This is a genomic window from Nocardiopsis sp. LDBS0036, from assembly GCF_041228755.1.
Lineage (GTDB): Bacteria > Actinomycetota > Actinomycetes > Streptosporangiales > Streptosporangiaceae > Nocardiopsis > Nocardiopsis dassonvillei.
In genome coordinates, this window is record NZ_CP141103.1 from 5,854,259 (window position 1) to 5,911,069 (window position 56,811).

General features: G+C 73.5%; 49 protein-coding genes (2 of these 49 only partly in view). 26 read left to right on the top strand and 23 right to left on the bottom strand.

All coding sequences use genetic code 11. The features are described from left to right. The 10 genes from UIS43_RS24910 to dapB all read left to right on the top strand — a co-directional run. Window positions 1-386, top strand: the end of a protein-coding gene (locus tag UIS43_RS24910; RefSeq protein WP_117198372.1) for an ABC transporter permease. It extends 685 nt beyond the left edge of the window; 386 of the gene's 1,071 nt are visible here — the last part of the coding sequence; its start codon lies off the left edge, out of view; its stop codon occupies window positions 384-386. Then, entirely contained in the window at window positions 383-1,387 is a 1,005-nt protein-coding gene (locus tag UIS43_RS24915) for an ABC transporter permease (RefSeq protein ID WP_358455297.1), read from the top strand. Before UIS43_RS24910 ends, UIS43_RS24915 begins: the two co-directional genes overlap by 4 nt. Further along, a complete protein-coding gene (locus UIS43_RS24920) occupies window positions 1,384-2,406 on the top strand; it encodes an ABC transporter ATP-binding protein (RefSeq protein WP_013151687.1) in 1,023 nt (340 codons plus the stop codon). Before UIS43_RS24915 ends, UIS43_RS24920 begins: the two co-directional genes overlap by 4 nt. A gap of 34 nt (window positions 2,407-2,440) precedes the next feature. Next, complete coding sequence (locus tag UIS43_RS24925) at window positions 2,441-3,520, top strand: ABC transporter ATP-binding protein (RefSeq protein WP_071621545.1); 1,080 nt, start codon at window positions 2,441-2,443, stop codon at window positions 3,518-3,520. Between the two features lie 145 nt (window positions 3,521-3,665). After that, the gene (locus UIS43_RS24930) at window positions 3,666-4,574 is read left to right on the top strand and encodes an arylamine N-acetyltransferase (protein WP_013151689.1); all 909 of its coding nucleotides are present in this window, start codon (window positions 3,666-3,668) and stop codon (window positions 4,572-4,574) included. A 213-nt stretch (window positions 4,575-4,787) separates the two neighbouring features. Then, entirely contained in the window at window positions 4,788-6,074 is a 1,287-nt protein-coding gene (gene egtA / locus UIS43_RS24935) for an ergothioneine biosynthesis glutamate--cysteine ligase EgtA (RefSeq protein WP_013151690.1), read from the top strand. Next, entirely contained in the window at window positions 6,071-7,411 is a 1,341-nt protein-coding gene (gene egtB / locus UIS43_RS24940) for an ergothioneine biosynthesis protein EgtB (protein WP_071621548.1), read from the top strand. Before egtA ends, egtB begins: the two co-directional genes overlap by 4 nt. Continuing rightward, window positions 7,411-8,154 carry an ergothioneine biosynthesis protein EgtC gene (gene egtC, locus UIS43_RS24945; RefSeq protein ID WP_013151692.1) on the top strand — a complete coding sequence of 248 codons (744 nt, stop codon included), beginning with the start codon at window positions 7,411-7,413 and terminating at the stop codon, window positions 8,152-8,154. Before egtB ends, egtC begins: the two co-directional genes overlap by 1 nt. Window positions 8,155-8,219: 65 nt before the next feature. Continuing rightward, window positions 8,220-9,194, top strand: a complete 975-nt coding sequence (egtD, locus tag UIS43_RS24950) for an L-histidine N(alpha)-methyltransferase (RefSeq protein ID WP_013151693.1) — start codon at window positions 8,220-8,222, stop codon at window positions 9,192-9,194. 144 nt (window positions 9,195-9,338) lie between these two features. Continuing rightward, window positions 9,339-10,082 carry a 4-hydroxy-tetrahydrodipicolinate reductase gene (gene dapB, locus UIS43_RS24955; protein WP_013151694.1) on the top strand — a complete coding sequence of 248 codons (744 nt, stop codon included), beginning with the start codon at window positions 9,339-9,341 and terminating at the stop codon, window positions 10,080-10,082. 174 nt (window positions 10,083-10,256) lie between these two features. Here the strand turns inward: dapB and UIS43_RS24960 are convergent, their stop codons facing one another. From UIS43_RS24960 to UIS43_RS24970, 3 genes are all read right to left on the bottom strand, one after another. Next, window positions 10,257-10,940 (bottom strand): class I SAM-dependent methyltransferase, encoded by a 684-nt coding sequence (locus tag UIS43_RS24960; RefSeq protein WP_013151695.1) that lies wholly within the window; start codon window positions 10,938-10,940, stop codon window positions 10,257-10,259. Between the two features lie 416 nt (window positions 10,941-11,356). Continuing rightward, a complete protein-coding gene (locus tag UIS43_RS24965) occupies window positions 11,357-12,229 on the bottom strand; it encodes a 1,4-dihydroxy-2-naphthoate polyprenyltransferase (RefSeq protein WP_013151696.1) in 873 nt (290 codons plus the stop codon). Window positions 12,230-12,350: 121 nt separating this feature from the next. Beyond that, on the bottom strand, window positions 12,351-12,905 hold the full coding sequence (locus UIS43_RS24970) for a GNAT family N-acetyltransferase (RefSeq protein ID WP_013151697.1): 555 nt from the start codon (window positions 12,903-12,905) through the stop codon (window positions 12,351-12,353). Window positions 12,906-13,001: 96 nt separating this feature from the next. On the opposite strand from UIS43_RS24970, the gene UIS43_RS24975 reads away from it, so the two are divergent. The 9 genes from UIS43_RS24975 to UIS43_RS25015 all read left to right on the top strand — a co-directional run bounded on the left by UIS43_RS24975 (window position 13,002) and on the right by UIS43_RS25015 (window position 23,922). After that, window positions 13,002-13,382 carry a phage holin family protein gene (locus tag UIS43_RS24975; protein ID WP_071621549.1) on the top strand — a complete coding sequence of 127 codons (381 nt, stop codon included), beginning with the start codon at window positions 13,002-13,004 and terminating at the stop codon, window positions 13,380-13,382. 353 nt (window positions 13,383-13,735) lie between these two features. Then, entirely contained in the window at window positions 13,736-14,707 is a 972-nt protein-coding gene (gene dapA / locus UIS43_RS24980) for a 4-hydroxy-tetrahydrodipicolinate synthase (protein WP_013151699.1), read from the top strand. Further along, entirely contained in the window at window positions 14,704-16,389 is a 1,686-nt protein-coding gene (locus UIS43_RS24985) for a ribonuclease J (protein WP_013151700.1), read from the top strand. Before dapA ends, UIS43_RS24985 begins: the two co-directional genes overlap by 4 nt. Window positions 16,390-16,652: 263 nt before the next feature. Beyond that, on the top strand, window positions 16,653-19,169 hold the full coding sequence (locus UIS43_RS24990; protein ID WP_013151701.1) for a DNA translocase FtsK: 2,517 nt from the start codon (window positions 16,653-16,655) through the stop codon (window positions 19,167-19,169). A gap of 233 nt (window positions 19,170-19,402) precedes the next feature. Then, the gene (locus tag UIS43_RS24995) at window positions 19,403-20,641 is read left to right on the top strand and encodes a RodZ domain-containing protein (RefSeq protein WP_071621551.1); all 1,239 of its coding nucleotides are present in this window, start codon (window positions 19,403-19,405) and stop codon (window positions 20,639-20,641) included. Between the two features lie 172 nt (window positions 20,642-20,813). Further along, window positions 20,814-22,256 carry a 30S ribosomal protein S12 methylthiotransferase RimO gene (gene rimO / locus UIS43_RS25000; protein WP_013151703.1) on the top strand — a complete coding sequence of 481 codons (1,443 nt, stop codon included), beginning with the start codon at window positions 20,814-20,816 and terminating at the stop codon, window positions 22,254-22,256. Next, window positions 22,253-22,858: a CDP-diacylglycerol--glycerol-3-phosphate 3-phosphatidyltransferase gene (gene pgsA / locus UIS43_RS25005; protein ID WP_013151704.1), complete on the top strand. Its 606-nt coding sequence runs from the start codon at window positions 22,253-22,255 to the stop codon at window positions 22,856-22,858. The genes rimO and pgsA overlap by 4 nt, the downstream gene beginning before the upstream one ends. Continuing rightward, the gene (locus UIS43_RS25010) at window positions 22,855-23,406 is read left to right on the top strand and encodes a CinA family protein (protein WP_013151705.1); all 552 of its coding nucleotides are present in this window, start codon (window positions 22,855-22,857) and stop codon (window positions 23,404-23,406) included. The genes pgsA and UIS43_RS25010 overlap by 4 nt, the downstream gene beginning before the upstream one ends. 159 nt (window positions 23,407-23,565) lie before the next feature. Continuing rightward, the gene (locus tag UIS43_RS25015) at window positions 23,566-23,922 is read left to right on the top strand and encodes a helix-turn-helix domain-containing protein (protein ID WP_013151706.1); all 357 of its coding nucleotides are present in this window, start codon (window positions 23,566-23,568) and stop codon (window positions 23,920-23,922) included. A gap of 105 nt (window positions 23,923-24,027) precedes the next feature. Here UIS43_RS25015 and UIS43_RS25020 read toward each other — a convergent pair whose 3' ends face one another. The 5 genes from UIS43_RS25020 to UIS43_RS25040 all read right to left on the bottom strand — a co-directional run bounded on the left by UIS43_RS25020 (window position 24,028) and on the right by UIS43_RS25040 (window position 29,665). Continuing rightward, a complete protein-coding gene (locus UIS43_RS25020; RefSeq protein ID WP_013151707.1) occupies window positions 24,028-24,492 on the bottom strand; it encodes an Rrf2 family transcriptional regulator in 465 nt (154 codons plus the stop codon). 237 nt (window positions 24,493-24,729) lie between these two features. After that, window positions 24,730-26,202, bottom strand: coding sequence for a glycoside hydrolase family 3 protein (locus tag UIS43_RS25025; protein WP_013151708.1), 1,473 nt, complete (start codon window positions 26,200-26,202; stop codon window positions 24,730-24,732). 134 nt (window positions 26,203-26,336) lie between these two features. Then, complete coding sequence (locus tag UIS43_RS25030) at window positions 26,337-27,305, bottom strand: carbohydrate ABC transporter permease (protein ID WP_013151709.1); 969 nt, start codon at window positions 27,303-27,305, stop codon at window positions 26,337-26,339. Continuing rightward, window positions 27,302-28,297, bottom strand: coding sequence for a carbohydrate ABC transporter permease (locus tag UIS43_RS25035; RefSeq protein ID WP_013151710.1), 996 nt, complete (start codon window positions 28,295-28,297; stop codon window positions 27,302-27,304). Before UIS43_RS25035 ends, UIS43_RS25030 begins: the two co-directional genes overlap by 4 nt. A 90-nt stretch (window positions 28,298-28,387) precedes the next feature. Further along, window positions 28,388-29,665 carry an extracellular solute-binding protein gene (locus UIS43_RS25040; protein ID WP_013151711.1) on the bottom strand — a complete coding sequence of 426 codons (1,278 nt, stop codon included), beginning with the start codon at window positions 29,663-29,665 and terminating at the stop codon, window positions 28,388-28,390. Window positions 29,666-29,939: 274 nt separating this feature from the next. Here UIS43_RS25040 and UIS43_RS25045 point away from each other — a divergent pair, with 274 nt between their 5' ends. Further along, window positions 29,940-31,154: an ROK family transcriptional regulator gene (locus tag UIS43_RS25045; RefSeq protein WP_013151712.1), complete on the top strand. Its 1,215-nt coding sequence runs from the start codon at window positions 29,940-29,942 to the stop codon at window positions 31,152-31,154. Window positions 31,155-31,395: 241 nt separating this feature from the next. Here the strand turns inward: UIS43_RS25045 and UIS43_RS25050 are convergent, their stop codons facing one another. Further along, the gene (locus UIS43_RS25050; protein WP_013151713.1) at window positions 31,396-31,947 is read right to left on the bottom strand and encodes a GNAT family N-acetyltransferase; all 552 of its coding nucleotides are present in this window, start codon (window positions 31,945-31,947) and stop codon (window positions 31,396-31,398) included. A 227-nt stretch (window positions 31,948-32,174) separates the two neighbouring features. After that, entirely contained in the window at window positions 32,175-32,675 is a 501-nt protein-coding gene (locus tag UIS43_RS25055) for a carboxymuconolactone decarboxylase family protein (RefSeq protein ID WP_117199242.1), read from the bottom strand. A 157-nt stretch (window positions 32,676-32,832) separates the two neighbouring features. On the opposite strand from UIS43_RS25055, the gene UIS43_RS25060 reads away from it, so the two are divergent. Further along, a complete protein-coding gene (locus UIS43_RS25060; protein WP_370011917.1) occupies window positions 32,833-33,720 on the top strand; it encodes a sigma-70 family RNA polymerase sigma factor in 888 nt (295 codons plus the stop codon). 107 nt (window positions 33,721-33,827) lie between these two features. Here the strand turns inward: UIS43_RS25060 and UIS43_RS25065 are convergent, their stop codons facing one another. After that, complete coding sequence (locus UIS43_RS25065; protein WP_370011919.1) at window positions 33,828-38,345, bottom strand: ATP-dependent helicase; 4,518 nt, start codon at window positions 38,343-38,345, stop codon at window positions 33,828-33,830. Window positions 38,346-38,420: 75 nt separating this feature from the next. On the opposite strand from UIS43_RS25065, the gene UIS43_RS25070 reads away from it, so the two are divergent. The 3 genes from UIS43_RS25070 to recX all read left to right on the top strand — a co-directional run bounded on the left by UIS43_RS25070 (window position 38,421) and on the right by recX (window position 40,504). Continuing rightward, window positions 38,421-38,615, top strand: a complete 195-nt coding sequence (locus UIS43_RS25070; protein ID WP_013151717.1) for a DUF3046 domain-containing protein — start codon at window positions 38,421-38,423, stop codon at window positions 38,613-38,615. Window positions 38,616-38,790: 175 nt separating this feature from the next. Further along, the gene (recA, locus tag UIS43_RS25075; RefSeq protein WP_013151718.1) at window positions 38,791-39,927 is read left to right on the top strand and encodes a recombinase RecA; all 1,137 of its coding nucleotides are present in this window, start codon (window positions 38,791-38,793) and stop codon (window positions 39,925-39,927) included. Beyond that, a complete protein-coding gene (gene recX, locus UIS43_RS25080; RefSeq protein WP_013151719.1) occupies window positions 39,920-40,504 on the top strand; it encodes a recombination regulator RecX in 585 nt (194 codons plus the stop codon). The genes recA and recX overlap by 8 nt, the downstream gene beginning before the upstream one ends. Window positions 40,505-40,583: 79 nt before the next feature. On the opposite strand, the gene UIS43_RS25085 is transcribed toward recX, so the two are convergent. The 5 genes from UIS43_RS25085 to UIS43_RS25105 all read right to left on the bottom strand — a co-directional run bounded on the left by UIS43_RS25085 (window position 40,584) and on the right by UIS43_RS25105 (window position 46,467). Further along, window positions 40,584-42,743 carry a prolyl oligopeptidase family serine peptidase gene (locus UIS43_RS25085; RefSeq protein ID WP_370011922.1) on the bottom strand — a complete coding sequence of 720 codons (2,160 nt, stop codon included), beginning with the start codon at window positions 42,741-42,743 and terminating at the stop codon, window positions 40,584-40,586. Window positions 42,744-42,935: 192 nt separating this feature from the next. Further along, window positions 42,936-44,078, bottom strand: a complete 1,143-nt coding sequence (locus UIS43_RS25090; protein WP_013151721.1) for an amino acid ABC transporter permease — start codon at window positions 44,076-44,078, stop codon at window positions 42,936-42,938. Next, window positions 44,075-44,749 carry an amino acid ABC transporter permease gene (locus UIS43_RS25095; RefSeq protein ID WP_013151722.1) on the bottom strand — a complete coding sequence of 225 codons (675 nt, stop codon included), beginning with the start codon at window positions 44,747-44,749 and terminating at the stop codon, window positions 44,075-44,077. Before UIS43_RS25095 ends, UIS43_RS25090 begins: the two co-directional genes overlap by 4 nt. Before the next feature lie 78 nt (window positions 44,750-44,827). Continuing rightward, entirely contained in the window at window positions 44,828-45,679 is an 852-nt protein-coding gene (locus tag UIS43_RS25100) for a glutamate ABC transporter substrate-binding protein (protein ID WP_013151723.1), read from the bottom strand. Window positions 45,680-45,723: 44 nt separating this feature from the next. Further along, window positions 45,724-46,467: an amino acid ABC transporter ATP-binding protein gene (locus tag UIS43_RS25105; protein ID WP_013151724.1), complete on the bottom strand. Its 744-nt coding sequence runs from the start codon at window positions 46,465-46,467 to the stop codon at window positions 45,724-45,726. A gap of 312 nt (window positions 46,468-46,779) precedes the next feature. On the opposite strand from UIS43_RS25105, the gene miaB reads away from it, so the two are divergent. Beyond that, window positions 46,780-48,246 (top strand): tRNA (N6-isopentenyl adenosine(37)-C2)-methylthiotransferase MiaB, encoded by a 1,467-nt coding sequence (gene miaB / locus UIS43_RS25110; RefSeq protein WP_370013275.1) that lies wholly within the window; start codon window positions 46,780-46,782, stop codon window positions 48,244-48,246. A gap of 118 nt (window positions 48,247-48,364) precedes the next feature. On the opposite strand, the gene UIS43_RS25115 is transcribed toward miaB, so the two are convergent. The 3 genes from UIS43_RS25115 to miaA all read right to left on the bottom strand — a co-directional run bounded on the left by UIS43_RS25115 (window position 48,365) and on the right by miaA (window position 51,648). After that, a complete protein-coding gene (locus UIS43_RS25115; RefSeq protein WP_071621556.1) occupies window positions 48,365-49,630 on the bottom strand; it encodes a cytochrome P450 in 1,266 nt (421 codons plus the stop codon). Between the two features lie 17 nt (window positions 49,631-49,647). Further along, window positions 49,648-50,433 (bottom strand): helix-turn-helix domain-containing protein, encoded by a 786-nt coding sequence (locus tag UIS43_RS25120; RefSeq protein WP_041552301.1) that lies wholly within the window; start codon window positions 50,431-50,433, stop codon window positions 49,648-49,650. A 222-nt stretch (window positions 50,434-50,655) separates the two neighbouring features. Further along, window positions 50,656-51,648: a tRNA (adenosine(37)-N6)-dimethylallyltransferase MiaA gene (gene miaA, locus UIS43_RS25125; protein ID WP_117198028.1), complete on the bottom strand. Its 993-nt coding sequence runs from the start codon at window positions 51,646-51,648 to the stop codon at window positions 50,656-50,658. 74 nt (window positions 51,649-51,722) lie between these two features. On the opposite strand from miaA, the gene dapF reads away from it, so the two are divergent. Then, on the top strand, window positions 51,723-52,547 hold the full coding sequence (dapF, locus tag UIS43_RS25130; protein ID WP_081461694.1) for a diaminopimelate epimerase: 825 nt from the start codon (window positions 51,723-51,725) through the stop codon (window positions 52,545-52,547). 162 nt (window positions 52,548-52,709) lie between these two features. Here dapF and UIS43_RS25135 read toward each other — a convergent pair whose 3' ends face one another. From UIS43_RS25135 to UIS43_RS25150, 4 genes are all read right to left on the bottom strand, one after another. After that, window positions 52,710-53,792 (bottom strand): CU044_5270 family protein, encoded by a 1,083-nt coding sequence (locus UIS43_RS25135; protein ID WP_013151730.1) that lies wholly within the window; start codon window positions 53,790-53,792, stop codon window positions 52,710-52,712. Next, window positions 53,759-54,328 (bottom strand): RNA polymerase sigma factor, encoded by a 570-nt coding sequence (locus UIS43_RS25140; RefSeq protein ID WP_013151731.1) that lies wholly within the window; start codon window positions 54,326-54,328, stop codon window positions 53,759-53,761. Before UIS43_RS25140 ends, UIS43_RS25135 begins: the two co-directional genes overlap by 34 nt. 112 nt (window positions 54,329-54,440) lie before the next feature. Further along, window positions 54,441-55,763, bottom strand: coding sequence for a (Fe-S)-binding protein (locus tag UIS43_RS25145; RefSeq protein WP_370011926.1), 1,323 nt, complete (start codon window positions 55,761-55,763; stop codon window positions 54,441-54,443). Between the two features lie 27 nt (window positions 55,764-55,790). After that, window positions 55,791-56,811, bottom strand: partial view of an FAD-binding oxidoreductase gene (locus tag UIS43_RS25150; RefSeq protein WP_013151733.1) — the 3' portion only. The gene runs 179 nt beyond the window's last position; the window shows 1,021 of its 1,200 coding nt (coding positions 180-1,200); the start codon falls outside the window, past its right edge; its stop codon occupies window positions 55,791-55,793.

Consider the following 56,811-nt stretch of genomic DNA (forward strand, 5'->3'; position numbering starts at 1 on the left):
CCACCATGGTCGCGGTCATCTACGCCCAGTACCTGATGATCATGCGCTCCTCGCTCATGGACGAGAAGGGCGCCGACTACCTCACCACCGCGCGCGCCAAGGGCCTGCGCGACGCCTTGGTGCGGCGCAGGCACGCCGTGCCCAACGCCCTGCTGCCCACGGTGACGCTCCTGTTCCTCAACCTCGGACAGGTCGTGTCCGGGGTGATCCTCGTGGAGACCGTGTTCTCCTGGCCCGGCCTCGGACAGCTCTTCTACTCCGGCCTGCGCGTACCCGACCTCGGCCTCGTCCAGGGCCTGTTCGTGGTGTTCGCGGCCTCGGTGATCCTCATGAACCTGCTCGCCGACCTGGTGTACCCGCTGCTCGACCCCCGGGTGCGCCCGTGAACGCCCCCGCCGGGACGCCCGGCAGCCCGAGCGACGGGGAGAACGGCCCCTCCGCCCGGTCGGAGGGCGCCGCCACGGCGACCGCACCGCCCTCGCCCCGCGTCCTGGCCCGCAGACGCCGTCAGGAGGCCCTGCGCCGCTTCGCCCGCGAGTACGCCCGCAACCGGGCCGGGCTGGTCGGCCTGACCGCGCTGCTGGCCATCGGCGCCCTGGCCCTGACCGCGCCGCTCTTCGTCGACCAGGCCGACCTCACCGTCACCGGCGCGCCGGGCACCGCCTACGAGGAGCCCAGCGCGCGGTTCCCGCTCGGCACCGACAACTTCGGCCGCTCCATCCTGGACCTGGTCGTCTGGGGCTCACGGGTCTCGCTCACGGTGGGCTTCCTGGCCACGGCCGTCTCCGTGGTCCTGGGCACCCTGGTCGGGGTCACCGCCGGGCACTTCGGCGCCTCCGGCGGCCCCGCGGGGCGGTTCGTGTCCTCCGCGCTCATGCGCGTCACCGACTGGTTCCTGGTCCTGCCCACGCTCGTCCTGGCCGTCGCGCTGGCCGCCGTGCTGCCGCGCGGCACCGGAACCATCATCATCGCCATCGGCCTGACCGTCTGGCCCGCCACGGCGCGCCTGGTGCGCGCCCAGACCCTCGCGGTGGAGGCGCGCCCCTACGTGGAGCGGGCCCGCGCCCTGGGCGGCGGCCACGGCCACGTCATGCTCTGGCACGTCCTGCCCAACGTCATGCCGGTCGTGCTCGCCCAGACCACCCTGCTCGTGGCCACCTCGATCATCGCCGAGTCCACGCTGGCCTTCCTGGGCGTGGGAGACCCCACGACGATCTCCTGGGGAGGCATCCTGGACGCGGCCCGCAACGCGGGCGCGATCAGCTCCGGGATCTGGTGGTACATGGTTCCGCCCGGCCTGGCGATCGCCGTGGTCGCGCTGTCCTTCACACTGTGCGGCCGGGCCCTCGAATCCGTCATCAACCCGCGACTCCGGGAGCAGCGTTGACCTCCCTCCTCGACGTCCGCGACCTGCGCGTCACCTACCGCACGGGCGGCGGCGACATCCCCGCCGTGCGCGGCGTGGACCTGTCCCTGGACCCCGGTGACACCCTGGGCCTGGCGGGGGAGTCGGGCAGCGGCAAGTCCACCGTGGCCCTGGCCCTGCTGCGCCTGCTGCCCGAGACCGCGCGCATCTCCGGCGAGGTCCTGCTGGAGGGCGAGAACGTCCTGGACATGCGCTGGGGCCGCCTGCGCGCGGTCCGCTGGGCGGGCGCCTCCATCGTCTTCCAGGGCGCCATGCACTCGCTCAACCCGGTCCGGCGGATCGGACAGCAGATCGCCGAGCCGATGAGCGTGCACGGCACGGTCCCCGCGGCGGAGGCGCCCGCACGCGTCGGCGCACTGCTCGAACAGGTCGGCCTGCCCGCCTCCCGCGCCCGCGACTACCCCCACCAGCTGTCCGGCGGGCAGCGCCAGCGGGCCATGATCGCGATGGCGCTGGCCTGCGAGCCGCGCCTGGTCATCGCCGACGAGGCCACCACCGCCCTGGACGTGATGATCCAGGCCCAGATCCTGGCCCTGCTGCGGCGGCTCGTCGCCGAGCACGGCATCGGCATGCTGATGATCAGCCACGACCTGTCGGTCCTGGCCTCGACCTGCGACCGGGTCGCGGTCATGTACGCGGGCCGGGTCGTGGAGCAGGGACCGGCGCGGGAGGTCGTGCACGAACCCGCGCACCCCTACGCCGGCGCGCTCAGCGCCGCCTTCCCCCGCATCGGCGACCCGGCCTCGCGCCTGGCGCCCCGGGGCCTGCCCGGCGACCCGCCCGACCCGGCGGACCCGCCCTCGGGCTGCGTGTTCCGACCGCGCTGCGCGGTGGCCGAGACCGTGTGCTCCACGGTCGACCCGCCCCTGTGGCCGGTGGACCCCGACACCGAGGGCGCGTCCACCAGGCAGGCGGCGTGCGTGCACGTGGGCCCCGCCCGGCCGCTGACCGCCACCGGGGACGACGGGGGCCGTCCGTGACCGCGACCGCCGCACCCACCGAGGAGACGCGCCCGTGAGCACCACCGAGACCGACCCCCACGAGACACCGCCGACCCGCGGGGAGGAGTCGGTCCCCGTCCTGAGCGCCCGGGGGGTGGAGGTCGCCTTCGCGGCCGGGTTCGCCCCCGGCGGCGGCCGGGGCACCGCCCGCGCCGTGGACGGCGTCAACCTCGACGTCTCCGCGGGCGAGATCGTGGCGCTGGTGGGGGAGTCCGGCTGCGGCAAGACCACCCTGGCCCGCGTCCTGCTGGGCCTGGAGCGGCCCACGGGCGGTGACGTGGCCTTCGAGGGCGATCCGCTGCGCTACGGCTCCCGCGACATGCGCCGCTACCGCCGCCGGGTGCAACTGGTGCAGCAGGACCCCACCGGGTCGCTCAACCCGCGCCGCACCGTCTACGAGTCCGTGGCCGAGGGACTGCGCATCCACGAGGGCACCGTGTCCGACGAGGCCGAGCGGGTCGGCGCGGCGCTGTCCAAGGCGGGCCTGCGCCCGCCGGACCGGTTCTTCCCCCGCTACCCGCACGAGCTGTCGGGCGGCCAGCGCCAGCGCGTGGTGATCGCCGGTGCGCTCATCCTGGACCCCGAGGTGCTGGTGGCCGACGAGCCGGTGGCCTCCCTGGACGCGTCGGTGCGCGGCGAGATCCTGCGGCTGCTCCTGGACCTGCGCGCCGACCTGGGGCTGTCGGCCCTGGTGGCCACGCACGACCTGGGCCTGGCCTGGAACATCGCCGACCGGGTCGCGGTGATGTACCTGGGGCGCGTGGTGGAGTTGGGCACCGTGGAGGAGGTCCTGTCCGCTCCCGCCCACCCCTACACCCGGGCGCTGCTGTCGGTGCTGCCCGAGGCGGACGGGGAACCGGTGGTGCTCTCCGGCGAGCCGCCGGACCCCAAACGGGTGCCCCGGGGCTGCCGCTTCCACCCGCGCTGCCCGGTGCTGGCCTCCGGTGAGGCCGAACGCGCAGGGGTGGCCGACCGCTGCCGCACCGTGGACCCGGCGATCCTGGGGGGCGGCGCCGAACGGCGGGTGGCCTGCCACTGGGCGGCGGCCGACGCCGCCGGACGCGTGCGCGAGGGGGAACCGGCCTCCGGCTGAGGCGGCGCGAGGTCCCTCCGGCGCGCTGACCACGAACGTCTCCACGTCATTCCCTTCCATTCCCGCTTTCCGTGACCGTTTCCGGACAGGAGAGGAGAGTGATTCGTCCGGAATAGGGCTTTTATGGGGTCGGTTCGGGATCGACATGACGCACGAAACCCTCGTTTCCGACAGCCTGGCCCCCGCGCCCCGGCCCTCCCTCCTCACCACCGACCGCGACTTCTGGCAGGGACGGGAACTGGACCTGGACGCCTACCTGGCCCGCCTGGGCCTGTCCGGCGACCTGCCGCCCACGCTGGACACCCTGCGCGCCGTGCACCGCGCGCACCTGGCCGCCATCCCCTTCGAGAACCTCCAGATCGTCCTGGAGCGCCCCATCCTGCTGGACGTGCCCGCGCTGGTGGACAAGATGGTCCTCCGGGCCAGGGGCGGCTACTGCTACGAGCAGAACCTGCTGCTGGCGGCCGCGCTGGACCGGCTCGGCTTCTCCGTCACCGGCTTCGCCGCCCGCGTGCTCTCCGGCGGCACGGGCGCCCCGCGCCCGGCCACGCACGCCCTGCTGCGGGTGGACCTGGAGGAGGGGCCGTGGCTGGCCGACGTCGGCTTCGGCAGCGGCCTGCTGGAACCGGTCCCCTTCGCCGACGGGCACCAGGAGGTCCAGGGCGGGTGGGGCCTGCGCCTGGACCGCGTGTCCGAGGTGGGCGAGGACGAGTGGCTGCTGCGCTCCTTCGACGGTCGCGGGTGGAATCCGCTGTACTCCTTCTCCGCCACCGCGATGGTGCGCCAGGACTACGCCGTCTTCAGCCACCACCTGGTCACCCACCCGCGCTCCCCGTTCCGGGGCAGGCTGGTGGTCCAGCGCATCGGACCGGGTGCCCATCACATGCTGATGGACACCACCCTGACCACCGCCGCGCCCGACGGCACCCGCACGGAACGCGAGGTGCCCGTGGAAGAGGTGGGACAGGTGTTGCAGGAGGTGTTCGGCATCGGCCTTGACCAGGACGAACGGGCCGTCGTCGAGAAGCGCCTCCGGGAGTTCACCGGCATGTGAGAGGCATCACACAGCGGTGGGTGGGAGTGCGCCCACCCGCCGCGACGGCCGGTACCACCTGGCGTCCCGCCGCCCGGCCTCCCCACCCGTATCGGGAGTGTCCCGACACCAGCGGAGAGTCGTGGACAACACGCACGTTCGGCATGACGGCCGGATGGGCAGGATCCTCGGGGCGCCGCCCGGCGGAGGCGGCCGTTCGCGAGGGGACAGCCCATGGCCCACCACATGACCACGGAAGACGTCCACGAGTACATCAACGGCGTCTGCTTCAAGACCGGCCCTCCCGGCAAGGTCGGAGCCGAGACCGAATGGCTGGTCGCCGACTCCGCGGACCCGACCGCACCCGTTCCCGTCGACCGCCTCGCGGCCCTGGTGGAGTCCTGCGGCCCGCCGCCCTCGGGAAGCGGCGTCACCTTCGAACCCGGCGGACAGCTCGAACTCAGCTCGCCCGCCCTTCCGGGACCGGCCCGGGCGCACGCGGCGCTCTCCGCCGACCTGGACCACGTCGGCAAGGCCCTCGCCGAGGCCGGGCTCCACCTGGTCGAGACGGCCCTCGACCCCGCCCGCCCGCCCCGGCGCCAGCTCCGTGAAGCCCGCTACACGGCCATGGAGCGCTTCTTCGCCCACCACCGCCAGCCCAGCGGCTACACCATGATGTGCAGCACCGCCTCGCTCCAGGTGTGCCTGGACACGGGGGAGGACGCCGCCGACGTCCGCGACCGCTGGGAACTCGTCCACCGGCTCGGTCCGGTGCTCGTCGCCGCCTTCGCCAACTCCGCCGTCTGGCGGGGCCGCCCCACCGGGTGGAAGTCCACCCGCTGGGCGATCTGGGCGGCCACCGACGCCACCCGCACCCGGCCCGTCCTGGACGCGGGCAGCCCCGCCGACCCCGCCACGGCGTGGGCCGAGTACGCGCTGGCCGCCAGGGTCATGGCCGTCCCCGGAGGCGAGGGCCCCTGGACCCCCGACCCGGGCGTGACCTTCTCCCAGTGGCTCGACGGGCAGGGTCCGCGCCCGGCCACCCGGGCCGACCTGGAGTTCCACCTCAGCACTCTCTTCCCGCCCGTGCGCCCGCGCGGCTGGTGGGAACTGCGGATGATCGACGCGCTGCCCGTGCGCTGGTGGCCGGTCCCGGTGGCGCTCGCCGCCGCCCTGGTCGACGACCCCCGCGCCCGCGCCGCGGCCGAGGAGGCCACCGAGGAGCTGTGCGGGGGGCGCTCCCCCGACCGCCACCTGTGGCTGCGCTCGGCGCGCCTGGGCATGGCCGACCCCGACGTCGCCCGGTGCGCCCGCGCCTGCTTCGACGCCGCCATCGAGGCGCTGCCCCGCATGGGCGCCGCCTCCCTGGCCGCGTTGGTCGACGACTACGCCGACCACCACACGCGGCGCGGGCTCAGCCCCGCCGACACCCGGCCGACCGTGCCCGTACCGCGCCCGGCGCGGGGGGAGCGCGTACGGTCCGCGGCCGCGGGCCCCGGACACGTGGAAGGAGCACGGTGAACCACGAACAGGAGCGCGCCAAGGAGCGCATCGCCGCCGAACTCGACCGGGCGAGGGACCGCAGCAACGGGCTGACCCTCCACGCCCTCGACGAGGGGGAGCTGCTCGCCCAGCACTCGCCCCTGATGTCGCCGCTGGTCTGGGACCTGGCGCACGTGGGCAACTACGAGGAGCAGTGGCTGCTGCGCGCCGCGGGGGGCCGTGAGGCGCTGCGCCCCGACATCGACACCCTCTACGACGCCTTCGAGAACCCGCGCGCCGAACGGGTCAGCCTCCCGCTGCTGCGGCCCGAGGAGGCCCGCGACTACAACGCGCGCGTGCGCAGGGAGGTGCTCGACGCGCTGGAGTCCGCCGACCTCACCCGGGTGGAGACCGGCCCGGACGGCGAACGCTCCCTGCTGGACGCCGGGTTCGTCTTCCACATGGTCATCCAGCACGAGCACCAGCACGGCGAGACCATGCTCGCCACCCACCAGCTCCGCAAGGGCGAGCCCGTCCTGCTGGAGGAGGCCGCGCCCGTCACCGCGCTGCGCCCGCCGGTCCGGGACGAGGTGTTCGTGCCCGAGGGGCCGTTCACCATGGGCACCGACGACGACCCCTGGGCCTACGACAACGAGCGCCCCGCGCGCACCGTCGACCTGGGCCCCTACTGGATCGACACCGCCCTCGTGACCAACGCCGCCTACCAGGAGTTCATGGACGACGGCGGCTACCAGACCCGCCGCTGGTGGACCCGCGACGGCTGGGAGTGGAAGGAGAAGCGGGGAGCGGTCTCCCCTGCCTTCTGGACCCGGGAGGGGACCGGGTGGTCGCGCCGCCGGTTCGGCCGCCAGGAGATGGTGCCCCCCGACGAGCCCGTGCAGCACGTGTGCTTCCACGAGGCCCGGGCCTACGCCGCCTGGGCGGGCAAGCGCCTGCCGAGCGAGCCCGAGTGGGAGAAGGCCGCGCGCTTCGACCCGGTCAGCGGCCGGTCCCGGCGCTACCCGTGGGGAGACACCGATCCCGGACCCGGCCACGCCAACCTGGGCCAGCGCAGGCTGGGCCCCTCACCCGCCGGGCGCCACCCCGACGGCGCCTCGCCGCTGGGCGTCCAGCAGCTGGTCGGCGACGTGTGGGAGTGGACCTCCACCACCTTCACCGGCTACCCGGGGTTCCGCGCCTTCCCGTACGAGGACTACTCGGAGGTGTTCTTCGACGACGGGTACAAGGTGCTGCGGGGCGGCTCCTGGGCCACCCACCCCACCGCGGCCCGCGCCACGTTCCGCAACTGGGACCACCCGATCCGCCGGCAGATCTTCAGCGGTTTCCGCTGCGCGCGCGACGCGGAACCCGCCTGATGTGCCGGCACCTCGCCTACCTGGGGCCGCCGCGCACGCTGCACGACCTGCTGTACGCGGCGCCCCACTCACTGCACGTCCAGTCCTGGGCGCCGCGCATGCAGCGGTACGGCACCGTCAACGCCGACGGGTTCGGCGTCGGCTGGTACCCCCCGGAGGACGGCCCCGCCGAACCGCTGCGCTACCGCCGCGCCATGCCCGTCTGGGGTGACGCCTCCTTCGCCGACGCCGCCCGCGCCATCGCCTCCGGGTGCGTGGTGGCCGCCGTGCGCGACGCCACCGTCGGGTTCGGCTCGGAGGAGTCGGGCGCCCAGCCCTTCCGCGCCGACCGGCTGCTGTTCAGCCACAACGGCGCGGTGGAGGACGACGAGGCGCTCACCGCCGCGTTCGCCGCGCCCCCGCCACGCGGCGTACTGGACGCCCGCGCCCCCCTGGACTCCGCGCCGCTGTTCGCACACACCGTGCGACTGTGGCGCGACTCCCAGAACCTGTCCGAAACCCTGGCCACTGTGGTCCGCGAGGCCCGCAAGCACTCCGGGGGCCGCTACAACCTGCTGGCCAGCGACGGCCATACCCTCGCCGCCACCGCGGCCGGGGACACCCTGTTCACCCTGCGCGAGCCGGACGGCGGGGTCTTCCTGGCCTCCGAGCCCTTCGACGACGCCCCCGGATGGCGCGAGGTCCCCCAGGACTCGGTGGTCGCGGCCACGGGGGAGCGCACCGAGGTCCGCCCGATCGACTGACCGGCTCCGCCCAGCTTTCCGACACCACCTGTCCCGGGTACATCTTCGGGGACACAGGAGGCACCATGTTCCGGATTGACCGAAACCTGACCGCCGACGACCTCGACAAGGCGTTGCGCACCGACGTCGCCGAGGGTCTGACCGCGCGGCCCAAGCGGCTCCCGCCCAAGTGGTTCTACGACGAACGCGGCAGCTCCCTGTTCGAGGAGATCACCGCCCTGCCCGAGTACTACCCCACACGCGCCGAACGCGCGATCCTGGAGCTGCGGGCCGACGAGATCGCCGCCGCGGCGGGCGCCGAGGCGCTCATCGAGCTCGGCTCCGGATCGGGGGTCAAGACCCGCCTGCTCCTGGACGCGATGCGCCGCCAGGGCCGCCTGACCCGCTTCGTGCCCGTCGACGTCAGCGGTGACTTCCTCGACTCCTCCGCCCGCCGCGTGGCCGACGACTACCCCGGCCTGGACGTGCACGCCGTGGTCGGCGACTTCGAGGAGCACCTCGGGCTGCTGCCGGTCGGCGGGGAGGGCGGGCGCCAGTTGCTGGCCGTCCTGGGCTCCACCATCGGCAACCAGGAGCCGGGGCCGCGCGCGGCCTTCCTGCGCGACGTCCGCGGCGTCCTGCGCCCCGGGGACTCGCTGCTGCTGGGCGCGGACCTGGTCAAGGACCCCGCCCGCCTGGTCGCCGCCTACGACGACGCCCGGGGGGTCACCGCGGCCTTCAACCGCAACGTCCTCGCCGTCATCAACCACCGGCTCGGCGCCGACTTCGACCCGGACGCCTTCGACCACGTGGCGCGCTGGAACGCCGAGCGCGAGTGGATCGAGATGCGGCTGCGCTCCCGGGCCGCCCAGCGCGTGCGGATCGCCGACCTGGACCTGGAGGTCGAGTTCGCCCCCGGGGAGGAGACGCGCACCGAGGTCTCCGCCAAGTTCCGCAGGGAGGGGCTGACCGCGGAGCTGGAGGGGGCGGGGTTCGCCCCCACCCACTGGTGGACCGATCCCGCGGGGGACTTCGCGCTCACCCTGGCCGACGTCCGCTGACACCGAAGGGGCAGGTCCTGCCACGGGTGTCCGGTGGCGCTGCCCGGCCGCGCCCGCCGGAGAGGCGGCCCGGTCGGGCACGTCCGCCCACGTCGCGGGCCGGGCCGCGACGACCCGCCTCCCCGGCTCCGGTACGCTCGTGCCGTGTTCAAGGTAGGAGTTTTCGGCGCCGACGGGCGCATGGGGTCAGAGGTCGTCCGAGCGGTGCGGGGCGCCGACGACATGGAACTCGTCGCGGGGGTGGACGCCGCCAGCGACAGGGAGGCGGTGCTGGGGGCCGACTGCGTCGTCGACTTCACCCACCCCGACGCGGTGATGGACAACCTGGAGTGGCTCATCGGCCACGGGATCCACGCCGTCGTCGGCACCAGCGGGTTCGACGAGGCCAGGCTGGAGCGCGTGCGCCGGATGCAGGAGGCGAAGCCGGGGGCCAAGGTGCTCATCGCCCCCAACTTCGGCATCGCCGCCGTCCTGATGATGCACTTCGCGCGCAAGGCCGCGCCGTACTTCGACTCGACCGAGATCATCGAGCTGCACCACCCGAACAAGGCCGACGCCCCCAGCGGCACCGCCTACCGGACGGCCGAGCTGGTCGCCGAGGCCCGCCGCGCGGCCGGGACCGCGCCGATGCCCGACGCCACCACCTCCGAGATCCCCGGCGCCCGGGGCGCCGACGTGGAGGGCGTGCGGGTGCACGCGCTGCGCATCGCCGGGCTCATCGCCCACCAGGAGGTCGTGTTCGGCACCGACGGGGAGACCCTCAAGATCCGGCACGACTCGATGAACCGCGCCTCGTTCATGCCGGGCGTGCTGCTGGGCGTGCGCGGGGTGGACGGCCTCGCCGACCCCCTCACCGTGGGCCTGGACGCGCTCCTCGACCTGGACTAGCGGTCCGGCCCGAACCGTCGCCGACGGCGGGAGGCGCGGCCCCGACCCGCGTTGGTCCCGCACCTGTGGCCGGTGCCGGGCCCGAACCCCGCCACGGGTTCGAGACCACGCCGACGAGGGCGCTCTCCGGACGCCGCACGGGGGCCGCGCGCAGCGCGCGGCCCCCGTCCCGTCTCACGCGCCGCGACGGCAGGTGAGGAACACCTGGACCTCGGGCCGGGCGCCCTCGGGCTCGTAGGAGACCACCCGCTCGTCCTCCACGATCAGCCCGGCCTCCTCCACCACCCGGCGCAGCTCCCCGTTCGGGTAGCCCGACACCCGGACGTCCGTGCCCAGGAAGGGGATCGGGGCGTCGTCCAGGTCGGCCTCCACCATGGACAGGCACAGCAGGCCGCCCGGGACCAGCGAGGCGCGCACGCGGCTCAGCGCCTCGGGGATGCGGGCCTTGGGCAGGCACAGCAGGGAGAAGAACGCCACGATGGCGTCGTAGGAGGACTCCGCGGGGTCCAGGTCGAGGATGTCGGCCCGGACGAACGTCGCCTCCGGCACGTTGCGACGGGCGATCTCGACCATCCGCCCGGAGATCTCGTAGCCGGTCACCCGCGCCCCCGCCGCCACCAGCTGCCGGGCGGTGGGCACACCCGTACCCGAGCCCAGGTCGAGCACGTGCGCGCCGGGCGGCAGCAGGTCCAGCAGCCGGCGCACCCGGTCCTCCTGGCCCTCCTTGCGGGGGAAGGCCTCGTCGTAGCGCTCGCCGATCGCGTCGAACGCCGCGGCCTGGAGGGCCGAGCGCCGCGCCCACTCCTCCGGATCCGGAACGTGGTCGAGGGGGTCGGGGGCGGTGTTCTCGCTGGGCACGGTGTCGTCTCTCCCTGCCGTGTCGTACGCGCGTGTCTGGGGTGCGCGCATCCTAACCCGTTCCCGCCGGACCGGGGCCCGCCGCCTCCCGGCGCCCGGCGTGTCGTCTCGGCGCCCGTCCGCCACCGGCGGGTCCAGGACCTCCACGGGGATCTCCGGGTCCAGGCCGGCCGGCGGGGGACCCCCTCCGGCGGGTCGGTCCTGCGGCCGAGGGAGGCCCCGGGCCTCCGGGGAGCCCCGGCCGGGCCGCCTCCGGAGCAGGCGGTCGCGATCAGCGTCAGCGCGGCGGCGACGAGCGCCACCGCGGTCGTGCGGGGGCCGCCATGCCCCGGAAGGCTGGGACCCGTGGGTCCCCCCGGCGGCCACGGGCGCGTCCGGACCCGCTCACGAAGGGTCGGCCGCGTGCGGCCGCCGCCTCACCCCAGGAGCAGGGCGACCGAGAACAGCACGCCGAACGCCATCTGGAGCCTTCCCGTCTCACCCAGGCCCAGCACCAGGTCGCGGCCGGTCTGGCCGCCCAGCACGCGCCGCAGCGGCGGCACCGCCAGCGGCGCCGACACCAGCACCAGCGGCGTCCACCAGAACACCGGGGTCAGCGCCAGCGCCACCAGGTAGGACAGCGCGATCGCGCCCCCGTACAGGCGGCGGGTGCCGGCGTCGCCCAGCCGCACGGCCAGCGTGACCTTGCCGGTCTCGCGGTCGGTCGGGATGTCGCGCAGGTTGTTGATCACCAGCACCGAGCAGGACAGCAGGCCCACCGGCACCGACGCCACCCAGGCCTGCCAGGGCGCGGAGCCCAGCTGCACGAAGACCGTGCCCACCACGGCCACGACGCCGAAGAACACGAACACCGAGACCTCGCCCAGGCCCCGGTAGCCGTAGGGGCTGCGGCCCCCCGTGTAGTACCAGGCCGCCGCGATCGCCAGGGCGCCCACCAGCAGCAGCCACCACGAGGACGCGACCACCAGCACCAGGCCCACCACCCCCGCGAACGCGAAGCTGGCCAGGGCCGCCGCCAGCACCTGCCGAGGGGCGGCCAGGCCGGTCGCGGTCAGCCGGGTCGGCCCCGTCCGCGCCTCGGTGTCGGTGCCCTTGACGCCGTCGCTGTAGTCGTTGGCGAAGTTCACGCCGACCTGGAGCGCCATGGACACCACCAGGGCCAGCAGCGCCTTCCACCAGACGAACCCGTCCAGGGCGAAGGCCAGGGCCGTGCCGACGGCCACCGGAACGATCGAATTCGGAAGCGTACGGGGGCGCAGCCCCGAGACCCATTCACTGACCGTGGCCACGCTCCGGCCCTCCCCGCTCACCACCGGCGCACCCGTGCGCGCCGCGACAACCACCCCACGTTAGACCCTGTCGGCGGCGCTCCCGCCCGCGCCCCGGCGCCGGGGCGCGGGTCGGCCCCCGCTACTGGGAGATGGCCGCGTGCAGGCGCACCATCGGCAGCAGCCGCCCCATGTCGATCTCGCGGCGGGCGCCGTCCGCTCGCCAGCCCGAGGCCTCGAAGAACGCCCGCAGCGCGTTGTCGGCCTCGGGCACCCACACGTGCAGGGTGGCGAAGCCGTCCTCGACCAGGTGGTCCACGCACGCGTTCACCAGGCGGCTGCCGTGCCCCTGACGCGCCCGCTCGGGGTCCACGTGCAGGGCGAACACCTCCGCGTCCTTGGCGGGCCACAGGTCCGGGTCCCCGGCGGGGCCGAACGCGGCGAAGCCCGCGACCGTGCGCACCCCCTCCACCTCGTCGGTGGCCACCACCAGCCGGTGCCGGGAGGTCGGCGGCGACTCCAGGGCGGCCGTCCACTGCTCGCGGAACCGCTCCCTGGCCTCCTCGCCGCCCAGGCCCCCGGACACCTCCTCGGGCAGCAGCGACCCGTACACCGCCCGCCACGACGCCACCTGGATGTCGACGACCGCTTCCACGTCGGCGGTACGGGCGGGACGGACGAACCGGGCACTGGACACGGGGAACTCTCCTTCGGGGGTGGGCGACACGCCTGGCGACAAGATCACCTACGCCGGAGTTTCCGGACCTTGCCACAGCATGGGAACATCTACGTTGTGAGCCTCATTATCAGAGTTATCGTGAACGCGCTCGCCCTTTGGGCGGCTGTCCTCCTGATCGACGGCATCGAAGTCACCGCGCAGGACACGGTCGGCCAGATCCTGGTCTACCTCGCCGTCGGCGCCATCTTCGGCGTGGTCAACGCGGTCATCAAACCGATCGTCAAAACGGTCGGATGCCTGTTCTACGCTCTGACCCTGGGGCTGATCGGCCTCCTGGTGAACGCGCTGCTGCTCATGCTCACCAACTGGATCGCGGGCCTGTTCGACCTGCCCTTCCACATCGACGGGTTCTGGCCCGCCTTCTGGGGCGCGATCGTCGTCACCATCGTCAGCTGGCTGCTCAGCATGTTCCTGCCCGACGGCAGCGACGACTAGCCTCCTGCCACGGATCCCGTCCGCCCCGAACCGCGGGCGGACCCCGGGCCCGGCCGGATGGCACGGGCCCGGGACGGGTAGGTTCGTCTTACCGGGGACCACTCAACCTCGACCCACGAGGACGGTGGACCGGACGGGGCCCTGCCCCCAGCCCCCGACACGGGGCACCACAGATCTTTCCCGCGACCGTCGCGCATCCGCCGGTCGCGGTGGCGCGCACGCAGCGCCGACCACCCGTGCCCGAGGCACACCCGCACGGGAGACCACAACTGTTTCGGAGTACACCGAGAGGAGGAGGGGCAACCACGGACCCCACCGCCCGAGGGCGGCGGTCCGCACGCCTTTCACACACGATGATGGACACAAAGAACCGGCCGTTCGGCAAGATGTTGACCGCGATGGTCACTCCGATGCTGGAGGACGGGGAACTCGACTACGAGGGCGCGGCCCGACTGGCCACCTACCTCGTCGACGAACAGCACAACGACGGCCTCGTCATCAGCGGCACCACCGGCGAGTCGCCCACCACCAGCGACGACGAGAAGGACCGGCTGCTCCGGACCGTCCTGGAGGCGGTCGGCGACCGCGCCACGATCGTGGCCGGGGTCGGCACCAACGACACCCGCCACAGCATCCGGCTGGCCCAGGCGGCCGAGAAGGCGGGGGCGCACGGTCTGCTGACCGTCACCCCCTACTACAACAAGCCGCCGCAGGAAGGCCTCATCCGGCACTTCACGTCGATCGCCGACTCCACCGACCTGCCGGTGATGCTCTACGACATCCCGCACCGCACCGGGACGCCGATCGCCTCCGAGACCCTGGTCCGCCTGGCCGAGCACCCGCGCATCGTCGCCAACAAGGACGCCAAGGACAACGTCGGCGCCAGCTCCTGGGTCATGGAGCGCACCGACCTGGCCTTCTACTGCGGCACCGACATCCTCAACCTGCCGCTGCTGTCCGTCGGCGCGGCCGGGTTCGTCAGCGTCGTCGGCCACATCGTGGGCGCCGACCTGTGCGACATGATCGACGCCTTCGAGAAGGGCGAGGTCGGCCAGGCCCTGGCCATCCACCGCCGCCTCACGCCGGTCTACACGGGCATGTTCCGCACCCAGGGCGTCATCACGACCAAGGCCGTCCTCAACCTGTTCGGCCTGCCCTCCGGGCCGGTCCGCACCCCGCTCGCCGACGCCTCCGCCGAGCTCCAGGCCCTCCTGCGCGAGGACCTGGCCGCCGCGGGCGTCAAGGGCCCCATCGGGCTCGCCCCGCACCAGGCCGTCCCGGCCAGCGCCGTCGCCGTCGAGCGCCTCACGGAGGGATCCGTATGAGCCACCCGCATCCCGAACTGGGCTCGCCGCCGCCCCTGGGCAAGGGCGTGCTGCGCATCGTCCCGCTGGGCGGCCTCGGCGAGATCGGCCGCAACATGACGGTCTTCGAGTACGGCGGGCGCCTGCTCATCGTGGACTGCGGCGTGCTCTTCCCCGAGGAGGAGCAGCCCGGCGTCGACCTGATCCTGCCGGACTTCGACTACATCCGGGACCGGCTCGACGACATCGAGGCGGTCGTGCTCACCCACGGGCACGAGGACCACATCGGCGGCGTGCCGTTCCTGCTGCGTGAGCGGGCCGACATCCCGATCGTCGGCTCCAAGCTCACCCTGGCGCTGATCACCGCCAAGCTCGGCGAGCACCGCATCAAGCCCGAGACCGTGCTGGTGGAGGAGGGCGAGCGACACGACTTCGGCCCCTTCGACCTGGAGTTCTTCGCGGTCAACCACTCCATCCCGGACGCTCTGGCCGTGGGCATCCGCACCCCGGGCGGGTCGGTGCTGCACACCGGCGACTTCAAGATGGACCAGCTGCCGCTGGACGGGCGCCTGACCGACCTGGCCGGGTTCGCCCGGTTCGGCGACGAGGGCGTGGACCTGCTGCTGTCGGACTCCACCAACGCCGAGCAGCCCGGCTTCATCGTCAACGAGCGCAACCTGACCGAGGCCATCGACAAGGTGTTCCGGCAGTCCCAGAAGCGCATCGTGGTGGCCTGCTTCGCCTCGCACGTGCACCGCGTCCAGCAGGTCATCGACGCGGCCGTCGAGCACGGGCGCAAGATCGCCTTCGTGGGCCGCTCCATGGTCCGCAACATGAACATCGCGCGCGACCTGGGCTACCTGAGCATCCCCGGCGACACGGTCGTCGACGTCAAGCAGCTCGACCATCTGCGCCCGGACGAGGTGCTCCTGGTGTGCACGGGCTCGCAGGGCGAGCCGATGGCCGCGCTCAGCCGCATGGCCAACCGGGACCACCAGATCCGCATCGAGGAGGGCGACACCATCCTGCTCGCCTCGTCGCTGATCCCGGGCAACGAGAACTCGGTCAACCGGGTGATCAACGGCCTGACCCGCTGGGGGGCCAAGGTCGTGCACAAGGGCAACGCCCTGGTGCACGTCTCCGGCCACGCGCCCGCGGGCGAGCTGATGTACGTGCTCAACATGGTCCGCCCGCGCAACTTCATGCCCGTGCACGGCGAGTGGCGGCACATGCGCGCCCACGCCGACCTGGCCAGGCTGACCGGGGTCCCGAGCGACCGGATCGTCATCGCCGAGGACGGCGTGGTCGTGGACCTGCACAAGAACCGGGCCAGGATCGTCGGCGCGGTGCAGGCCGGGTACGTGTACGTGGACGGCTCCTCGGTCGGCGACGTCACCGACGCCGCGCTCAAGGACCGCCGGGTCCTCGGCGAGGAGGGGTTCATCTCCGTCGTCGTGGCGGTGGACTCCGGCTCCGGCAAGATCCTGGGCGAGCCCGAGATCCACACTCGGGGCGCGGGCATCGGCGCCGACGCCTACGACGACGTCATCGACCGCATCCAGGACGCGCTGGACAAGGCGGCCCGGGACGGGGTCAACGACCCCCACCAGCTGCGCCAGCTCATCCGCCGCAGCGCCGGCCGCTGGGTCAACGAGACCTACCGGCGGCGGCCCATGATCATCCCCGTCCTGGTCGAGGTCTGACCGGCACCCGACGACGACGAACGGCCCGACGCCGCACCGCGGCGGTACGGGCCGTTCGCGTCGCCGGGACCGAAAACCGGTACCGGGGCGGTGACGGGACCGGGGCCCGGGTCGGGCGGCGGTGGGACGGGGAGCACAGCGGCGCCCGTGCGACACGCCGCGCGGGATACGGGCGCCGGGGGTGGACGCCGCAGTAGGCTGCCCGCCGTGGCGGGCCGTCCTGCCCGACCGTCCGCACGACCCCGTCCCCTGGAGGTGACCCCATGGCCACGCGCGCCTCCTCCGGCGGTTCCGGACGCAAGAAGCCCGCCGCGCGCAAGCCCGCGGCGAAGAAGCGCATGCCCGACGGGCCCATCGCCTTCGCCGTCACCATGTTCGGCCAGTTCCTGCTGGTGCTGTGGAAGCTCGTCGCGCACACCGTCGGCGGCTCCGCCCGCGCGGTCGGCCGCGGCGCGCGCGGCCTCGACCCCGACCTGCGCCGCGACGGCGCCGGGCTGGTCCTGCTGGCCTCGGGCGTCCTCATCGCCGCCGCCGTGTGGTGGAACAGCGACGGGCTGCTCCTGGAGTACACCCGCACGGTCGTGGTCGGCGCCTTCGGCACGTTCTCGCCGATCCTGCCGCTGCTGTTCCTGCCGATCGCGGTCAGGCTCATGCGCACTCCCGGCGACAGCAAGGAGGGCGACGCCGGGCGGCTGCTCATCGGCTTCAGCTCGATCATGCTGGGCCTGCTGGGCCTCATCCACATCGCCCACGGCATCCCGCAGCCCTCCGAGGGCCTGGCAGCCCTCCAGGAGGCCGGCGGGCTCATCGGCTTCGTCGCCTCGGGGCCGCTCAGCGCCGTCGTCACCCCGTGGCTGACCGGCGTCCTGCTGGCCCTGGTGCTGGTCTTCGGGATCCTCGTGGTCACCGCCACACCCATCCGGCGCATCCCCGAGCGCCTCCAGGTCCTGTTCGGGGCGCTCATGGAGCGCGACACCGGCCCCGACGCGGGCATCGGCCTGCTGGGGGCGGAGAAGAAGAAGCCCGCCAAGCCGCGCAGGAGCGGGCCCGGGAAGAAGAAGGCCACGGGCACGGTCGCGGGCGACCACGAGCGCCCCTACGACAGCCCGGTGCTGCCCGACGAGCCCATCGCCCCCGCCCTCACCGACGAGGAGGAGGCCGCGCGGACCGGCGCCGAGGCCCCGGAACCGGCCGTGGAAGCGGCGGAGGCCGCGCCCAGGGGCAAGAAGGCCGCCCGTGCCAAGCGGGAGGTCCCCGACCCCACCCCGGCGCCCGCCACCACCGAGCAGCTCACCATCCCCTCCCGTGTGGTGGAGGGCGACTACGAGCTGCCCGCGCCGACCATGCTCAAGCCCGGCAGCCCGGTCAAGCCGCGCACCAAGGCCAACGACGAGGTCGTCGAAGCCCTGTCGGGGGTGCTCACCCAGTTCAACATCGACGCCGACGTCACCGGCTTCACCCGCGGGCCGACGGTGACCCGCTACGAGATCGAACTGGGCCCCGCGGTCAAGGTCGAGAAGGTCACCGCCCTGGCCAAGAACATCTCCCTGGCGGTCAAGAGCGCCGACGTGCGCATCCAGTCGCCCATCCCCGGCAAGTCCGCCATCGGCGTGGAGATCCCCAACACCGACAAGGACCTGGTGAGCCTGGGCGACGTGCTGCGCTCGCCCGCGGCGACCTCCGACGACCACCCCATGCTGGTGGGCCTGGGCAAGGACGTCGAGGGCTCCAACGTGGTCGCGAACCTGGCCAAGATGCCGCACGTCCTGGTCGCCGGTGCCACCGGCGCAGGCAAGTCCACCTGCATCAACGGGCTCATCACCTCGCTGATGATGCGCGCCACCCCCGACGAGGTGCGGATGATCCTGGTCGACCCCAAGCGGGTCGAGCTGACCATGTACGAGGGCATCCCGCACCTGATCACCCCCATCATCACCAACCCCAAGCGGGCCGCGGAGGCCCTCCAGTGGGTGGTGGGGGAGATGGACCGGCGCTACGACGACCTGGCCGCCTCCGGGTACCGGCACGTGGACGACTTCAACGCCGCCGTGCGCACCGGGGAGCTGACCGCCCCGCCCGGCAGCGAGCGCCAGTACGAGCCCTACCCCTACCTGCTGGTCATCGTGGACGAGCTGGCCGACCTGATGATGGTCGCCCCCCGCGACGTGGAGGACGCCGTCGTGCGCATCACCCAGCTGGCCCGCGCCGCCGGGATCCACCTGGTGCTGGCCACCCAGCGGCCCAGCGTCGACGTCGTCACCGGTCTGATCAAGGCCAACGTGCCCTCCCGTCTGGCCTTCGCCACCTCCAGCCTCTCCGACAGCCGCGTCATCCTCGACCAGCCCGGCGCCGAGAAGCTGGTCGGCAAGGGCGACTCGCTCTTCCTCCCCATGGGCGCGGGCAAGCCCATCCGCCTCCAGAACGCCTGGGTGTCGGAGAAGGAGATCCGGGCGATCGTCGAGCACTGCAAGAAGCAGTCCGAGCCCAGCTACCGCGAGGACGTGGCCGTCCCCGACGCCAAGAAGAAGGAGATCGACGAGGACATCGGCGACGACCTCGACCTGCTCCTCCAGGCCGTCGAGCTGGTGGTCACCACCCAGTTCGGGTCCACGTCCATGCTCCAGCGCAAGCTCCGGGTGGGCTTCGCCAAGGCGGGCCGCCTGATGGACCTCATGGAGAGCCGCGACGTGGTCGGCCCCAGCGAGGGCTCCAAGGCCCGCGACGTGCTCGTCCAGCCCGACGACCTGCCCGCCGTGCTGGCCGACATCCGCGGTTCCTGACCGGCGCCGCCGCGTCCGCGCGGCGGCGCGCGGGCGCCGACCGGCATCCGGGAAGTCGGGCTTCCGACCCCGTGTTACGGCCTTTCCCGAAACTCCACTGGCATCCCTTAAAAACAGGCATGCCCGATTTGGTGGGATCTTGGAGGCTTCATGGGGCGTGGTGACCTGCGCGAAAGCGCCCCGGGCGGCAGAGTGGTCTCTTGCAGCTACACACAGTCGCGGGGGGAGTGCGCATGGCGACGATCGGTCAGACCCTGTCCGCCGCCCGGGTCGCGGCGGGGTACACGGTCGCGGACCTCAGTATCCGTACACGTATCCGGGAACCCGTCCTCACGGCCATCGAGCAGGAGGACTTCTTCTCCTGCGGCGGGGACTTCTACGCACGCGGCCACATCCGCGGCATCTGCCGCACGCTCGGCCTGGACCCGGCGCCGCTCCTGGCCGAGTACGACCGCGAGCACGCGTCCCGCGCCATACCCGCCTTCGTCCCCCCGCAGCGCCACCCGGCGTCCGTGCCCGAGGCGGCGCGCGCGGCCGCCGCCGCGCGCGCCGAGACCCGTCCCGGGGAGGACGGGGAGGCGGTGATGGCCCACCGCTTCGGCGAGGACGACTCCGGAGTCGGCGCCCAGCGCTGGGGCCACTTCGAACGCAGGCAATTCCTGACGCGCCAGCCCGACGATGAGCCCCAGGAGCCCCAGGAGCGCCGGGGCCCCCGCAGGCCGCGGCGGGCCGGGTGGATCCCCGGCCCCCGCGGGACCGCGGAGGGACGCCGCCCCCGTGCCCGGGTGCCCGAGGAGGGGGACCCCGAGGGCGGGGCTCCCGAGGACAGGGCCGCCGACGCGGGTCCCGCCCGGGTCGGCTCCGCGCAGGTCGGCCCCGTGCGGAGCGGGCACGCCGACGGCAGGCACCGCGGCGGCGGGCCCCGGAGCGCCAGGCACCAGGGGGGCGGGACCCGGGTCGGCAGGCACGGCCGGGGCGACCCCGTCACCCGCCCCGTGGTCATCGCCGCCCGCCCCCGGCCCGTCGACGCCGTTCGGCGCCACTGGCCCTGGGCCGTGGTCGGGGCCATCTTCCTCCTGGCGCTCTTCGTCGGGGTCCGCACCTGGCAGGACTGGGACGCGGGCAACCCGCTGCGCTCGGCCTTCGACTCCTCCGCCACCGAGAGGACCGTCGACTCCGCCGTGGGGGCGGAGGAGGCCGCGGCGGAGCAGGGGCCCGTCGAGTTCGCCGTCGAACTCGGCGCCTCCGGACGCAGCTGGGTCGAGGTCACCGGGGCCGACGGCGAGGACCTCTACGTCGGCTACCTGCTGGAGGGCGACGTCAAGGAGTACGTGACCGAGGACATGCTCAACCTGTGGGTCGGCGACGCCGGGGCGGTCAGCGTGACCGTCAACGGCGAGAGCTCCGGACCCCTCGGCCTTCCGGGCGAGGTCAAGGAGATCGTCATCGGTCCGGACGGCGTGCAGCAGTGACCGGACCGCGCCCCGGCCCGGAGCGATCCGGGCCGGGGTACGGGCGGGTGAGCCGACCAAGGTAATGTGGGGGGCTGCGGGCGGCGCCGGGCTGCGCCGTGCACTGAGCACGGCCGACCGGTCCGGGACGGCCCCCCGCGCCACCCGAAGCTCTCCCACACGCTTGGAAGCCATGTCATCGCGCCGTACTGTCTCACTCGTCACCCTGGGGTGTGCGCGTAACGAGGTCGACTCCGAAGAGCTGGCCGGGCGCCTGTCCGCTGGCGGCTGGGACCTCGTCGAGGGCGACACCGAGGCCGACGTCACCATCGTCAACACCTGCGGGTTCATCGACGCGGCCAAGCAGGACTCCATCGAGACCCTCCTGGAAGCGGCGGAGAACGGCGGCAGAGTCGTCGCCGCCGGGTGCATGGCCGAGCGCTACGGCTCCGAGCTGGCCCAGGCCCTGCCCGAGGCGCAGGTCATCGGATTCGACGACTACGCCGCCATCACCGACCGGCTCGACGACGTCGTGGCCGGGCGGACCCTGGTCCCGCACGACCCCCGCGACCGGCGCACGCTGCTGCCGATCAGCCCGGCCGAGCGCGACGCCTCCCAGGCCCACGTCCCCGGCCACGCCAGCTTCGCCGAATCCGCCGGGGCCGAGGGCACCGAGCTGCCCTACCGCGCCTCCGTCCCGCGCCGCCGCCTCGTCGGCGGACCGGTGGCCAACCTCAAGATCGCCTCCGGCTGCGACCGGCGCTGCACCTTCTGCGCCATCCCGACCTTCCGGGGGGCCTACCTCTCCCGCCGCCCCGACGACATCGTGCGCGAGGCCGAGTGGCTGGCCTCCGAGGGCGTGCGCGAGGTGTTCCTGGTCAGCGAGAACTCCACCTCCTACGGCAAGGACCTGGGCGACGTGCGCGCCCTGGAGAAGCTCCTGCCCCGCCTGGCCGCAGTCGAGGGCCTGGAGCGGGTCCGGGTCAGCTACCTCCAGCCCGCCGAGGTCCGCCCCGGCCTGGTGGACGTGCTCACCGGGACCCCCGGCGTGGTGCCCTACTTCGACCTGTCCTTCCAGCACGCCAGCGGCACCCTGCTGCGCCGCATGCGCCGCTTCGGAGACCGCGAGCGCTTCCTGGAGCTGCTGGACACGGTCCGCAAGCGCGCGCCCGAGGCGGGCTCGCGCTCCAACTTCATCGTGGGCTTCCCCGGTGAGACCGAGGCCGAGTTCGAGGACCTGGTCTCCTTCCTCTCCGAGGCCCGGCTGGACGCCATCGGCGTGTTCGGCTACTCCGACGAGGAGGGCACCGAGGCCTTCGGCCACGAGGGCAAGCTGCCCGACGAGGTCGTCGCCGAGCGCGTGGACCGGCTCAACCGCCTCTCCGAGGAGCTGATGACCCAGCGCGCCGAGGAGCGGATCGGTTCGGAGGTCACCGTCCTGGTGGAGACGGTGCTGGAGGACGGCGCCTACGAGGGCCGCGCCGAGCACCAGGCACCCGAGGTGGACGGCAGCACGATCCTCTACGGCGAGGGCCTCGCCGTCGGCGACCTGGTGCGCGCCACCGTCATCCAGTCGGCCGGGGCCGACCTCATCGCGGAGCAGGACGACACCCACGGGGAAGCCGCGGACAGATGAGCACCCCCGACCCCGCGGCCACCCCCGCCCCCCGCGTTCCCCTGTGGAACATCGCGAACATCCTCACGATGAGCCGCCTGGTCATGGTGCCGCTCTTCGTGTGGCTCATGTTCCTGGACGGCTCGTGGTGGCGGTTCGCCGCCTTCTCCGTCTTCGTGCTGGCCGCCATCACCGACCGGGTCGACGGCGAGATCGCCCGCCGCCGCAACCTGGTCACCGACTTCGGCAAGATCGTCGACCCGATCGCCGACAAGGCGCTCACCGGCTCCGCGCTGGTCGTGCTCTCCCTCCAGGGCGACCTGTGGTGGTGGGTGACCATCGCCATCCTGGTCCGCGAATGGGGCGTCACGGCGCTGCGCTTCGCGGTCCTGCGCTACGTGGTCATGCCGGCCAGCCAGGGCGGCAAACTCAAGACGGTCCTCCAGATCGTCGCGATCAGCGTCTACCTCTTCCCGCTCCAGGTGCTGCCCTTCAGCGAGGTCTTCGTCTGGTTCGCGCACGTCGTGATGGCCGCCGCGCTGGCGGTCACCCTGTGGACCGGCCTGACCTACGTGTTCGACGCCGTCCGCGCGGTGCGCGCCCGCAAGGGCCCCGCCGCGTGACGGGGGAGCAGGGCCCGCCGGACGCCGGCGACCCGGACCCGCGTGCCGGGGCGCTGGCCGCGGCCGGGGCCGCCCACCGGGCCCTGCTCGCCGCCGGCGCCACCTGCGCCACCGCCGAGTCGCTGACCGGCGGCCTCGTCGGCGCCCACCTCACCGCGATCCCGGGCGCCTCGGGCACCTACCGGGGCGGTGTCGTGGCCTACGCCACCGACGCCAAGGACAGCGTCCTGGGCGTGCCCGCGGACCTCCTGGCCGAGCACGGCGCGGTCCACCCGGAGGTGGCCGGGCACATGGCGCTCGGCGTCCGCCGCCTGCTCGGCTCCGACTACGGAGTCGCGGTCACCGGCGTGGCCGGACCCGATCCCCAGGACGGCCAGCCCGTCGGCACGGTCTTTGTGGCCGTCGCCACGCCCGATGGAGCCACACGGGGCCGCCGTTTCCGTTTCACCGGGGACCGTGCGGGTATCCGATACCGCACGGTCGAGGGGGCGCTGCTGCTCCTGGAAACCGCTGTGCGCGGGAGCATGGAAGGAAACGCCCGAGGCTGAACTTTTCGGGCTGTTCTTCCTTTCCCCACCCTTGGGAACAAAACCACCCCCGGGCGGGGTTCCCCCTCCAGCGAACAGGACGGCAAGAGGTGCCCGAATCGGGCGTGGGACAGGTACGGTGGTGTATATGAAGGTCGCTACCGGTGGGAGGGAGCGCGAATGATGGTCCTGCTTCGTCACCTACTTGGTGACGTGCTCAGGCGGCTCCGGCAGCGCCAGGGCCGCACCCTCCGTGAGGTGTCGGCCGATGCACGTGTATCCCTCGGTTACCTGTCGGAGGTCGAGCGCGGGCAGAAGGAAGCCTCTTCCGAACTGCTCTCCTCGATCTGCGGGGCGCTGGGCGTCCCGCTCTCGCAGGTACTGAGAGAGGTCTCCGACCAGCTCGCCCTCGCCGAGCTCCAGGAGGCCGCGCTGCTGGGTGACGCGGTCACGACCGACCCCGTCTCCGCCCAGGACCTCGGCATCGACCCGGTACCGGATCGCGTTCCCCAAGTCGCCGACATGGTGGGGGTCTGACCCCTCCTCGGAACTGTCCGTCCATCGTCACCGTGACCACGACGAAGGAGCCGACCAGACGGTCGGCTCCTTCGGTGTTCACGGGACCTGCGCTCGGGGCGGCGGTCAGCGGTGGGTGTGGTTCACCCAGGCCTCGGGGTCCTCGGCCAACGAGCGCACCGTCTCGGGCAGCTCGTTGGTCACCAGGTGCTGGAGGTTGACGCCCTCCAGGATCGCGCGCTCGCTGGCGCGCAGGGCGATCCACACCTGCTGGAGGCTGCGGGCCGCGCCGTCGTAGTCCACGTGCTCGGGGCGCTCCCCGCGCACGTTGGCGAGCGGTCCGTCGACCGCGCGGATGATGTCGGCCAGGGAGATCTCCCCCGCCGGACGGGCCAGCCAGTAGCCGCCGACGGGGCCGCGCTGGCTGCGTACCAGACCGGCCCGGCGTAGCTGGGTGAGGATGTTCTCGAGGAATTTTCCGGGGATGGCCTGCGCGCGTGCGAGCTGTTCGGCCGTCACCGGCCCCTCGTCGGCGACGGCGAGTTCCGCCGCCGCGCGTAGCGCGTAGTCGACCCGGGCTGAAAGGCGCATGCTGTGATTATGCCGTGTGTAAGTGGGCGAATGGGGCACCGGCCGTCGACGGGAACGCCGTCGACCGGGATGCTTCAGGCCAAGGGTACTTCTCCTACCGGGTTGCGGGGACATCGGTGACGTCCCCGCTCTCGGGGTGTCCCGCCCCAGTATGTCCGCCGCGGTGACGAGCGTCACCGGAACGCGCCGACCCGGCCGGTCCGCGACCGGCCGGGTCGGGTGGCGCAGCAGGGGCGCTCAGTTCACGCCGGGGGAGGGGGCGCCCACCGGTGCCCCCAGCAGCTCCGCCGCGCTCAGCCCGTTCACGTGCGCGGCGCCGTAGGTGCTCACGTGCGCGCCGCAGTCGGGCCGCCAGATGGGCAGCCCCATCTCCACCACCACGGCGTCGGGGTGGGAGCTGAGCAGGCGGTTGACGAGCGCCTGGGCGGAGGGGTAGCGGTGCGCGTCCCGCACCACCACGACCAGGTCGCGGTCCCGGGCGCTGGCGGCCAGCCGGTCGGCGTGCGCGACGTCGGGGGAGACCCGCTCGGTGCCCGGGAACCAGGGGGACAGGCCCCAGGGGACCTCGCCCACCGCCATGCCGGAGGGGGCGTCCACCTCCACCACGTAGGGGTCCGCCAGCGGCGGCAGGTCGCCGTCCACGCGCACCGCGCGGCGGGCCCCGACCAGGCCCACCCCGTCGGCCGCGGGGGCGTCCGAGCGCCGGGTCTGGGCCGCGCGGATCCAGGTCCGCAGCTCGGCGTTGCGCCCGGCGGCCTCCTCCAGGCGCTCCCCGGGCAGGCGGCCCTCCCGGACCGCGTCCACCAGCGCGGCGCGGATCAGCTCGACCTGGTCGGCGTAGACGAACCGGCCCAGGCACAGCAGGTCCACCCCGGCGGCCACCGCGCGCACGCAGGCCTCGGGGATGCCGATACGGCCGCTGACGCCCTGCATGTCCATGGCGTCGCTGACCACGGTGCCGGTGAAGCCCAGCTCGCCGCGGAGCAGGTCGTTGAGGATGCGCGGGGTGAGCGTGGCGGGGCCGTCGCCGCCCAGGCCGGGCATCTCGATGTGCGCGGTCAGGATCGACCGGACGCCCGCCTCCACGGCCGCGCGGAAGGGCAGCAGCTCGCGGCGGCGCAGGAGGTCGGCGTCGGCCTCCACGCGCGGCAGCACGTGGTGGGAGTCCTGGGAGGTGGCGCCGTGGCCGGGGAAGTGCTTGGCGCACGCGGCCACGCCCGCCTCCTGGAGGCCGAGCACGGCGGCCGCCGCGTGCCGGGCCACCAGTTCGGGGTCGGAGCCGAAGGAGCGGGTGCCGATCACCGGGTTGTCGTCGGCGACGTTGACGTCCACCGAGGGCGCCAGGTCCAGGTTGAAGCCCAGCTCGGCCAGGCGTCCGCCCAGGGAGCGCAGGGTGGCGCGGGTCAGGCCGGGGTCGTCCACGGCGCCCAGGGCCGCGTTGCCGGGGTAGTCGCTGCCCTGAGCCTGGCCGATGCGGGTGACGTCGCCGCCCTCCTCGTCCAGGGAGATCAGCGGGGTGTCGGTGACCCCGGCCAGGGTCGCGTTGAGCGCGGTCACCTGCTCGGGGCCGTCCAGGTTGTTGTGGAACAGACAGACACCGGAGATCCCGTCCGCCAGACCCTCCAGGACCCAGCGCGGGGCTTGGTAGGACTCGAAGGGCACCAGCAGCGTGGCGTTGGCCAGACGCGCCAGGGTCGGGTCGTACGGCATGACGAACTCCGTTCGGTGAGCGAAGGGGTGCCCGTGGTCGGGCAGACGAAGGGCGGGGAAACGGGGGGGAGGGCGCGCCCGGGGCGGGGCCCGCGGCGTCCGTCGCGGGACCCGCCCCGGCGGGAGGGACGCGGTCAGCCCTTGACCGCGCCCATGGTCAGGCCGGAGACCATGCGCCGCTGGACGAACAGGAAGAAGATCATCACGGGGATGGTCAGCAGGGTGGAGGCGGCCATGATCGGCCCCCACTCGGTGCCGAACCGGCCGAAGTAGTAGGACAGCGTCAGCGGCAGCGTGTAGTTGTCGGTGCTGCGGCCCAGGAACGTCAGCGCGACGATGAACTCGTTCCACGCGGTGATGAAGGCGAAGATGCTCGCCGCGACCAGGCCCGGCGCGACCAGGGGCATCAGGATGCGCCAGAAGACGGTCCAGGAGCTGGCGCCGTCGATGGCCGCGGCCTCCTCCAGCTCCTTGGGCACCGCGGCCACGAAGCCCCGCAGCATCATGATGGTGATCGGCAGGGACACGGCCGTGTACACGATGAGCAGGCCGGACAGGTTGCCGAGCAGCTCCACGCCGCTGACGTCGGACAGCTGCCGGAAGTTGATGAAGATGGAGATGATCATCGCCTCCATCGGCACCATCTGGATCACCAGCAGCAGGATGATGAAGGCGGTGCGCAGCCGGAAGCGGAACCGGGCCACGGCCACGGCGGCCAGCAGCGACAGGAACGCTCCCATGGCCACGGAGGCCACGGTGAGGAACAGGCTGTTGCCCAGGAACTGCCAGAAGTTCACCCCGGGGATCAGCTGGCCGTTGAGCACCCGGTCGAAGTGCTCCAGGGTCGGCGCCGTCGGGAAGATCGTCTGGTCGCGGGTGAAGATCTCGCCCACCGGCTTGAAGGCCGTGATGACCATCCAGTACACGGGGAACACCGAGAACAGGAACACCGCGAGGCCGGCCAGGTACAGCGGCAGGCGGCGCAGGCGGCGCAGCGGGCCGCGGCGGTAGACGGGCCGGGGGCCGCTCGGGCCGCCCGTCCCGGCGCCCCCGGTGGCGCGCTCGCGGACGGCGGAGGCGGAGGTCTGGTCGATCGCGGTCATCGGGTCTCCCCCTGGCGGATCATGATGCGCAGGTAGTACGCGGTGACGGCGAGGATCATCACGGTCATGACCACCGCGATCGCCGAGCCCATGCCGTAGTTGGCCGGGCTGGCGCTGAAGCCCTGCTGGTAGATGTAGTACGAGAGCAGGTAGACGTCCTTGTTCTGGAAGCTGTTCGCCAGGATGTAGAGCTGGGTGAACACGCGCAGGTCCCAGATGATCTGGAGGACCAGCAGCAGGGCGAACAGCGGGCGCAGCATCGGGAACGTGACGTTCCAGAAGGCCTTCCAGCCGCCCGCGCCGTCCATCCTCGCGGCCTCGTACAGCTCGTAGGGGATGCTCTTGAGCCCGGCGAGCACGGAGACGGCCACGAAGGGGAAGGACTGCCAGACGATCACGGTGATGAGGATCGAGAACAGCGGGAGCGGTTCGAGGAACCAGTTGTACTGCAGCCATCCGCTGCCCACCAGCCAGTCCGGCATCCGGTCCAGGATGACGTTGACCAGGCCCCGCTCGGGCAGGAACAGCCAGCGGAAGACCAGGGAGGCGCTCAGCGCGGGGGTGGCCCAGGCGAGCATCATGCCCAGGGCCACGAACCCCGAGAACCACTTGGGGAGCTTGTTCAGCAGCAGCCCCACGAGAGTGCCCAGCACCATCGTGATGCCGACCATCAGCACGCAGACCACGACCGTGTTGCGCAGGATCCCCCAGAACTCGGGGTCGGTCAGCAGCGTCTGGTAGTGGGCGAAGTCGTTCCAGGCCGGGCCGGGCTGGTTCGGCAGGAGGTTGCGGGTGGTGAAGCTGGTGAGCGAGTACCACACCATCTGCACGATCGGCCACAGCAGCACGACCGCGAGGAGGATCAGGGCCGGTGCGATGAGCAGGTAAGGGGTGGGGAGCGCGAGGCGGCGGCGAGGTGCGGGCTCGGAGGCGGGGGCCTTCACGGCCTCCTCCCGCTCGCGCGCGGGCGCTGGTTCGACGGTTTGTGCCATGGTCTTCTCAATCGAGGCGTGGGCCGACCGCGGCGGGCGGGGCCGTTGGACCCCGCCCGCGCACAGCTCTACTCAGTCAGGCGGAAGGGGCTACTCGACCGGCTCGTTGAGGATCGAGGTCAGCTCCTCGTTGGCCGCCGCCAGGACCTCCTCGGCGTCGCCTCCCTGCACGATTTCCAGGACGGCGCCCGGCAGGATCTTGTTGTCCTGGTCGGCCGCGGTCCAGCGCGGGGTGGTCGGGAAGAACTGGGTGTGCTGCATCTGCTCGGCGGCAGCGGCGGTGGCGGGGTCCTCCTGGTACGTCTCGCTCTCCAGCAGGTGCGGGTAGGCCGGGAAGAAGCCCGCGACGTCGGCGTAGCCCTGGCCGCCCTCCTCGTCACCGAGGACGGTGAGCAGCTCGAAGGCCAGGTCCGGGTGCTCGGTGGTGGTGAACACCGTCAGGGCGGAACCGCCCGCGAAGGCCGGGGCGATGCCCTCGGCGCCGGGGATGGGCGCGGCGACGATGTTCTCGATGACCGCCGGGTCCTCGGCCTGCTCCTCCATGGAGCCGATCGCCCAGCCGCCGTCGATGTACATGCCCAGCTGGCTGTTGGCCATGTCGGCCAGCGCGATGAGCTCGTTCTGGCCGACGTAGTCCTGCGGCGAGATGCCGTCGGTGGTCAGGCTGGAGTAGAACTCGATCGCCTCGACGGTGGCGGGGTCGGTGAGGGTGCCCTCCCACTCCTCGCCGTTCTGCTCCGCGATCGAGCCGCCGTTGCTCCAGATGAAGCTGGCGATGCCGTTGGTGAAGTCGGTCGGCGCGGCGAAGCCGGGGACGTCGTACTCCTCCTCGATGGCCTCGGCCACCTCGACGAGCTCGTCCCAGGTCGTCGGCGGCTCGTGGCCGATCTCCTCCAGCCAGTCCGCGCGGTAGTACAGGGTGCGCACGCCCGAGAACCACGGGACGCCGTACTGGACGCCCTCGTAGGTGCCGTACTCCAGGGCGTTCTCGTCGATGCCCGCGGCGGCGTCCCAGCCGTCGACCTGCTCGGTGATGTCCATCAGGGCGCCCTGCGCGGCCCAGCCCGCGACCTGGTCGTTGCCGACCTCCAGCACGTCGGGGGCGTCACCGCCGGCGAGGGCGTTGGTGATGGCCTCCTGCGCGTCGGGCCAGGGGATGAACTCGACGTTGACGGCCACGTCCGGGTTGCTCTCCTGGAAGCGCGCCTCGACGTCCTCGAAGTACTCGACGAGGGGCTCCTGGGAAGTGCCCATGACCCAGACGGTCAAGCTGTCGGCCTCGCCGCCCCCGTCACCGGAGTCGGAGCCGCCGCACGCGGAGGCGAGCAGGACCACGGCCGTGGCCGCGGCGATCTTGGGGAACCTCATCTGTATCTCTTCTCCCTTCGCACGACGCGCCGGGGTGCGACGCCTGTGCTCGAACCGACCTGGGATGATCGTGGGAATCACCCCGCGGCTCGACGTCTTGTGGGGGTTGTGCTGGGATAGCACGTTGGCCGCCCCGCCGGAGCGGGTACCGGGAGGGCCCAGCGGGTATCGGAAGGGCCCGAAGCGGGCCTTACGAGGACGTGACCTCCTGTGAGGTTGTGAGCTAAATTAACAGGAAACTTTCCTAATAAAAACAGGGTGAGGTGTCACGGTTATGTCTCAACGTCCGGGGACTCCCCGGCTGCTACGCCAGCTCAACGACCGCGCGGCACTGGAACTGCTCCTGTCCGCGGGGCCCTTGACCAGGACGCAGCTGGGAACGCGTACCGGCCTTTCCAAGGTGACCGCCTCCCAGCTGCTCGCGCGGCTGGAGGAGCGGGACCTGGTGCGCGTCGTGGGCAGCCAGGCGGGTGGGCGGGGGCCCAACGCCGCGCTGTACGCGGTGGTGCCCGAGAGCGCCTACGTCGCGGCCCTGGACGTCAGCGCGCGCCGGGTGACCGCGACGATCGCCGACATCACGGGCCGGATCGTCAGCGACGTCGCGGTCGACCCCAGCGCCTCCGACGATCCCGTCGCGCTCGTCCACACCGCGGTGATGCGCCTGGCCGAGACCGCGGGGGTCGCGCTGGACAGGGTCCGCGCCTGCGTCATCGGCACCCCCGGCGTCGTCGATCCCCGCACCGGCGACATCCGCTTCTCCTTCGACCTGATGTCCTGGCACGAGGGCATCCTGGAGGCCCTGCGCGCCGACCTCAAGCGCTCGGTCATGATCGAGAACGACGTGAACCTGGCCGCTCTGGCCGAGCACTCCGAGGGCGCCGCCGCGGGGGTGGCCGAGTTCGTCCTCATCTGGCTCAGCGCCAACGGCGGCGTGGGGATGTCCACCATGATCGACGGCCGCATCCACCGGGGCCGCTCGGGCGGCGCGGGTGAGATCGGCTACCTGCCCGTGCCCGGGGCGCCCATGCCCACCGACGTGGGCCTGTCCGGCGGCTACGAGTCCCTGCGCGACGGCGCGAGCCGCGAGCTCCCCCACGGGTTCCAGGCGCTGGTCAAGGCGGGGCAGGTGGTCGAGCTGGCCGCCGGGTACGGCATCGAGGGCACCGACGTCACCGAGGTGGTCGGGGCGGCCTCCGCAGCGGAGACCCCGGAGGCGGACGCCTTCCTGAACGACTTCGCCGAGCGCCTGGCCCGCGGGGTGGCCGCCGTCGCGGTGATCCTGGACCCCGGCCTGGTGGTGCTCGGCGGGGACGTGGCCCGGGCGGGCGGTGTGAAGCTGGCCGAGCGGGTCCAGGCGGCCACCGCGCGCATCGCCCCGAACGCGACCGAGGTCGCGCTGGGGAGGGTGGAGGGCAGCCCGGTGGTGCGGGGCGCGCTGCTGCACGCCCTGGAAAGGGCGCGGGAGGACGTCTTCTCCTCGACGGTCTGAATCCGGCGGGCCCCGGCCCCATGGGAGCCCTCCCACGGCGGCGGGCGCGGGCTCTCGCCAGCGGACGTTCGTCTCCGGCGGACGCCTGTGTCCAGTGGTCCCTTGCCGACCGCTTCCGGTCGAGCCCTGCGGTCCCTGTCGGCCGCGCCCCGGTGTCCCCACCCGGCCGGGGCGCGGCCGCCCCGCTCCCGTGAGGGCGCCGGGTGCCCGGGCGCAGGTGCCCGGGACGGGAGCGGAGGGCTCAGGACGGCCGGACCAGCTCCCGGACCATCACCACGCGCGGCAGCACCCGGATGCCCGCCCGCTCCTCGGCCCGCCAGACCCCCTCCATGCCCGGGCCCCACTCCGCTCGGGGGAGCACGGAGAACCCGCGGTCCGCGTACCAGGGCCCGTTCCACGACAGGTCGCGGAAGGTGGTGAGGGTGAGGCGGGTGTGACCGGCGGCAGCCGCCTCGGCGCACACCGCCTCCAGCAGGGCGCCGCCGATCCCGCGCCTGCCGTGGTCGGGGTGCACGGCCAGCTGCTCCAGGTGCGGGCGCCCGTCCACGGTCACCGTCGCGGCCAGGCCGACCACGGAGCCCTTCGCCGCGGGGTTCCCGTCCCGGCTTCCCACGGGGCCCTCGGCCGGAGCCGCGGCCGTGTCCCCAGCGGGTTCCTCGGCCACCAGGACCCGCTCCGCGTGCGCGAGCACCTCCCGCGGGTCGTCGGGGGGCAGCACCACCCCGGCGGCGGCGAACACGGTGTCCGCCGCCAGCGACACCTCCACCACGCGCGGTTCGTCCTCCGGCCGCATCGGTCGGATCCCCGGTCGCCCCACCGGTCCCCCTCGTGCTCGTGCTCTCTCCGGTGCGGACGCCATCCTGGCCGGTTCCGGCCGCCGCGGCCAGTCGTTTTCGCGTCCTGGCCCGGTGACCGGAGAGGGCCCGGGCCCGCCCGTGCGCGCTCGCGCGGGCGGGCCCCGCGTCGCCGCCGAGCCCGCCCGTGCCCGGGGCGGGACCTCTCACCCCGGGCGGTGCGGGGTCAGTCCCGCCACTGCTCGGCGGGCGCCACACCGGGGAGGGGCCTGCCGATGAGGGCGAGGGGGGCGAAGAAGCAGACCTGGCCGATCGCCATGATGAGCGTGGCGAGCGCCCTGTCGTCGTAGTGGGCGGAAGCGGCGGCGTACAGGTCGTCGCCGACGCGTTCGCCGTGCGGGTTGGCGGTGAGGACGGCCTCCAGCAGCGCCAGCGCGATCCGCTCGGCGTCGGTGAAGCAGGGGGCGTCCCGCCAGGAGGCCACGGCGGTGATGCGCTCCTCCGACTCCCCGGCCCCGCGGAGGTTGCCGGAGTGCAGGACGGTCAGGTAGGTGTTCCCGAGGATCTGGCCGGCGCGCAGCTGCACCAGGCCCACGGTGGTCCGCGGGATCGAGCCGTTCCCGGTGGCCGCGAACAGCGCCTTGCTGATCTCCCCCAGTTCGGGAACGAGCACGGCGGGGTTGGGCAGCCGGGACTGGGTCTTCTGCTGGCTGGCGGTGGTGCTCATGATGCGGTGTCCTTTCGGTTCTCCGGTCGTCACGTCGTCGTGATCACAGCCATGACGAACGGGCCGCCGAGAATGTGACCGGGCGGACGCGGTCACATTCTCGGCGGCGGAATCGTCAGTGTGACGGCACCCGAGAAGGCGACGTAGAGAGGCGATCATGGACGAGAGCGACTTCCTGGCCGAGCGGTTCGAGGAGCACCGCGTCCACCTCCGGGCGGTGGCCTACCGCATGCTCGGCTCCCTGGCCGAGGCCGACGACGCCGTCCAGGAGGCCTGGCTGCGGCTCGCCCGCTCCGACACCGACGGGATCGGCAACCTCGGCGGCTGGCTGACCACGGTCGTCGGCCGGGTCTGCCTGGACATGCTGCGCTCGCGCACGCAACGCGGCGAGACCCCCTTGGAGGCCCGTCTGCCGGACCCGATCGTGAGCGAACCGGCCACCGACCCCGAGCACGTGGCGCTGATGGCCGACTCGGTCGGGTTGGCCCTGCTGGTGGTCCTGGAATCGCTCAACCCGGCCGAACGGCTGGCCTTCGTCCTGCACGACATGTTCGGCCTGCCGTTCGAGGAGATCGCCCCGATCGTCGACCGCACCCCGGCCGCGGCCCGCAAACTCGCCAGCCGCGCCCGCGTCCGCGTCCGGGGGGCCGCCCCCGAACCCGACCCCGATCCGGTCGCCCAGCGCCGCGTCGTGGACGCCTTCCTCCGAGCCGCACGCGGCGGCGACTTCGACGCCCTGGTGGCCGTTCTCGATCCCGACGTCGTGCTGCGCATCGACGGCGGGAACGCGCTGCCCGGCGGTATGAGGGTCCTGCGGGGCCGGGAGGCGGTGGCCGGTCAGGCCGCCACCTTCCACCGCATGGCCACCCTCTCGACCAGCCGTCCCGCACTGGTCAACGGAAGGGCCGGTCTGGTCAACACCGTCGACGGCGCGCTCTTCTCGGTCATGGGGTTCACCGTCACGGACGGGAGGATCACCGCGATCGAGATCCTGTCCGACTCCGAACGCCTCGACGCCGTCGACCTCGCGGATCAGGGGAGCTGATCCGGCCCGCCCCGGCGCCGACGCGCCGGCGCCGGGAGCGGCGGGCGGGAGGACGGGCCCCGGACGGGCCCGTCCTCCCCGCCCTCGCCGGAGCGGGGCCCGGAGCCTCAGGGGCGCAGGCGCAGCCCCTTCGGGGTCACGTGGAACCCCGCCGCCGCCAGCGCTGCGTCCACCGGCGTCGCGAACACCTCGGCCCCGTCGGCGCGCTCCACCGTCAGCGCCCCCGCGCGTCCGTCCCGCACCGCCCCGGCCAGGGCGCGGGCCGCCCGCTCCAGCAGGGCGGGCGGCGAACCGAAGGTCAGCACTGAGCGGCCGCCCCGCCCCACGTACAGGGTCAGCCGACCCCCGTCGACGACCACCAGGGAGCCCGCCGACCGGCCCGGCCTGGCCTGGGCGTCCCCGGGCCAGGGCAGGTCCGTGCCGAACGGGTTCGCCGGGTCGGTCGCCGCCAGCACCACCGGTTCCGCCGCGCCGCCGGAAACCGCGCGCAGCCGGTCCACGGCGCCCGGCAGCGCGAACTGGGCGCCGCCCAGCCCGTCCACGAAGTAGCCGCGGCGCACCCGGCCCGACTCCTCCATCGTCCTCAGCACCCGGTACTCGTCCGGGGAGATCCGCCCGCCCTGGTAGCCGCGCACCAGCACGCCCCGGCGCTCCAGCCGAGCCTCCAACCGCGCCAGGACCCGCCTGGTGGGGTCGCCCTCCCGTTCGGGCAGGGCCCACCACCGACCCGCGGCCGCGGGCGGTCCCGACCGGGTGGGCAGCACCGGACGCGCCAGCCGCCCCGCACGCGAGGGCGCGCGGCGCGGGGCGGCCCCCGAGCCCAGCACCGCGCGCAGCGGGGCCAGGGTGTCGTTGGTGACACAGCCCGACCACACCAGCTCCCACAGCGCCGCGACCAGCTCCGCGTCCGTCACGGCCGAGCCCCCCGACGCGCCCGCCACACGGTCGGCGACGTCGCGGAAGAACAGCGCCCCGCCCCCGCGCAGCGCCTCCAGCACCGCGTGGGCCGTGGAACCCTCCCTCGGCGGCACCGGTTCGGGCAGCAGCAGGGCCGCCTCGTCGGCCGGGGCCAGGCACACCCACCCGTCCTGCCCGGGCAGCGCGCCCGCACCGGCCCACACGACCTCGCCCGCCTGTGTCAGCTCGTCCAACCGCCGGGGCGCGTAGTCCTCCACACGGGAGGGCAGCACGAGGGTCTCCAGCGCCGACGCCGCCACCGTCGCGCCGCGCAGCGACTCCACGGCCTCGAACACCGCGTCCGGTCCGCGCCACCGCTCACCCGCGACGGCGCGCTGCCACAGCGGCGCGAACGCGGCCAGGGCGGTCTGCGCGACCGGCTCCACCTCGCTGCGCAGCCTCGCCACCGACCCGCGCCGCAGCCGCCGCAGCACGTCGGCGTCGCACCACTCGGTGCCCGTCCCCCCGGGCCGGAACCCGCCCTGGTGGACGCGCCCCAGCCGGGACAGCTCCCGCAGCACGCCCTCCACCACGTCCGCGCCGAGCCCCAGCCGCGCCGCCGCCTCCCCGGCGGAGAACGGCCCGTGCGTGCGCGCGTAGCGCGAGACCAGGTCGCGGGTCGGCGCCTCCACCGGCTCCAGGAGGGCCCCGGCGACGCCGGCGGGCGGCCGCGCGCCCAGCGCGTCGCGCAGCCGCGCCGCGTCCTCCACCGCGCACCAGCGCTCGGCGCCCGCCACGGCCATCCGCACCACCCGGCCCGCGGACTCCAGCTCCTCCAGCCACTCCCGCCGGGCTCCCCGGGCCCCGGCCTCCTCCGTGGTCAGCGGCCCCACCTCGCGCAGCAGGTCGGCCGCGCCCTCGGCGTCCCGGGCACCCGAGCCGGGGGCGGTCCGCTGCAGCAGCGCGCCGACCTCCTCCACCACGCGCGGGTCGAGCAGCTCCCGCAGGTCCGCCTCGCCCAACAGGTCGGCCAGCAGCGAGGCGTCCAGGGTCAGCGCCTGCGCGCGCAGCTCGGCCGCGGGGGCGTCCCCCTCGTACAGGAACGCCGCCGTGTACTCCATCATCAGCGAGCGCGCGAACGGCGACGCCGCCTCGGTGCGCGCCTCCACCACCCGTGTCCGACGGGACCGGATGCCCTCCAGCGCCTCCACCAGGGCCGGCACGTCGAACACGTCCCGCAGGCACTCGCGCACCGCCTCCAGCACGATCGGGAACGACCCGTAGCGGCCCGCCACCGACAACAGGTTGGAGGCCCGCAGCCGCTGCTGCCACAGCGGCATCCGCCGGTCCGGCCGCTGGCGGGGCAGCAGCAGGGCCCGCGCCGCGCACTCGCGGAACCGCGCGGCGAACAGCGCCGACCCGGGCAGCTCCCCGGTGACCGCCTCCTCCACCTCCTCGGGGTCCAGCGCCACCAGGTCGGCCAGCTCGCCCGGCCGGTCCCAGCCCCCGGCGTCCGGCAGCCGCAGCACGATCCCGTCGTCGCCGTGCACGACCTGCGCGTCCGCGCCGAACCGGTCCCGCAGCCGCCGCGCCAGGGCCATCGCCCACGGCGCGTGCACCCGCGCGCCCAGCGGGGAGTGCACGACCGCGCGCCAGTCCCCGACCTGGTCGCGGAAGCGCTCGACGACCACGGTCCGGTCGTCGGGCACGTGCCCGGTGGCCTCCCGCTGCTCGGAGACGTACTCCACCAGGTTGCGCGCGGCCCACGCGTCCAGTCCGGCCCCCTCGGCCAGGGCCAGCGCCCGCGCCGGTTCCGCCGCGGCCAGCTCCCGGGTCAGCGCGCCCACCGCCCGGCCCAGCTCCGCGGGCCTGCCCTGCGCGTCGGCCTTCCAGAACGGCATCCGGCCCGGCCGCCCCGGCGCGGGGGAGACCAGCACCCGGTCGGCGGTGATCGCCTCGATCCGCCACGAGGTGGACCCCAGCACGAACACGTCGCCCACCCGCGACTCGTAGACCATCTCCTCGTCCAGCTCGCCGACCCGGGTGGGGGCCCGTCCCGGCGCGGGGTCCCCGTCCCGCCCGGTCAGGTGCACCCCGTACACGCCCCGGTCGGGGATGGTGCCGCCGCTGACCACCGCCAGCCGCTGCGCGCCCGGGCGCGCCCGGAGCACGTCCGCCTCCCGGTCCCACACCAGGCGGGGGCGCAGCTCAGCGAACTCGTCCGAGGGGTAGCGGCCGGAGAGCATGTCCAGGACCGACTCCAGCACCGTGTCGGCCAGGTCGGCGAAGGGCGCGGCCCGCCGGACCAGGGCGGCCAGTTCGGACACCGGCCAGTCGTCCATGGCGGCCATCGCCACGACCTGCTGTGACAGCACGTCCAGGGGGTTGCGCGGCATCTCCAGGCGCTCGATGGCGCCCGCGCGCATCTGCCCGACCACCACGGCCGTCGCCAGCAGGTCGCCCCGGAACCGGGGGAGGAACACCCCGCGCGAGGTCTCGCCCACCTGGTGCCCCGCCCGGCCGACCCGTTGCAGGCCGCTGGCCACCGACGGCGGCGAGGCCACCTGCACCACCAGGTCGACCGCGCCCATGTCCACGCCCAGCTCCAGGCTGGAGGTGGCCACCACGCAGCGCAGCCTCCCCTGCTTCAGCTCGTCCTCGATCAGGGCCCGCTCGGCCTTGGACATCGAGCCGTGGTGGGCGCGGGCGACCACCGGCGGGCCGCCGCGGCTGTGCCCGGACTGGGCGATGACCTGGGCGGGTACCTCCTCCGGAGGCAGACGCCCGCCGTGCCGCTCGGCGTGCAGGTCGTTGACGCGGGCGCACAGCTTCTCCGCGGTGCGGCGTCCGTTGGTGAACACGATGGTGGAGCGGTGGGCCTCCACCAGGTCCAGGACCCGCCGCTCCACGTGCGGCCACAGGGACCCGCCGCCCGCGTCCCGGGCGTCCCCGCCGCCGGAGGGCCGGGTCGGCTCCGGGACGCCGGGCTCCTCCATGTCGGGGACGGGCACCACCACGCGCAGGTCCATGCCGGGGGAGCCGGGCGGGGCCACGACGTCCGCGCCGCCCAGGAACCGCGCCACCAGGTCGGGCGGGCGCACGGTCGCCGACAGGCCGATCCGCTGCGCCGGGCGGTCCAGCAGGGCGTCCAGCCGCTCCAGGCTCAGCGCCAGGTGCGCGCCGCGCTTGCTCCCCGCGAGCGCGTGCACCTCGTCGACGATGACCGTCTCCACCCCGGCCAGCCCCTCCCTGGCCCGCGAGGTGAGCACCAGGAACAGCGACTCGGGCGTGGTGATGAGCACGTCCGGCGGCCGGGTGGCGAGCCTGCGCCGCTCGGCGGCGGGGGTGTCGCCGGTGCGCACCCCCACGGTGACCGGGGAGACCGCGTGCCCCCCGGCCTCGGCGGCGGCCGCGATCCCGGCCAGGGGGACGCGCAGGTTGCGCTCCACGTCGGCCGCGAGGGCCTTGAGCGGGGACACGTACAGCACCCGGCAGCGGCGGGCGCGGTCCTCGGGGACGGGGGCCGAGGACAGCCGGTCCAGCGACCACAGGAAGGCCGACAGGGTCTTGCCCGAGCCGGTCGGGGCCACCACCAGGGTGTTCCTCCCGCGCTGGACCGACTCCCAGGCGCCGGTCTGGGCGGGGGTGGGGCCCGCGGGAAAGGCCCGGTCGAACCAGGCCCTGGTGGCGGGTCCGAAGCGTTCGAGGGGGCGGGGCGCACGGCTCATGCCGCCAGTCTGCCCGCGGGCGGCGACAAAGGGGAGGGGGCGCGGCGGACGCCGCGATCACCGATACTGGGCCCGATGAGACTCACGGTTTTCTGGCACAACATGCACGAGCAGTTCGGCGAGGCCTACGCGCAGAGCGTGGCCCGCGACCACGTCCTGGAGGGGCTCGGGTCCCGCACGGTCGAGCAGGCGCTCGCCGACGGGGTGGCGGCCAAGGAGGTGTGGCGCGCCGTGTGCGACGCCTTCGACCTGCCCGCCTCCAGACGCTGATCCGGCGACGGACCTCCCGCGAGGTCGCATCCGTTTCGTACGCCACATCGAACACAGGTTCGGGTAGGGTGGGTTATCCACAGGCGGACGTGGGACGTCGCGATTGTCGTAGCGACCGCGTAGCGTCGTGCTCACCATGAAGAAAAAGGCATCCACCCAACAACAGGGGTATCCCGTGGCATCTGGAGACCGAGACAAGGCTCTCGAAACAGCGCTCGCCCAGATCGAGCGGCAGTTCGGTAAGGGCTCCATCATGCGCCTGGGCGACGACGACCGCCCGCCGGTGGAGTCGATCCCCACCGGGGCGATCGCGCTCGACGTGGCGCTCGGCATCGGAGGCCTGCCCCGGGGCCGCGTCGTGGAGATCTACGGCCCCGAGTCCAGCGGTAAGACCACCGTCGCCCTGCACGCGGTGGCCAGCGCCCAGCGGATGGGCGGCATCGCGGCCTTCGTCGACGCCGAGCACGCGCTCGACCCCGAGTACGCCAAGAAGATCGGCGTCAACACCGACGACCTGCTGCTCTCGCAGCCGGACACCGGTGAGCAGGCGCTGGAGATCGTCGACATGCTCATCCGCTCCGGAGCGGTCTCCATCATCGTCATCGACTCCGTGGCGGCCCTGGTGCCCCGCGCCGAGATCGAGGGCGAGATGGGCGACAGCCACGTCGGACTCCAGGCCCGCCTGATGTCCCAGGCGCTGCGCAAGATCGCCGGTGCGCTCCACCAGACCAACACCACCGCGATCTTCATCAACCAGCTGCGCGAGAAGGTCGGCGTCATGTTCGGCTCGCCCGAGACGACGACCGGCGGCAAGGCGCTCAAGTTCTACGCCTCGGTGCGCCTGGACGTGCGCCGCATCGAGACGCTCAAGGACGGCACCGACGCGGTCGGCAACCGCACCCGCGTCAAGGTCGTCAAGAACAAGGTCGCGCCGCCCTTCAAGCAGGCCGAGTTCGACATCCTCTACGGGGTGGGCGTCTCGCGCGAGGGCAGCCTCATCGACCTGGGCGTGGAGCACGGCATCGTCCGCAAGTCGGGCGCCTGGTACACCTACGAGGGCACCCAGCTGGGCCAGGGCAAGGAGAACGCGCGCAACTTCCTGCGCGAGAACGCCGACATGGCCAACGAGGTCGAGAAGAAGATCAAGGAGAAGCTGGGCGTGCCCGTCAAGGGCGACGACAGCGCCTCCGGCCCGGCCGCCGAACCGGCCAAGGCCGCCGCTGAGGCGGCTGCGGACCCGGCCGCCGCGGCCAAGGCACCCGCCAAGCGCGCCGCGGCCAGGACCCCCAAGGCGCCCGCGGCTGATGCGTGAGGGGAGCCGGTCCCCGGACCGGCACCACCCCGAGGACGACGGCCCCTCCCCGGGCGGGGCGGCCCCGCCCGGGAAGGACCCCGAGGCCGAGGCCCGCGCCCTGGTCCTGCGGATGCTCACCCACTCCCCGCGCACCCGCGCCCAGCTGGAGCGGGCGCTGCACCGTCGGGAGTACGAGGAGGAGGTCGTCACCTCGGTCCTGGACACGTTCGGCGAGGCCGGACTGATCGACGACGCCGCCTTCTCCCAGGCCTGGGTGTCCTCCCGCCACCACGGCAGACGGCTCTCCCGCCGCGCCCTGGCCCAGGAGCTGCGCACCCGCGGCGTGGAGGAGGACACCGTCCGGGAGGCCGTCGGCGAACTCAGCGACCAGGACGAGGAGGAGGCCGCCCGCGACCTGGCGCGCCGCCGCCTGGCCGCCACCCGGGGCAGGGACGAGGAGACGCGGATCCGCCGCGCCCTGGGCTTCCTGGCCCGCAAGGGCTACTCCGCGGGCCTGTCCTACCGGGTGGTCCGCGAGGAACTCGAACGCGAGGGCGTGGAGGCCGAACTCCACGCCCCCGACCCCGACTTCTGAACCGTCGCCGCCGACAGCGGTCGGGCCGGTGGTGCCCTCCGCCGGGACCGCCCGCCCCGTCCGCTCCGTTTCCGGAGGGTCAGTCGCCGGCGGCAGTCGGACCGGCGGCGGCCTCCGCGGGACTCGGGGGCCCGCCGTCCTGCCCGGCGTCCCGCGCGAGCGCGTCGGCGGTGTCCTCCGCGCTCGGGGCGTCCCCGGTGTCACCGGACTCCCCGGCGGCCTCCGCACCGGGCGCCCGGGAGCCCTCCGCGGCCGGTTCCGCGCCGTCCCCGACGGCCCCGGTCTCCGGCGGAGCGGTCACCAGCTCCAGCGGCGCCACGTCGGCCTCGAACCCGAACACCCGCGTGTAGAAGGCCAGCTCCGTCTCCAGGGAGCGGATCCGCGCCTCCTGCCCGGTGAACCCGTGTCCCTCGCCCTCGAACTCCACCAGCGCGTACGGCGCCCCGCGCCGCCCCAGCGCCGTCGCCATCGCCGTGGCCTGGTCCGGGGTCACGACCCTGTCCTCCAGGCCCTGCACCAGCAGCACCGGCACGTCGATCTCCCCGGCGCGGTTGACCGGGGAGCGCTCCCGGTACCGCTCCACGAACCCCGGCAGCGTCCCCACCAGGGAGTCCAGGAACCGCGACTCGAAGTCGTGCGTGGTCTGGCTGAATCCCAGCAGGTCGGTGACCCCGAAGAGGGAGACCCCGCACGCGAACGTGTCCCCGGTCAGCGCCATCAGCGCCGTGTACCCGCCCGCGCTCGGACCGCGGATCGCCAACCTGCGGGGATCGGCCACCCCCTGTTCCACCAGGGCCCGGGCCGCGGCCACGCAGTCCTCCACGTCCACCACGCCCCACTCCTTGTGCAGGCGCTTGCGGTACGAGCGCCCGTACCCCGTGGAGCCGCCGTAGTTGACGTCCACCACACCGATCCCCCGGCTGGTGAAGTAGGCCTTGGCCAGGTCGAACTCCAGCGTGCTGACCGACACGGGGCCGCCGTGCGCCCACACCACGTACGGCGCGGGGCCGTTCGCGGGCGCGTCCGGATGGGTCGGCGGGTACACGTTCGCGTACACCGGCGCACCGTAGCGGCCCGGCAGCGTCTCCTGGCGTGGGACGGGCAGGTAGGCGGTGTCCGGCAGCTCCTCGGCGGCCCGGCGCAGCACCTCCACACCACCCGAGACCGGATCCAGTCGCACCAGGCACGGCGGCTCGGTCGGCGAGGAGGCCACCGCCACCACGGTGCGCCCGTCGGTGTCCAGCATCGACCACGTGGTCAGGCCGGTCGCCACCGGCGTCAGGTCCAGGGTGTCGGGGTCGTACACGCTCGGGGTCAGGTCGGCGTGCCCGTGCAATGCCACCACCCGGCCCGAGTCCAGCACGCAGAACGACCGGTTGCCCAGACGGCCGGGGGAGGCGTGGAACTCCTCCTCGGCCGGGTACAGCGCCAGCGCCTGCCCGGTCATCCCCGCCTGGTACAGGTTCCACCAGCCCGGCCAGTCCGAGGCCACGTACAGCGTCGCGTCGTCGGCCCAGGTCGGGGAGACCACCGACTCGTCCACACCGCCCTTGAGGGTGTACTCGCCGGTCAGCCCGGTCTCTCCCAGGGCGCCCACCCTCAGTTCGCTGCCGTCCCAGGGCATCCTGGGGTGGTTCCACCGCACGTAGGCCAGGTGGGCGCCGTCCGGCGACGGGGTGGGGGAGGCGTAGAAGTCCGCCCCCGAGACCAGCTCGCGCACCGCGGAGGGGTCCTGCGCGCCCCGGCCCGACAGCGGCACCGACACGATCGAGCGGCGGACCGCCCCCTCCTCGTGCCTCTCGCGCACGCACAGCACGGCACGCCCGTCCGCGCTCAGCGCGGGGTCGGCGTAGCGTGAGGCGCCGTCGTCGGGGGTGAGCGGCACCGGCTCCGAGGAGCCGCGTTCCAGCAGGTAAAGGCGCTGGTCGGAGGACTGGGAGAACACCACGCCCATGCGGGTGATGGCCTTGTCGTCGCGGCGGGGCACCGGCAGGTAGGCGCGCCCGCCGTACTCGTGCACCCGGGTCCCCGCGCTCCAGGGCGCTGGCAGCAGGTCGGTCACCGTTCCGTCGGCGTCGCGCCGCATGAGGGTGGTCCGCCCCTCCTCGGGGCGCCCCTCCTCCCACCAGACCTCCGCACCCGCGACGGACGGGAACGCCATCCGCCGCACTCCTCGGGCGACGTCACCGGCGCTGATGGGCGATGGCCAGGAGCCGTGGCGGCTCGACAGTTCAGACATGTCCGCTCAGGATGGGTCGTGGGTTCGATGCGATGACATGTCGACCTTAGCCCTCGTTCGCCCGCTTGTGCAGTCCCGAAGGACCCTCCGCGCGGCGTCCCCGGAACCGCCCCGCGCGGGGCCGCGACGACGACGGCCCCGTACGCGCCGAGGGGCGCGCACGGGGCCGTACCGGCCGTGGGGACGGAGGGGTCAGTCCTTCCGGTCCGCCCTGCCGTCCGGGTCGTCGCCGTCGCCGGACTTCGCCGGGCGGGACCCGTCCAGCGCGTCGGGCAGCGGCTCCTGCACGGTGGGCTCCACCGCCACGGACCCGGCGGGGCCCTCGGCCTTGGCGCTGCCGTCTCCGGTGCCGCCCCCGGGCGCGGCCACGGGCTGGGCCGGGATGTCCCCGCCGCCGGTGGGCTTGGCCGAGGGCCGACCGCGGCGGGCGTTGCGCCGCTCCAGCCAGATCGCGACCCGGCTCAGCGAGAGGTTGATGGCGATGTAGATGGCCGCGCAGATGATCGCGGCCGGGATCACGTTGCCCTCGCGCGTGGCCAGCAGGGTGAAGCTGCGCAGCATCTCGGGGAAGGCGATGATGTAGCCCAGTGCGGAGTCCTTGAGCAGGACCACGAGCTGCGCCACGATCGCGGGCATCATCGCGGTGATCGCCTGCGGGATGAGGATCAGCCGCATGTTCTGGCCCCGGGTCATCCCGATGGCCTGCGCGGCCTCGGACTGGCCCTTGGGCACCGCGAGGACGCCCGCGCGGAAGACCTCCGCCAGCACGGAGCCGTTGTACAGGGTCAGACCCGTGACGACGGCGGCCAGCGCCGAGACCTGGAAGGTGCCCGCGGGGATGTCGAACATCTGGTAGGCCACGATGGGCAGCGCCATCGTGAAGAAGATCAGCATCAGCAGCGGGATGCCGCGGAAGAACTCCACGACGGCCCCGGCCGGAACGCGGATCCACCACTTGTCGGACAGGCGGCCGATGCCGAACACCAGGCCGAAGAGGATGGCCAGGACCGAGGCGGTCAGCGCCGCGGTCAGCGTGTTCTGCAGGCCCGGGACGACGTAGTCGGTCCAGGTGGCGGGCTGCAGGAACGGCGCCCACTTGTCCGAGGCCCACTCGCCCGCGGGGTTGACCGCCCAGGTCGCCGGGTCGCCCAGCGGCCCCCAGGTGAGCGGGTTGAACAGCGAGAACCCGGTGTCGCGCAGGGTGCCGTTGAACCCCAGATACAGGACGGCCAGGCCGATCAGGGCCAGGAACACCGTGACGACCGTGTAGAGGGCGTTGCGCCTGCGGGCCTTGGGGCCGGGCGCGTCGAAGAGGACGGAGCTCTGCGCGCTCATCGGACCACCGCCACGCGCTTGGAGAGCCAGCCGAAGAAGTAGCCGGTCGGCAGGGTCAGGATCAGGAAGCCGATCGCGAAGCCGACGAAGGTCGGCAGGACCGGGGCGATGCCCTGGTCGAACATGAGCTTCATCTCCCTGGACGCCTCCTGAACGCCCAGCCCCGCGACGGAGGCGACGGTCGTGTTCTTGATCAGCGCGATGAGCACGCTGCCCAGCGGGCCGACGACGGTGCGCAGCGCCTGCGGGATGACGATCATCCGCAGGTTCTGGGTGAAGGTCAGGCCCAGCGAGCGGGCCGCCTCCACCTGGCCGAGGGGGATCGTGTTGATCCCCGCGCGCAGCGACTCCGAGACGAAGCAGGCGGTGTAGCCGGACAGGCCGATGACGGCCCACCAGAACACGTCCCACGCGACGCTGTCGGCCAGGGCGATCCCCAGGGCGCTGTTCAGGCCCAGGCCGCAGAAGAGCAGGACCAGGGTCAGGGGCGTGCTGCGGATGCCCTCGACGTAGGCGGTGGCCAGACCGCGCAGGAGCGGAACGGGGGAGACCCGCATGGCCGTGAGCAGGACGCCCAGGACGAAGGAGAAGAGGGCGCTGAGGAGGGTGAGCCGGACGGTCCATGAGAAACCGTCGACAACCCTGTCGATATTGCTGAGAAAGGCTTCCATGGGTCCCAGCTGGTCAAGGGCCGGGCGGCGGGGCCGGGGTCGGCCCCGCCGCGGGGCGCACGGTCGGGGAAGGGGTGCCTACTGGCAGGCGTCGACCTCGGGAGCGGTCTCCTCGTAGGCGAAGTCGGTCTCACCGAAGGCGGTCTCCAGGGCCTCGACCGCGTAGCCCTCGTCCCACATCTTCTGGATGGCGGCGTTGACCTCCTCGCACCGCTCCGTGGAGCCGGCGGGCAGGCCCACGCCGTAGCGCTCCTCGCCGAAGGGGTTGTTGACCACGCGGTAGGTGCCCGGGTCCTGCGCGGCGAAGCCCGCGAGGATGGTGTTGTCAGTGGTCACCGCGTCGACGGTGCCGTTGCCCAGCAGGGACAGGCACTCGGAGTAGTTGCCCGCCTCGCGCAGCTCGGCGTCGATGCCCATGTCGTCGACGATGTTGTTGGCCGAGCGGGAGCCGGAGGCCGAGCACAGGACCTTGCCCGCCAGGTCCTCGGGGCCCTGGATGTCCTCGTTGTCGGCCTGGACCAGGATGTCCTGCTGGGCGACGTAGTACGGCCCGGCGAAGTCGACGACCTGGCGGCGCTCGTCGGTGATCGAGTAGGTGGCGATCACCATGTCGACGGTGCCCTGCTGGAGGAAGGACTCGCGGTTGGCGGAGGCGGCCTCGGTCCACTCGATCTGCTCGGGCTCGTAGCCGAGCTCGCCGGCGATGTAGGTGGCCACGTCCACGTCGAAGCCGACGGGGGCGTCGCCGTCCAGCAGGCCCAGGCCGGGCTGGTCGTACTTGACGCCGATGGTGATGGTGTCGCCGCCACCCTCGCCGCCGCCGCCCTCGCCGCCGCTGCCGCCGCCGACGTCGGCGGTGCCACAGGCGCTGAGGGCGAAGGCCAGGGCCGCGGTGCCGCCCAGGATGGTGCTGATGCGACGGACTCGCATGTGGGGTACCTCTTCCTTGCTTCGTGCGAAGAACGCGGGGAAACCTAGTGGGTCAGGATCTTGGACAGGAAGTCCTGGGCGCGCTCGGACCGGGGGTTGGTGAAGAACTCGTCGGGGGTGTTCTCCTCCACGATCTGTCCGTCGGCCATGAAGACGACCCGGTTGGCCGCGCGGCGCGCGAAGCCCATCTCGTGGGTGACCACGACCATCGTCATGCCCTCGGAGGCGAGGTCGGTCATGACGTCGAGGACCTCCTGGACCATCTCCGGGTCCAGTGCCGAGGTCGGCTCGTCGAAGAGGATCACCTTGGGGTTCATCGCCAGGGCGCGGGCGATCGCCACGCGCTGCTGCTGACCCCCGGAGAGCTGCGCCGGGTACTTGTTGGCCTGGTTGCCGATCCGGACGCGCTCCAGCAGTTCCATGCCCCGGGCGTCGGCCTCGGCCTTGTTCATGCGCAGGACCTTGGTGGGGCCCAGTGTCACGTTCTGGAGCACGGTCTTGTGGGCGAACAGGTTGAACGACTGGAAGACCATGCCCACGTCGCTGCGGAGCCGGGCCAGGCCGCGGCCCTCCGCGGGCAGCGGCTGTCCGTCCAGCGTGATGGTGCCGGCGTCGATCGTCTCCAGGCGGTTGATCGTGCGGCACAGCGTCGACTTGCCGGAACCGGACGGCCCGATGACGACTACCACCTCGCCGGAGTTAACCGTCAGATCGATGTCGCGGAGCACGTGCAGGTCGCCGAAGTGCTTGTTGACGTTCTCCAGCACGACGAGAGGAGTTGAGGTCATGTTCGGAACCTAATGGGTCCATGTTGCCGTGTCATCACGAAATCGCCGTCCGTCTGCGGAGTAGCAGACTTGTTACGGCGTGATCGGCGAAACTGTTATGGGTTTGGACGGTTAAGTGACCGTTTGTCGCTCCCTGTTGTGGTTCCGTTCTCCAGCGTCTCACATCGGCCACTTCCGGACGCGCTCCGCCTCCCCGTCCGTCGCGGGGCCCCGGGGAAGCTCCAGGTGGGGGCGTCGGGCCCCTCCCGCGGTCTCCGCGCGGTCCACGGCACCGGATAGCCTGGTCCCGTGAGCCAGAGTCGTACCTACCAAGTGCGGACCTACGGCTGCCAGATGAACGTCCACGACTCCGAGCGCCTCTCCGGTCTGCTGGAGGACGCTGGGTACGCGCGCGCAGCCGAGGACACCACCGCAGACATCGTCGTCTTCAACACCTGTGCGGTCCGGGAGAACGCCGACAACCGCCTGTACGGCAACCTCGGGCACCTGCGCCCGGTCAAGGACGCCAACCCGGGGATGCAGATCGCCGTCGGGGGCTGCCTGGCGCAGAAGGACCGCGGCGAGATCGTGCGCCGGGCGCCCTGGGTCGACGTCGTGTTCGGCACCCACAACATCGGCTCCCTGCCCGCCCTGCTGGAGCGCTCCCGCGTCCAGCGGGAGGCGCAGGTGGAGATCGCCGAGTCCCTGGAGCACTTCCCCTCCACACTGCCCAGCCGCCGCGAGTCCGCGTACGCGGCGTGGGTGTCGGTCTCCGTGGGCTGCAACAACACCTGCACCTTCTGCATCGTGCCCGCGCTGCGCGGCAAGGAGCAGGACCGCCGCCCCGGCGACGTGCTCGCCGAGGTGCGCGCCCTGGTCGACGAGGGCGTCAGCGAGATCACCCTGCTCGGCCAGAACGTCAACGCCTACGGCAGCGGCTTCGGCGACCGGCAGGCCTTCTCCAAGCTGCTGCGCGCCTGCGGTGAGATCGAGGGACTGGAGCGGGTGCGCTTCACCTCCCCGCACCCGCGCGACTTCACCGACGACGTCATCGAGGCCATGGCCGAGACCCCCAACGTCATGCCGCAGCTGCACATGCCGCTCCAGTCGGGGTCGAGCCGGGTCCTCAAGGCCATGCGCCGCTCCTACCGCCAGGAGCGCTTCCTGGGCATCGTGGAGAAGGTGCGCGCCGCCATGCCGCACGCCGCGATCACCACTGACATCATCGTGGGCTTCCCCGGCGAGACCGAGGAGGACTTCCAGGAGACGCTGCACGTGGTCCGCGAGGCGCGGTTCTCCATGGCGTTCACCTTCCAGTACTCCAAGCGCCCCGGGACCCCGGCCGCGACCATGGATGACCAGGTCCCGCCGGAGGTGGTCAAGGACCGCTACCAGCGCCTGGTCGACCTCCAGGACCAGATCTCCTGGGAGGAGAACCAGAAGCTGGTCGGCCGTGAGGTCGAGCTGCTGGTCGCCGAGGGCGAGGGCAGGAAGGACGGCGAGCACCGCCGCCTGTCCGGCCGCGCCCCGGACAACCGCCTCGTGCACTTCGCGGTCGGTGACGGCGACGACCCGCGCCCCGGCGACACGGTGACCGTGGAGGTCACCTACGCCGCCCCGCACCACCTGGTGGCCGACTCCGGCGTGCGCGCCCTGCGGCGCACCCGCGCGGGCGACGCCTGGGCGGCCCGCAACGGCCAGCCGGTCCAGGAGGGCAAGCCGCAGGTGCTCCTGGGCATGCCCCGGGTCGGTGTTCCGGCCGAGGAGCCCGCCCCGGCGGGCGGCTGCTGCGAGATCTGACCCCGCGAAGCGGTCGCGGCCCCCGGCGCCTTCGCGCCGGGGGCCGCCGCCTTCCGCGCGGATCCCGCCGGCGGTGGATCCGTGCGGACCGGGACGGGACGGCCGTGCGGGCGCGGCCTCAGAGCCGGACCGGCAGGCTGTCCAACCGCATCGCGCCCGGAACCCTCCCGGGCAGGGGCTCACGACCGGGGGCCAGGGACAGGCCGGGGTAGGCGGTCAGCAGGGAACCGACCGCCACCTCGCCCTCCTGGCGGGCCAGGGCCGCGCCCAGGCAGTAGTGGATGCCGTGGCCGAACCCCACGTGCGCCTCGCCGGGGCTGCCCTGGTGGCGGGTGATGTCGAACCGGTGCGGGTCCGGGTGGACCCTCGGGTCGCGGTTGGCGCCCGCCAGGACCGCGATCGCCCGCTCGCCCGCGGCCAGGCGGCCGCACCTGAGTTCGACGTCCTCGGCCGCGTACCTCGCCTTGGAGATCACGGCGGTGCCCCCGTAGCGGAGCATCTCGTGTACGGCGGAGGGCAGCAGCCCGGGGTCGTGCCGCAGGATCTCCCACTGGACCGGGTGGTCGAGCAGGGCCCGCACCCCGTTGCCCAGCAGGTGCGCGGTGGTCTCGTGCCCGGCGATGACGAGGGTGAACACCAGGGTGATCAGCTCGCTCTCGCTCAAGCGCCCGCCGTCCTCGTCGCGCGCCTTGACCAGGGCGCCGAGCAGGTCCTCGCTCGGCCGGGCCCGGCGCTCGGCGAGCATCCCCTCGATGTGGCCGATCATCTCGCCGAGCGTGTCGTTCATCAGCTCGGGCCTGGTGGGGTCGAACCTGGACAGCTGGTCGCTCCACGCCCGCCAGATCCCGCGGTCCTCCTCCGGAACGCCGACCAGGTCGCAGATGACCGCGATCGGCAGCGGGTAGGAGAAGTGCGGCATGAGGTCCACGACCCCGTCCCCGTCGGCGAGGTCGGACAGCCGCGCGAGCAGGTCGTCGGTGATGCGCTGGACCGCGGGCCGCAGCTCGTTGACCCGGCGCACGGTGAAGGTGCGCGAGACCAGCTTGCGCAGCCGCGTGTGGTCGCCGCCGTCCTTGTCCAGGAGGGACTCGGTCAGGTAGGTGATCAGGTCGGGGCGGATGCCCAGTCCCCTGAGCGCGTCGGAGCGGGTGGCCTGGGCCCGCCCGCCCGACACGTTCGCGGGGTCCAGCACGAAGCGCCGGTCACTGAGGATGGTCCGCACGTCCTCGTCGTCGACGAAGAGGACGGCCTTCTGGGTGTCCACGAACAGGGCCGGCGCCGAGCCGCCCGCGGCCCGGACCCGGTCGATCACGGAGTGGGGGTCGGCGGTGAACTCGGGGGAGCGCAGGTCGATCAGTTCGTCGGACGGGGTCGCGGCTGTCATGGGCCCTCCTCTGGGGCTCAGGTGGAGCGTGTCGTCTGTTTCTGCCGGGTGATCTCCTCGTGCAGGCGCTCGTCCAGCGCGGAGAAGAGCGCCAGGGCCCTGTCCCGGGCCCGGCGGGTGTCCTCCGGGGAGGCGTCCTGTTCCAGGAGCAGTCGGATGCTCCGGGCCATGAGCTCGGCGCGCGTGCCGTGGTCGGGCACGTGCATGCCCTGGCTCTCCAGCACCGGGGGTGTGACCAGGTGGCCCATGACCAGGGAGTTGTAGGCGTACAGCTGCTCGTCGGGGGCGCGGTCGGCGTTCAGTAGGCCGTGTTCGCGCAGGATGTCCCAATAGGTCCGCAGCGCCCTCTGCCGCTCCCGGACGGTGTCGCCGACCAGGGAGGCCGCGTTCCGGGAGAGGTTGCCCAGGGACTCCGTGCCGTTGGAGAACAGCGCGCGGATGGTCGGCGAGTCCAGGTGGAACAGGTAGAGGGCGCGGGCGACCTCGCTGGGTCGGACGTTCTCGGGTGAGGCGTGCATGGAGTCCAGGATCCGGCGCAGCACGCCGAGCTGCGCCCGCATGACCACCGTGAGGAGGAGCGCCTCCTTGGTGGAGAAGTGCAGGTAGACGGTCCCCTTGCCGATCTTGGCCCGCCGGGCGACGTCCTCGATGGTGATCTTGCGGTGCCCCCAGGCGACCATCAGCTCCTCCGCCGCGTCCAGGATGCGGTCGGCGCGCAGTTCGCGCTCGCTGGCGGTCGGGGATGTGGATGGGGCCACGGTGTACTCCTGCGAGTCGAGGGCGTGCGAGGTGTCGCTGACCACGCGTGTTGACGCCGATGACCATATCTCCACCTCCCTTCCCCTGACTGTGTGACCAATTTTGAAATCTGGTCACACAGTCAAAGTAGATCACCGGGCGGGCCGGGGCAAGGGTTTTCGGGAGGGAAAGCGGGAGCGGGCCGTGGCAGACGGACGGCCGGGCCCTTCGCGGGCCCGGCCGTCACGTGTGGGCGGGTGTGCGGCGGAGGCGGATCCGCCGCGGGGTCAGCGCGCGGAGCGGGGCACCCAGGTCGACACGTCCACCAGCGCCTCGCCCGGCTCCTCCGAGGTTCCCGACAGCGCCCGCTCCACCTGGGCCAGAGCGCGTTCCACCAGGTCGGGGGAGTCGTAGGGGAGCCAGCGCACCCGCGGGTCGCGCCGGAACCACGACTCCTGGCGGCGGGCGAACCGGCGGGTGGCCTGGGCGGTGTCGGCCTTGGCCTCCTCCTCGGACAGGGCGCCGTCCAGCTGGGCGAGCGCCTGCGCGTAACCGAGTGCGCGCGAGGCGGTCCGGCCCTCGCGCAGCCCGAGCTTGTCCAGCTCGCGGACCTCCTCCAGCAGGCCCTGCTCCCACATGCGGTCCACACGGGTGCCGATGCGCTCGTCCAGCTCGGCGCGCGGAGCGGTCAGGCCGATCTGCGTGCACGGGTAGAAGGAGGTGTGGTCGGGCAGGTTCGCGGTGAACGGCTCCCCGGTCAGCTCGATGACCTCCAGGGCGCGCACGATCCGCCGCCCGTTGCCCGGCAGGATGGCACGGGCCGCCGCGGGGTCGGCCTCGGCCAGACGGGCGTGCAGGACGCCCGGGCCGACGTCGCCGAGCTCCGCCTCCAGGCGCGAGCGGACCGCGGGGTCGGTGCCGGGGAAGTTCAGGTGGTCCAGGACCGAGCGCACGTACAGACCCGAACCGCCGACCAGGACGGGAAGGACGTCGCGGTCGGCGCACTGCTCGACGCGGTCGCGGGCCATGTCCTGGTAGCTGGCCACGTCCGCGGGCTCGCTGACCTCCCACACGTCGAGCAGGTGGTGGGGCACCCCGCGTCTCTCGGCGTCGGTGAGCTTGGCGGTGCCGATGTCCATGCCGCGGTAGAGCTGCATGGAGTCGGCGTTGATCACCTCGCCCCGGCGTCCCGTGCGCTCCTCCAGCCGCAGGGCCACCTCGACGGCCAGGTCCGACTTGCCCACAGCGGTCGGGCCGACGACCGCGATCACCTTGATCATCCCTCCAGCGTAGTCAGCCCCGGGCCCGGCCCGACCGCGGAGCGGGACGGGGGAGGTGGTCGTGCGCGCCTAGGATGGTCGGCATGCGATTCGCCAAGGGCCACGGAACAGAGAACGACTTCGTGATCCTCCCCGACCCCGACGGGGAGCTCGACCTCACGGAGGAGGCCGTCCGCCTGCTGTGCGACCGCCGGGCCGGGATCGGCGCGGACGGCGTCCTGCGGGTGGTGCGCACGCGCGCCCTCGGCGAGGCCCTCGCCCCGGCCGCCCGCACGGCCGAGCGCTCCGAGTGGTTCATGGACTACCGCAACGCCGACGGGAGCGTCGCCGAGATGTGCGGCAACGGTGTGCGGGTCTTCGCCCGCTACCTGCTGCACGCCGGGCTCGTCGAGGGCGACCGCTTCGAGGTGGGCACCCGTGACGGAGCCAAGGAGGTCCAGGTGGAGGCCGACGGCGGCATCACCATAGACATGGGCCGGGTGGAGATGCAGGGGACCTCCTCCGCCAAGCTCGCCCGGCAGGTGGTGCACGGTGAGCAGATCTCCGTGGGCAACCCGCACCTGGCCTGCGAGGTGACCGTGCCGGTCGCCGAGGTGGACCTGGGCGAGCTGCCGGTGCTGGACGTGGAGGCCTTCCCCGCCGGGGCGAACGTGGAGGTGTACCGCGAGGTGGCTCCGGGTGTGCTGGAGATGCGCGTGTACGAGCGCGGTTCCGGGGAGACCCGCTCCTGCGGGACCGGGATCGTCGCCGCCGCTGCCGCAGCCACGCCCCGCGGGGAGGGCGCGACCTGGAGGGTGCGGGTCCCGGGGGGCGAGTGCACCGTCTTCCTGGACGCGGACGGCGCGAGGCTGAGCGGCCCGGCCGTCATCGTGGCCGAGGGCGAGACGAACCTGATCTGACCCCGCGCCGGCCCGCGCGTCGGCGCGGGGCGGGCCGGCGCCCTGCCGGGGTTCGCGCGACGCCCCCGGCCACGCGCACCGGGCCGCCCGGACCGGCTTCCCCGCCCCGGGGGGCGGAGCGCCGGTCCGGGCTCCCGGCGGGGGTCTGCCGGGCGTCCCGCCTCAGCTTCCGGGGCGCGCGCCGACCTCCTCCACCCAGCCGGACCAGACGAAGGACCGGTAGGACGTGGTCACCGGCAGTTCCAGTCCGTGCTGGGCCAGGGAGCCCTCACCGCCCTCCTCCTCCAGCACGGTGGCGTCACGGTAGAGCAGGTCCCCGGTGTCGGGGGCGAAGAGGTAGCGGTAGCGCGTCACCTGGTCGGGCTCCGCGACCCGCACCTGGAAGAGTTCTCCCTCACGGGCCAGGGGGTCGCGCGTGCCCCCCGCGTACTCGACGCCGGGAAGCCCGGCCAGGACCCCCATGAGGGCCGCCTCCTCGGCCCCGTCCAGGGGGCGGTGGTCGTAGAGGTTGTTCAGGGCGTTGACGAGGGCGGCGTCGGTCGCGGGGGCCTCCCCGCTCCAGGCGACGAGGACGTCGGCCATGGCCCCGGCCCCGGTGGGCAGCTCCTCGGGGAACAGCAGGACCGGATCCAGCCTCTCCTCCACGTCCTCGGCCTGCCGGTCGAGAAACTCCCGATGCTCCTCCGCGTCGCCGGCGGTGTCCTCGGCCGCGCCCGGGGTGCTGACCGCGCGGGTGTCGCCCTCGGGGTCCTGCCAGTGCTGCCACTGGTAGGGGATGAACCCCGCGCTGTGCAGGTCCTCGTCGCTGGGCTCCTCACCGGTGTAGCTGGTGACGGCGAGCAGTTCCACACCGGAGGAGGAGACGTAGGCGACGTCGCCCTCGCCCGGGGCGTCACCGCCGTTGCGGGCGGTCTCGGCCAGGGCGAGCAGCCGCTGCTCACCGGGCTCGGGGGCGGAGCCGACCACCTCCAGGGGGGTGGGCGGCGCGGCGTAGGCTGCGGGGACGCCGACGGGGTCCCCGGAACCGGTGCCGAGGACGAGCACGGCGGCGGTGGCGGCGGCCGTGAGGGCGGCGGCGCCGGCCAGGGCCGGGGGGCGGAGCCACAGGGGGCGGCGGGCGGGGGTGTCGTTCATCAGGGTGATGGCCTTCGTCCGTGCGCGCTGGCGGTCGGCGTGGCCGACCGTCTCCCCGGCGCGCGGGTCGGTGTCGTTCAGGAGCGCGCGAAGCGCGGTGACGTCGTCCACGAGGCGTCCTTCCTGTCCTCGGCGGGGTGTGCGGTGTCGTCCATGAGCGCCTGGAGGCGCTTGCGGGCACGGTGCAGCCGTCCGCGCGCGGTCACGGGTGAGCAGCCCACCACGCGCGCGGCCTCGCGGCTGCTCAGGCCCTCCCAGGTCACGAGCATCACGAGCTCGCGGTCGGTGCCGGAGAGCCGGGCCAGGGCGCTCAGGGCCGTCTGGCGGCGGACGACGCGCTCGGCGTCGTCCTGGGAACCGCCCCAGGCCTCCTCCGGGGGAGGGGGGACCTCACCGCGCTTCCTGACCTCGCGCAGCTTGGCGAGGGTGATACGGCGGGCGCAGGCGTACAGCCAGGGCAGTTCCCGGCCCTCGGGCACCCCCGTCCGCCGTCGCCAGGCGACCGCGAAGGACTCCGAGGCCACGTCGTCGGCCAGATCGGGGCCGACCCTGCGGCGGGCGTAGTCGTACACCGCGTCGTAGTACCGCTCGAACAGCGCGTTGAACGCCGTGTGGTCGGGTGGGTCGCTGTTGTTGTCGCGCACCATCGGCAGCTCCTCTCTCCCCCTTGTGTCGCCGGAGCGGCCGTTGTTCGGGGGGAGGACGGGAAAACCGCCGGAACGTATGTGGTGTGCGTCACCAGGGCGGGGGCGGGTCGGCTCAGCGGCGTCCCAGCAACCGCGCCACGGTCAGCCCCCGCAGGGAGGCGTCCAGCACCCGCGCGGTGTGGGTCACCGCCACCGGAGAACCCGCGCGGTCCATGGCGGAGGCTATCTGGAGAGAGCACCCCGGGTTCCCCGACACCAGGACGTCGGCGCCGGTGGAGGCCACGTCCCGCCCCTTGCGGTCGCCGAGCTCGCGGGCGGCCCCGGGCTTGAGCAGGTTGTACACCCCCGCCGAGCCGCAGCAGATCTCGCCGTTGGGCAGGTCGGACACGCGCAGCTCCGGAATCCCCGCGAGCAGGGCCCGGGGCGGCCGGGTGACGCCCTGGCCGTGGGAGAGGTGGCACGCGTCGTGGTAGGCCACGTGCAGGGGGAGGGGATGGCGCTCGGCCCGCGGCCCCAGCTCCACCAGGAACTCGGTGAGGTCCGCGACCCGCTCGGCCTGGGCCCGCCCCCGGCGCACCCAGGCCGGGTCCGCGCCCGCCTCGGTCAGGGTGCGGTCGAAGTGCTTCATGCTGGACCCGCACCCGGCCGAGTTGACCACGATCCGGTCCACCCGCTCGCGTTCGAACACCTCGATCAGGCTCCGGGCGAGGTCGGCCGACTCCTCCATCCGCCCGGCGTGCCCGGACAGGGCCCCGCAGCAGCCCTGGGCGCGGGGGATCACCACGTCGCAGCCCTCCAGAGCCAGCACCCGCGCGGTCGCGGTGTTGACCTCGGGGAAGAACGCCCCCTGCACGCAGCCCACCAGCATGCCCACCCGGGCCCGCGCCCGCCCCACCGCGGGCACCAGCTCCGGCAGCGCGGGAGGGGGAGACGACAGCGGCGGCGAGATGCGCTCCATGGTGGCCAGGGCGGGGGAGACCCGCTCCAGCAGCCCCGTGCGCCGCACCAGCGAGGAGACGCCGCTGGCCTGGTAGGCGCGCAGCGGCCCGCGCAGCAGCCCCAGCCTGCGCCGGTACGGGAACAGCGCGAAGATCGCCCCGCGCAGCGCCCGCTCGCCCGCGGTCCGCTCGTGCTCCCTCTCCACCCGGTGCCGGGTGGTGTCGATGAGCGCGTCGTAGGCCACCCCCGACGGGCAGGCGGACACGCACGCCAGGCAGCCCAGGCAGTTGTCGAAGTGCCCGACCGCGGTCTCGGTCAGCACGTCCTCGGTGTGCGTCTGCGCCATCAGGTGGATCCGCCCGCGCGGCGAGTCCATCTCCTGGCCCCACAGCACGTGGGTGGGACAGGTGGCCAGGCAGAAACCGCAGTGGACGCAGTCGTTGAGCAGATCGGAGAACAGCCGGTCGCGCTCGTCCGCGGTCGTCGGGTCGGTCACGGGCCCTCCCAGGGTGTTCGCACGTGTTCAGATGCCGCCCGCGAAGCGCCCGGGGGCCAGGCGGTGTCCGGGGTCGAGGGAGTCCTTGACCGCCCGCATCAGCGGGAGTCCGGGCACCTCGCCCCACAGGTCCACACCGGCGGCGTGGACGTGCGGTTCCGCGCGCAGCAGGGTCATCGTCCAGCCGGGCACCGAACGCACGCCGTCGAGCGCGGCCGCCACCTCGGCGGCTCCTGTGCCCGGCGGGAAGGACGCGTACAGCGCCCCCGCCCGGGCCGAGCCGGTGACGCCCGCGCCGGACAGCTCGTGCACCCGCACCGCGGCCCGGACGCTCTCGGCGGGCGGCACCGACACCAGGGCGAGCGTGCCCTCGGCGGGCAGCACGCCCCAGCCCTCGGGCAGGGCGTCGGCCACGTCGGGCTCCGCGCCGGCGGCCGCGGCGATCTCGGCCGTCCGCGCCCCGAGGCCGTCCGGGGTGCCCTCCAGTACCACCCGCAGGCTCGCCGAGGGCCAGTCCAGTTCGACCGCCGCGGGCGTCGCCGTGCACCCGCGCAGCGCCGTCAGCAGGCGCTCGGCGTGCTCCGCGTGGGACGCCGGGAGCGTCAGCACGCGCAGGGCCCGGGGGAGCGGGTGCAGGCGGAAGGCCACCGAGGCGATCACGCCCAGGGTGCCCAGGCCGCCGGTGTGCAGCTTGGCCAGGTCGTACCCGGCCACGTTCTTGACCACCCGGCCCCCGCTGCGCGCCACCACGCCGTCGGCGCGCACCACCGTCATCCCGATGACCAGGTCGCGCAGCGCCCCGGTGAGCAGGCGGCGCGGACCGCTCACGCCCGTGGCCACCATCCCGCCCACGGTGCCGCCCACGCGCACGGGGTCCGCCGACAGCCGCTGCCCGGCGGCGGCCAGCACGTCGTACAGTTCGGCCACGGGGGTCCCCGCGCCCACCTCCACCACCAGGTCGCCCGCGATGTGCTCGGTCCACGACAGGTCGGCGGTGTCCACGAGCAGGTCCAGCCCGCGCGGGAGACCGCCCCAGTCCAGGGCCGTG

What these genes read in the sequence shown, in the direction of transcription:
- UIS43_RS25105 (WP_013151724.1), bottom strand. Translation starts at nt 46,467, where the DNA reads ATGACCTCAACTCCTCTCGTCGTGCTGGAGAACGTCAACAAGCACTTC.
- UIS43_RS25115 (WP_071621556.1), bottom strand. Translation starts at nt 49,630, where the DNA reads ATGACAGCCGCGACCCCGTCCGACGAACTGATCGACCTGCGCTCCCCC.
- UIS43_RS25090 (WP_013151721.1), bottom strand. Translation starts at nt 44,078, where the DNA reads ATGAGCGCGCAGAGCTCCGTCCTCTTCGACGCGCCCGGCCCCAAGGCC.
- UIS43_RS25020 (WP_013151707.1), bottom strand. Translation starts at nt 24,492, where the DNA reads ATGCGCCTTTCAGCCCGGGTCGACTACGCGCTACGCGCGGCGGCGGAA.
- dapF (WP_081461694.1), top strand. Translation starts at nt 51,723, where the DNA reads ATGGTCGGCATGCGATTCGCCAAGGGCCACGGAACAGAGAACGACTTC.
- pgsA (WP_013151704.1), top strand. Translation starts at nt 22,253, where the DNA reads ATGAGCACCCCCGACCCCGCGGCCACCCCCGCCCCCCGCGTTCCCCTG.
- UIS43_RS25050 (WP_013151713.1), bottom strand. Translation starts at nt 31,947, where the DNA reads ATGCGGCCGGAGGACGAACCGCGCGTGGTGGAGGTGTCGCTGGCGGCG.
- UIS43_RS25085 (WP_370011922.1), bottom strand. Translation starts at nt 42,743, where the DNA reads ATGTCTGAACTGTCGAGCCGCCACGGCTCCTGGCCATCGCCCATCAGC.
- UIS43_RS25025 (WP_013151708.1), bottom strand. Translation starts at nt 26,202, where the DNA reads ATGCCGTACGACCCGACCCTGGCGCGTCTGGCCAACGCCACGCTGCTG.
- UIS43_RS25015 (WP_013151706.1), top strand. Translation starts at nt 23,566, where the DNA reads ATGATGGTCCTGCTTCGTCACCTACTTGGTGACGTGCTCAGGCGGCTC.
- UIS43_RS25070 (WP_013151717.1), top strand. Translation starts at nt 38,421, where the DNA reads ATGAGACTCACGGTTTTCTGGCACAACATGCACGAGCAGTTCGGCGAG.
- miaA (WP_117198028.1), bottom strand. Translation starts at nt 51,648, where the DNA reads ATGATCAAGGTGATCGCGGTCGTCGGCCCGACCGCTGTGGGCAAGTCG.
- egtA (WP_013151690.1), top strand. Translation starts at nt 4,788, where the DNA reads ATGGCCCACCACATGACCACGGAAGACGTCCACGAGTACATCAACGGC.
- egtC (WP_013151692.1), top strand. Translation starts at nt 7,411, where the DNA reads ATGTGCCGGCACCTCGCCTACCTGGGGCCGCCGCGCACGCTGCACGAC.
- UIS43_RS24930 (WP_013151689.1), top strand. Translation starts at nt 3,666, where the DNA reads ATGACGCACGAAACCCTCGTTTCCGACAGCCTGGCCCCCGCGCCCCGG.
- UIS43_RS25030 (WP_013151709.1), bottom strand. Translation starts at nt 27,305, where the DNA reads ATGACCGCGATCGACCAGACCTCCGCCTCCGCCGTCCGCGAGCGCGCC.
- UIS43_RS25065 (WP_370011919.1), bottom strand. Translation starts at nt 38,345, where the DNA reads ATGAGCCGTGCGCCCCGCCCCCTCGAACGCTTCGGACCCGCCACCAGG.
- UIS43_RS25060 (WP_370011917.1), top strand. Translation starts at nt 32,833, where the DNA reads ATGGACGAGAGCGACTTCCTGGCCGAGCGGTTCGAGGAGCACCGCGTC.
- UIS43_RS25095 (WP_013151722.1), bottom strand. Translation starts at nt 44,749, where the DNA reads ATGGAAGCCTTTCTCAGCAATATCGACAGGGTTGTCGACGGTTTCTCA.
- UIS43_RS25035 (WP_013151710.1), bottom strand. Translation starts at nt 28,297, where the DNA reads ATGGCACAAACCGTCGAACCAGCGCCCGCGCGCGAGCGGGAGGAGGCC.
- rimO (WP_013151703.1), top strand. Translation starts at nt 20,814, where the DNA reads ATGTCATCGCGCCGTACTGTCTCACTCGTCACCCTGGGGTGTGCGCGT.
- UIS43_RS25045 (WP_013151712.1), top strand. Translation starts at nt 29,940, where the DNA reads ATGTCTCAACGTCCGGGGACTCCCCGGCTGCTACGCCAGCTCAACGAC.
- UIS43_RS25055 (WP_117199242.1), bottom strand. Translation starts at nt 32,675, where the DNA reads ATGAGCACCACCGCCAGCCAGCAGAAGACCCAGTCCCGGCTGCCCAAC.
- UIS43_RS25040 (WP_013151711.1), bottom strand. Translation starts at nt 29,665, where the DNA reads ATGAGGTTCCCCAAGATCGCCGCGGCCACGGCCGTGGTCCTGCTCGCC.
- UIS43_RS24985 (WP_013151700.1), top strand. Translation starts at nt 14,704, where the DNA reads ATGAGCCACCCGCATCCCGAACTGGGCTCGCCGCCGCCCCTGGGCAAG.
- UIS43_RS25100 (WP_013151723.1), bottom strand. Translation starts at nt 45,679, where the DNA reads ATGCGAGTCCGTCGCATCAGCACCATCCTGGGCGGCACCGCGGCCCTG.
- UIS43_RS24995 (WP_071621551.1), top strand. Translation starts at nt 19,403, where the DNA reads ATGGCGACGATCGGTCAGACCCTGTCCGCCGCCCGGGTCGCGGCGGGG.
- recX (WP_013151719.1), top strand. Translation starts at nt 39,920, where the DNA reads ATGCGTGAGGGGAGCCGGTCCCCGGACCGGCACCACCCCGAGGACGAC.
- dapA (WP_013151699.1), top strand. Translation starts at nt 13,736, where the DNA reads ATGATGGACACAAAGAACCGGCCGTTCGGCAAGATGTTGACCGCGATG.
- UIS43_RS24990 (WP_013151701.1), top strand. Translation starts at nt 16,653, where the DNA reads ATGGCCACGCGCGCCTCCTCCGGCGGTTCCGGACGCAAGAAGCCCGCC.
- egtD (WP_013151693.1), top strand. Translation starts at nt 8,220, where the DNA reads ATGTTCCGGATTGACCGAAACCTGACCGCCGACGACCTCGACAAGGCG.
- UIS43_RS25140 (WP_013151731.1), bottom strand. Translation starts at nt 54,328, where the DNA reads ATGGTGCGCGACAACAACAGCGACCCACCCGACCACACGGCGTTCAAC.